Source organism: Neisseria sp. HMSC075C10, from assembly GCF_001815615.1.
Classification (GTDB): Bacteria; Pseudomonadota; Gammaproteobacteria; order Burkholderiales; family Neisseriaceae; genus Neisseria; species Neisseria subflava_A.
Genome location: NZ_KV821269.1, coordinates 114,712 through 170,847 on the forward strand (window position 1 = coordinate 114,712; position 56,136 = coordinate 170,847).

The window sequence follows — 56,136 nt, forward strand, 5'->3', positions numbered from 1 at the left end:
TTGGCAGGTTTTATTCCGTCCACCATTTTGCGTATGCCCTTCATCTGGCTACCCTGCCTGCTGATTTACATTTACAGCACATTTGTCGCATCCAAATTACAAAATCAGGCCGCTTACACATATAGCTATACCCCATCTAAAACAAAGGGAATATCATGAAAATCACCCTGACTACCTCCATGTCCGGCCTCGGTGGCACTGAAAACGCCACTTTCCGCCTTGGTCGCCTGCTCAAACAACGCGGACACGATATCGTATTGGCCTCTTCAGACGGCCCTTTGATTCAGGAAGCGCAAGCATTGGGCATCCGTTGGCAGCCGATTGATTTTTACCAAGGTGGTCTTTTGGGTTACGTCAAAGGCATGTTTGCCTATATGAAACTGCTGAAAAAAGAGAAGCCCGATGTGATTCACTGCCAAATGGCGCGTATCGTTCCAGCCTGTGCCATTGCAGCCAAGCTCGCTTCGCCGAAAACCAAAGTGTTCTACCACGCGCGCGGCCTTGATCCGGAAACTTATCCAAAAATCGCCAAGCTTTTCGACAAGCTGGGCGTGTACATCATCGGCAACTGCAAACACGAACGTGAAAAACTCATCCGTTACGGTTTCCCTGCCAACCGCATCACCTACACCTACAACGCCCTGCACAAAGTAGATTTCGTTCCTGAAAAAACAGTCAAAGACTATGTCCAACTGGGTACGCTTTCCCGTTTGGACACCGTCCGCGCCGTGCATCTGATGTTGGATATTTTGAAGAAAATGGTTGACCGTGGTATGCCTGTACGCCTCAACGTTGCAGGTATCGGCGAAGAAATGGACAACCTCAAAACCCAAGCCAAACGTTTAGGCATTGAAGACAAAGTCACCTTCCTCGGCGGCGTCCGCGACTTGACCGGCTACTTCAAAGAAGTCGATATTTTGGTGAACACGCCGCATTGCGTAGGCGACCACGGAGCAGGTGTCGGCAACAATATTTTGGAAGCCGGCCTTTACGACACGCCTGTCGTAACCTACAACATGGCGGGCATTTCGGAAATGGTCATTACCGGCCAAACCGGCTACTGCATTCCTTTCGGCGATGACGAAGCATTTATCGAAGCCGTCGATACACTCATCAAGCGTCCAGAGTTGCGCGGTCAAATGGGTAAAGCCCTGCACAAACACGTCGAAACCTTATGCTCCGACGACGAAATCTACCGCACCACCATGGCTGCGTACGAAATGTAAGGCTGTCTGAAACATGAATATTACCATCGTCGCCCCTTATTGCTCACTGCCGTCCGAGCCGCATTTCAACCGCTTCTGGTATCTTGCCGAGCTGTTGTCTCAGTCGCATGACGTGTTACTGATTACCAGCAACTTCAAGCACTATAACAAATCTTTCAGACGGCCCGAAGATGCCGAGGCCGCCTCACAAGGCCGTCTGAAAGTCATGCTGTTGGAAGAAAGCGGATACAGCAAAAACGTGTCTTTAGGACGCTTGGCCAGCCATCACCACTTCGTCAAACATTTTGAAAAATGGTTGGAAAACTGCCGTCCGGGCGAACAAGACGTCGTCTTTTCCGCCTATCCGCTGATTGCCACCAACCTGCTGTTGGGCAAACACAAAGCGCGTTTGGGTTACAAACTAATTGTCGATGTGCAGGACGTATGGCCGGAGTCTTTCTCCTCAGTCGTACCTTTTTTGAAAAAAGTACCGCACAACCTGCTGCCCTTTGCTTCACGCGCCAACCAAGCCTACCGCTACGCCGACGCGCTGGTTGCCGTATCGCAGACTTATCTCGACCGTGCCAAAGAAGCCAATCCGAATGTACCTGGCGAAGTCGTCTATATCGGCGCTGACTTTCCCAAACTCGATGCCGCGCCTGCCAAAGATTTTGGTGACGACAAAACCCGCTTTTTCTACTTGGGCACGCTCAGTTACAGCTATGACGTGGAAACCGTGTGCAAAGGCGTTCTCAAGCTGTTGGACGCCGGCGAAAACGTCGAGTTGCACATCATGGGCGGCGGCCCTGATTTGGACAGGCTCAAACAATACGCCTGCGACGACATCAAGTTTTACGGCTACATTCCCTATGCCGAAATGATGTCGGTTGCCAAGGGCTGCGACATTGCCATCAACGCCATCCAGTCCTATTCAATGGCATCGATTACCAACAAACTCTCCGACTATATGGCTTTGCAAAAACCGATTCTGAACAGCCAGGTCAACGACGAAGTTGCCAAAGTCCTTACCCTGCTGCCGCATGCGAACTACCGTTCCGGCGATGTGGACGGTTTCGTTCAAGCCGCCAAAGATATTTTGAAGCGCAAAAACGATCCTGTTCAGTCCGAAGAAATCGTCCGCCGTTTCAAGCGCGACGTTGCCTATCAAAAAATCGTCAACCTGATTGAAAGATTAGCTCATGAATAAATTTTTCAAACGCCTGTTTGACATTGTCGCCTCCGCTTCAGGACTGATTATCCTGTCGCCTGTGTTTTTGATTTCGGTGTACCTCATCCGCAAAAACCTAGGCTCGCCCGTGTTCTTCATCCAAGAGCGGCCGGGCAAAGATGGCAAGCCGTTTAAAATGATTAAATTCCGCTCCATGTGCGATGCAATCGACAAAGACGGCAACCCACTACCGGACAGCGAACGCCTGACTGATTTCGGCAAAAAATTACGTGCCACCAGTTTGGACGAACTTCCTGAATTATGGAATGTCTTAAAAGGTGAGATGAGTCTAGTTGGCCCTCGTCCGCTGCTGATGCACTACCTGCCGTTGTACAACGACTTCCAAAACCGCCGCCACGAAATGAAACCAGGCGTGACCGGTTGGGCTCAAGTCAATGGCCGCAACGCCATTTCATGGGATGAAAAATTCGCCCACGATGTTTGGTACATCGACAACTTTAGCTTTTGGCTGGATATCAAAATTTTGTTCCTGACAGTTAAAAAAGTCTTCGTCAAAGAAGGCATCTCAGCCGAAGGGGAAGCCACAATGCCTTATTTCACGGGTAACAAAACTGATGAAAAAAAATAATATACTGATTCTGTCGGCAGGTCGCCGTGTCGAATTGGTGCAGGACTTTCAAACCGAAGCCGCACGTTTTTCAGACGGCATCGGCGTTTTTGCCACTGACCTCAACCCCCACATGTCTTCTGCCTGCCATGTTGCCGACCGCGCTTTCAGCGTGCCGCGCATCGATGTAGCCGAATACATTGACAGCATTTTCGAGCTGGCCAAACAACACGACATCGGTCTGATTGTGCCAACCATCGATACCGAGCTGCTCAAACTGGCCGAAGTACGTGACCGTTTTGAAGCTGAAGGAATACATATTGTCATTTCCGATGCAAAGTTGATTACCCTGTGCCGCGACAAGCGCCTGACCTCAGGCCTATTTGCACAATACAGCATCCGTTCCCCTGAAATTTACGAACGGGACCACCTGGTTTTCCCATGTTTTGCCAAGCCTTATGACGGCAGCCGCGCCATCGGTGCGAAAAAAATCAACACACCGGCTGATTTGACTGTCGACATTACCGAAGACCCGAAAATGATGTTCACCCAATACATCGATATCGAGAATACTTTCTCCGAATTTACCGTTGATATGTATTACGACCGTCAAGGCCGTCTGAAATGCGCCATTCCTCGCGAACGTTTGGAAGTGCGCACCGGCGAAGTCAGCAAAGGTGCAACCCGACGCAATGCCCTGTATGAAGAGCTGGTTGAAAAAATGGCCGTATTGGAAGGCGCACGCGGCTGCATTACCGCGCAATTCTTCGTCAGCAAAACCGACAGCACGACCTACGGCGTGGAAATCAACCCTCGTTTCGGCGGCGGTTTCCCGCTGACTTACGCCGCAGGCGGCAACTATCCGGGCTGGCTGATTCAAGAATACATCGGCGGCCAAGACATCCCTTTCTCCGACGACTGGGAAAACAATTTAATCATGCTTCGTTATGATGCTAATATTTTGGTAAGAGAACATGATTAAACCGGAAGAATCCGTCATCGTCTTCGATCTTGACGATACGCTTTACTCTGAGTACGACTACAAATGCTCCGGAATACAGGCAGTTGTAGGGACAATTACGTCGCTTTACCCGCAATACAATGTCGACGTACTAAATGAAATTGCAGACAATAAAAGTAAAGACTGGCTCGAAAATTTGTGTCATCATTGCAAATTAAACGAACTAGAGAAACAATCACTTTTGTGGCAATATCGACTACACCGGCCTGTTATCCGACCCTATGTCGAACCGTCTTTTTTACGTAAGCTGATGCGCCCTTTTGTCGCACGCGCCCTGATTACAGACGGTCGCAGTCTGACACAGCGTTTGAAAATACAGGCCTTGGGTTTGACCGATTTGTTTGACGACATTTTGATTTCGGAAGCCATACAATCGGAAAAACCCGACGATAAGCGTTTTGTCTTCCTGCAAAACAAATATCCGGCTGCAAAACGTTTCATCTACATCGGCGACAACATCAAAAAAGATTTTGTCGCACCCAACAAACTGGGTTGGCTCTCCATAGGCATCATGCCTAAGCCGCACAATATTCATCAAGCCGATCCCGAGCAATACGGTCGTGAATACCAGCCCACCCTTTGGATAAACACCCTGGAAGAATTGGCTACACTGACAACTTCCGCCACCGAAAAAGCAAATGCATAAGGGACATTTCTCCATGAAAATCTTATTTATGGGTCGTAAACAGGTTTCCGCCAACCTGCTTCGTTTTTTGACCAAACAAGACCATATCGAAATCGTCGGTGTCTTGACCGACAGCCATCTGCAAGGCTCGCCGACCACGGCTGCCGCGCAGGAATTGGGCTTGCCCCTGTACACCTTCGATACGGCTTTGGAAGCAATGCGAGAAGGCCGTCTGAAATACGATTTGGGCTTGTCTGTCCTTTACTGGCGCAAGCTGCGTGATGAATTCCTGAGCATTCCGACTTTAGGCACGATCAACTTCCACCCTGCGCTGTTGCCCGAATACAAAGGCACAGGCGGCTACAACCTGGCCATCATGGACGAGCTGAACGAATGGGGCAATACCGCCCACTACGTCGATGCTTCCATCGATACCGGCGAAATCATCGAAGTGGATCGTTTCCCTATCGAAGCTGAAACAGAAACCGCCCAATCTCTCGAACGCAAAACCATGCAGGCATTGGAAGATTTCGCGCGACGCATCATCACCCGCGCCATCGAGTCAAAAACCAAATTGCCGACTACGCCAAACATCGGTGGCCGCTACGTCAGCCGTGATGAGATGGAAGCCATGAAGCAAATCCGCGACGGCGACGATGTGGAGAAAAAAATCCGTGCGTTTTGGTTCCCGCCTTACGACGGCGCATACGTCGAAATCAAAGGTCAGAAATACACCCTGATCAACCGCCAATTGCTGGAAGAAATCGCCCCCAAAGGCTCAACCAGTCTTTTTGCAGGAAAAACAAATGCTTAATACATCACTCTCCCCATGGCCAAGCTTTACTCAAGAAGAAGCCGATGCCGTTTCCAAAGTCCTGCTGTCCAACAAAGTCAACTACTGGACAGGTACGGAATGTCGCGAATTTGAAAAAGAATTTGCCGCCTTTGTCGGCACGCAATACGCCGTCGCCCTTTCCAACGGTACGTTGGCTTTGGACGTAGCCCTCAAAGCAATGGGCATTGGCCAAGGCGATGATGTGATTGTCACTTCGCGCACTTTCTTGGCTTCCGCATCCTGCATCGTGACCGCCGGCGCAAATCCGGTGTTCGCCGATGTCGATTTGAACAGCCAAAACATCAGCGCCGAAACCATCAAAGCCGCTTTGACGCCAAACACCAAAGCCATCATCGTGGTTCACCTTGCCGGCATGCCTGCCGAAATGGACGACATCATGGCTTTGGCAAAAGAACATAACTTGTGGGTTATCGAAGACTGCGCCCAAGCGCACGGTGCGAAATACAAAGGCAAATCCGTCGGCTCTATCGGCCACGTCGGCGCTTGGTCGTTCTGCCAAGACAAAATCATGACCACCGGCGGCGAAGGCGGCATGGTCACCACCAACGACAAAGAGCTGTGGAGCAAAATGTGGTCATACAAAGACCACGGCAAAAGCTACGATGCCGTGTACAACCGTGAACACGCACCCGGTTTCCGCTGGTTGCACGAAAGCTTCGGCACCAACTGGCGCATGTTGGAAATGCAGGCTGTCATCGGCCGCATCCAGCTCAAACGCATGCCCGAATGGACGGCCCGCCGTCAAGCGCACGCCGCCAAACTGGCTGAAAGCTTGGGCAAATTTGCCAGCATCCGTTTGGTTGAAGTAGCCGATTACATCGAACACGCGCAATACAAGTTCTACGTTTTCGTCAAACCCGAACACCTCAAAGAAGGCTGGACACGCGACCGCATCGTGAACGAACTGAACGCGCGCAAAGTCCCATGCTATCAAGGCAGCTGCTCCGAAGTGTATTTGGAAAAAGCCTTCGACGACACGCCTTGGCGTCCGAAAGAGCGTTTGAAAAACGCTGTCGAGTTGGGCGACACCAGCCTGATGTTCTTGGTGCACCCAACCCTGACCGATGAAGAAATTGCGTTCTGCAAAGAAAACATCGAAGCCGTATTGACTGAAGCCACGTCATAATCATTTTCAGACGGCCTGCAACTTCAGGCCGTCTGAAAAAATAAAACAGCCTGCTTCAAACAATCCGTACCAAGCCACATTACAACACTCAGACACAAGAAATATAAAATGAACTTGGAAACCCTGCTGGCTCTGCCGCGCAACCTTAAAAAAACCTTCTTCGTCATCCACGATATCTTGATGATATTCGTGGCGTTTTGGTTTGCCCAAAGCCTCAAAGTGCAATATTCCGACGAATGGTTGAGTATCGCCAACTGGCTGGCTTTCGGCAGCACCGCTGTGCTGACCATCATCCTTTTCATCCGTATTGGCCTCTATCGCGCCGTAACACGCTTCGTCAGCATCCGCGTCCTGACCGCCGCCGCATTCGGCAGCATCATTTCAGCGGTCTTGTTCTGCCTGACCACCCTGATTTTTGAGCAAAAACTACACCTTGCCCTGCCTATCGTCTATTTCTTGGTCTTGGTGGTCGGCGTGACCAGCTCGCGCATGATCCTGCGCGCTATTCTGACCGACCATCACCGTAAACAGATGACCCCCGTCATCATCTACGGCGCAGGCCAATCCGGCCGCCAGTTGTTGGAAGCCATCAAACAGGTTAACGAATATTCGGCCATCGCCTTTGTCGATGACAACCCAAAAATCCAACGTACCGTCATCTATGACCTTGCCGTCTACAACCCCAACGAAATCCCGATGCTGATCAGCCGTTACGGCGTCCGCAAAATTCTGCTGGCGATTCCAAGTTCTACGCCTGAAGAACGCAAAGACATCATTCGCCGCCTCGAAGCATACAAATGCGAAGTCCTGACCATTCCGGGCATGAAGGATTTGGTGGACGGCAAAATCAACGTCAGCTCATTGAAAAAAATCTCTGTGGTCGATTTGCTCGGCCGCGCCCCTGTGACACCGCGCCCTGAATTAATGAGTGCCGACATCAGCGACAAAGTCGTGATGGTGACCGGCGCAGGCGGCTCTATCGGCTCCGAACTTTGCCGTCAGATTCTCAACTGCCGTCCGACCAAACTGCTGTTGTTTGAATTGTCCGAATTTGCCCTATACAGCATAGACAAAGAATTGCGCGAAACCCAAGCCGCGCAAGGCAGCCAAGTCGAAGTCGTACCGCTTTTGGGTTCGGTTCAAAACAAAGAACGCCTTAGCAGCATCATGAAGGCCTATCACGTCGACACCGTTTATCATGCCGCGGCCTACAAACACGTCCCTATGGTCGAGTTCAACACCATCGAAGGCATTCAAAACAACGTGTTCGGCACACTCTGCTGCGGACAGGCTGCCGTAGATGCGGGCGTTTCCACCTTTGTTTTGATTTCCACCGACAAAGCCGTCCGTCCGACCAACACCATGGGCGCCAGCAAACGCATGGCCGAACTCTGCCTGCAAGCGCTTGCCGCCGAGCCGGAGCAAAAAACACGCTTCTGCATGGTGCGTTTCGGCAATGTATTGGGTTCGTCCGGCTCCGTTGTCCCCGTATTTGAAAAACAAATTGCCGAAGGCGGCCCGATTACCCTGACCCACCAAGACATTACCCGCTACTTCATGACGATTCCCGAAGCGGCGCAACTGGTTATCCAAGCCGGCGCAATGGGTAAAGGTGGCGACGTATTCGTCCTCGACATGGGTGAATCCGTAAAAATCATCGACCTTGCCCGTCAAATGATTGTCCTCAGCGGCCTCAAAGTGAAAGACGAGCAACACCCACACGGCGACATCGAAATCAAGATTACCGGCCTGCGCCCGGGCGAGAAACTTTATGAAGAACTGCTCATCGGTGATGAGGTGCAAAAAACCACTCATCCCCGTATTATGACCGCCAGTGAAGTAATGCTTCCATGGACGCAATTATCTGACATACTGTCGGAACTCGAAACTGCTTGTCTCCAAAGCGACCAAAACAGCCTGCGCCAGCTTCTGTTACGCGCACCGACAGGCTTCGTACCTAAAGACGGTATCTGCGACTTGGTTTGGCAACAAAACAATAATGCCGTCTGAACATTTTCAGACAGCCCAGACACCATCCCGCAAGGACTACTACATGAAAAAAACACTCTCCCTGCTTACTCTATTAGCACTGACTGCCTGTAACAGCACGACAGTCATTCCTGGTTCAACCATCAAAACCAGAACCAAAACCATTGTTTACACCGATACCGACACCGCAGCCGATACCAACCTCGACAGCCGCGTTGCCGTTTACCCCATTACGCCCAATCTGATTGAAAAAATGCGCAAGCCGCCTGTACTTTCCCAAAACAACAAAGGTTTGGAGCAAAGCAAAAGTGCTTACCGCTACCGCATCGGCAGCGGCGACGTCCTCAATATCATGGTTTGGGCGCACTCCGACCTCAACTCCCCTATCCAGCAAAGCAACCCGCAAACCAACCAAGTCAGCCGCGGTGCCTGGGTAGATGAGGGCGGTTACATCACTTACCCATTGGCAGGCAAAATTCAAGCCAAAGGCAAAACTTTGGACGAATTGCAAAATACCCTAACCAACCTTCTGAAACGCTACATCAAAAATCCTCAAGTAGCCATCAACGTTACCGAATTCCGTTCGCAACGTATTTCAGTATCCGGTGCCATCAGCCAAGCAGGTCAGCTGCCGATTACCAATATCCCGATGACCATTTTGGATGCCATCAACCAAGCAGGCGGCGTCACCCAAAGTGCCGACACCCAACACATCAAATGGACGCACAACGGCGTCGACCGCACCCTCTCCCTGCAAGACATGCTGCAATACGGTGATATGTCGCAAAACCATCTTCTCAGCCATGGCGACATCGTTTACGTTCCTAACAGCAGCAACAACAAAATCTACATCATGGGTGAAGTCGGCAAACAAGCCACTCTGCCGATCGGCAATCACGGCCTCAACCTGACCCAAGCGCTCGGCGAAGTCGGCGGCATGAACCAAAACTATGCTGATGCAACCGGCGTATTCGTGATCCGCCGCGCACCAGAAGATGCGGCCAAACCTATCCACATCTATCAGCTCAACCTGAAAGATGCGACTTCTTACGCACTGGGCAGCGAATTCAAACTGCGTTCGGAAGATACCGTTTACGTTACCGCCGCCCCGGTTACCCGTTGGAACCGCGTAATGTCACAAATTACCAACTCCATCAGCAACGTCAACACCCTCGACAATACATTTAAATAAACAGTGGTTCCTGCTGTCAGACCCTTGTTTGACAGCAGGATACAAAATTACGCACAATCCAAACCAATTACATAAACGGCATACAAAAGCCGTACACACCACACAAACGGAAAAGCAGTATCTTATAGTCTGACTCACGCTTTTTTCAGACCATAAACCGAAAACAATATCATGTACCACAACATACTCATCGTCTGCCTAGGCAACATCTGCCGCTCCCCTACAGCAGAGCGGATCATGCAGAAAAAACTACCCGGCCATCAAATCAGCAGCGCCGGCATAAAAGCACTGGCAGGGAAGGATGCCGATTTCCAAGCCATTAAAACCGCACTCAAACACGGCGTTATCGTTGCAGGCCATACGGCACGCCAGCTGACCGCCCAAATGTGCGAGCAGGCCGATTTGATTCTTGTGATGGAGCCCAGTCAAATCGATATGGTGGCCGACATCCATTCGCCGGCACGCAGCAAAACCATGCTGTTTGCCCAATGGTTACCTAAAAAAACCGTACCTGACCCATACAAACAAAGCAGCGAAATGTTTGAAGCCGTTTTTGAACAGCTCAATGCTGCCGCAGACACTTGGAAAACCAAACTAAACGGAAAAACTCAACCGGTATAAAACCGGCATGAACAAGAAAGCAAGCAATGAAAAAAACGACCTACATACCTTACAGCGCAGACAACGACGACATCGACTTCGGCCAACAGCTGCGCGTAATTTGGACAAATAAATACAAAATCCTCGCTGCCCTGCTTGCAGGCGGCGTTCTTGGCGCAGCCTTCAGCTTGGCATCCACTCCGCAATACCGTGCCGATGCTATGCTGGAAATTGAAACGCGACAAAACCAAATCCTGACCGAAATCAACAGCATCTTCAACAACCAAACCACGCCGTCTGAAGCAGAAGTCGAGCTGGTTCAATCACGCTTGGTGCTGGGTAAAACCGTCGATGACCTTCAGCTTGACCAAGAAGTCAAAGCCAAATACACACCCGTTATCGGCAGCCTGATGCACAATATCAGCGGCGACCCCGATCCTAAATTGACCGTCGGCAGCTTTACCGTACAAGACGAATGGTTCAACAAAACCTTCACGCTGACCGCCAAAAGCAACAAGGCCTATACCCTTACCCTGCCTGACAAACGCGTCGTCGAAGGCAAGGTCGGCGTGCCTCTGAAAATCAACAATCACACCATCCTCAAAATCGATCAAATATTGGCCAATCCGGGTCAAGAATTTGCGTTGACCAAGTTCTCCCGCATCAGTGCGATCGAAAACATCCAAAACAAACTGGCTGTTATCAGCAAAGGTAAAACCAGCCCCATCATCAACCTTGCCTTTACCGGCACCGACCCTAAACGTACCAGCGTCATCCTCAACAGCATTGCCGACAACTACGTTGCGCAAAACCGTGAACGCGACGTCCAAGTTGCATCCAGCGGTTTGGCCTTCATCAGCGAAGAATTGCCACGCTTGAAAGAAACCTTGCAAGACGCTGAAAACAAACTCAATGCCTACCGCCAACAATCAGGCTCTCTCGACATTCCACTCGAGTCCAAAGGCGCATTGGAAAGCCTGACCAGCATCGAAACCCAAATTACCCTGCTCAAAACCGAAGAAGCAGGCTTAGCCGAGCTGTACACGCCGGAACACCCTTCCTATAAAGCCGTATTGGACAAACTTGCCGTTCTCGAGCGCGCTAAAAACAAAATTAATCAACAAATTGCCGAGTTACCGAATACCCAACAAGAAGTTATCCGCCTGACCCGCGACGTAGAAACCAACCAGGCTACCTACGTCCAACTGTTGAGCAAACAACAAGAACTCAACATCATGAAAGCCAGTGCGCAAGGTAATGTACGCATCGTCGATTATGCCTATGTTCCTGAAAACCCTGTTGCCCCGCGCAAAGCCGTCATCACACTCCTGAGCGCACTTGCCGCAGGTTCATTGACCGCTTTGTGGCTCATGATCGGCAACCGCATGAAAAACGGCATTACGTCATCTGCAGAAATCGAAAACCTCAATTTGGAAGTCGTCGCTCTTGTTCCGCACTCCAAAACCCAGCAAAAACGCGACTTCTTCAAAAGCAAATTCAAGAAAACCGGCGGCCGTTCCAACTATCTGCTGGCCAGTGAAGACCGCGCCGATACTGCCGTCGAAGCCATCCGCGCCCTACGCACCAATATCTACTTCTCCATGCTGGACGCGCCTAACAACATCCTCATGATTACCGGTGCCGCGCCTGAAGCAGGTAAATCCTTTATCTCCGCCAACCTCGCCACCGTAATGGCGCAGTCAGGCAAACGCGTTCTGCTTATCGATACCGATATGCGCAAAGGCTACCTCGACCGACTCTTCGGCCTTACCCCCGAGTTCGGCTTGTCTGACATCCTCAACGGCAAAGCGGCTCCGGCCAAAGCCGTACAAGAGACCGGCATTGAAAACCTCCACCTCATCAGCAGCGGCAGCTATCCTAGCAATCCGTCCGAGCTTTTGATGGACAAACGTTTCAACGAGTTGCTCACCCACGCGCGCCAACGCTACGATTACGTCATCTTGGACACGCCGCCCGTATTGGCCGTGACCGACGCCGTCATCATCGGCCAACATGCAGGCACCGTCCTGATGATCAGCCGTTATGCGCACACGCGTGTACGAGAGCTTGAGGCCAGCGTCGAACGCCTCAAACAAAACCACATCAACATCAAAGGTGTCGTCCTCAACGGCATGAAGCACGAAGCCAACAACAGCTACGACTACTACGCCTACGATGCCTACCATTCCGGTAACAATAAATCATAAACCGAAGCAGGCCGTCTGAACTTTCAGACGGCCTAAGGCTTTTTAAACGGCACAAAAAATTTTTCACAAACGCCGCCCTTGCACCCCAAAGCCGTTTGTTTTAAAGTAAGCCCCGTTCCCATATGGAAGAGAAACATGAAAATTACCGTCATCGGCGCAGGTTCGTGGGGTACAGCTCTCGCGTTGCACTTTGCGCACCACAACAATGAAGTTACCCTTTGGACACGCAATCCCGACCAAATCCGCACCCTGCAAGCAGATCGCGAAAACAAACGCGGCCTGCCCGGCTTCCCTTTCCCTGAGTCCCTGACCGCTCATGCCGATTTGGGCGAAGCGCTGAAAGACAGCCAACTTGCCCTGATCGTGACCTCCGTAGCCGGACTCAGAAGCAGCGCCGAGCTGCTCAAACAGCATAACGCCGCCGATATTCCCGTTCTCGCCGCCTGCAAAGGTTTTGAACAAGATACCGGCCTTCTGACTTTCCAAGTACTGAAAGAAGTCCTGCCTAACAATAAAAAAATCGGCGTTCTCTCAGGTCCGAGCTTTGCCCAAGAACTTGCAGCCCAACTGCCTTGCGCCGTCGTGCTTGCTTCCGAAAACAAAGACTGGGTGGAGGAAACCACTGCCCAACTGAACACCAACGTGATGCGTCTGTACGGCAGCACCGACGTCATCGGCGTCGCTGTGGGCGGTGCCGTTAAAAACGTCATGGCGATTGCCACCGGCCTTTCAGACGGCCTCGAATACGGCCTCAATGCACGCGCAGCCTTAGTAACACGCGGCCTTGCCGAAATCACCCGCCTTGCCATCGCCATGGGCGCACAACCCAAAACCATGATGGGCTTGGCAGGCATCGGCGACCTTATCCTGACCTGTACCGGCGCACTCTCGCGCAACCGCCGCGTCGGCCTCGGCCTCGCAGAAGGCAAAGAGTTGCATCAAGTGCTTGTCGAAATCGGCCACGTTTCCGAAGGCGTCAGCACCATTGAAGAAGTCTTCAACACCGCCGCCAAATACCAAATCGATATGCCTATCACTCAAACCCTGCTGCAACTCATCCGCAAAGAAATGACGCCGCAGCAAGTCGTTGAACGACTGATGGAACGAAGCGCGCGCTTCGAGTAAACGGTCGCACCGTCTGCCATTCAGACGGCCTGACGCACAATATGACGGCCATAAGGCCGTCTGAAGGGAAACACATGAACCAATCACTGAACAATCTGGAAATCAACGTTTACCAACTTGTCCAAAAATTTGAAACGCTGGTTTCAGAAAACCGCCGTCTCAACGAGGAAATCGACAGACTCAAACTCGAGCAAGAGCAACAAAAACGCCAACACGATGCGGCCATTGACGAACTCAGCGAAGCCTTGCTGGTTCAAGTCGGCAAACTCAAAGAAGACCTGCAAAGCAAAATTGACAACCTGACTGCCGAAAAAGAAAACTACCGCAACACGCTGGCCCAAAGTGCAGACCAAATCCGCAGCCTCATTGCCCGACTGCCCCAAGAAACACAACAATAAAAGGATGCCCCGTGAGTATCGAACAAGTCAATCTCGACATCATGAATGTCAACTTCACCATCAACACGCCGAGTGAAGAAAAAGCCACCCTCCTGCAAGCCGTTGAAATGCTAAACAAAAAAAGCGATGCGATTAAAGAAAGTGGCCGCATCGTCGGCACAGACAAAATCGTCGTCATGGCAGCCCTCAACGTCGTACACGACCTCTTAAAAACCACCCTCAACGACGATTTGGCAATCGGTGAATTTGAGCGTAGAATAACCGACATGAACAACGCGTGCCAAAAAGCACTGGCGCGCTTGGAGTAAAACTGATTTTCCCCTTTTCCCTGCGGTGTTCGCGAAGGCATACATTCCTTTGAACCAATACGTTCGCTTTAGGTTGCCGGGAGCTGTAGTGGGCGCGAGTGTCCGTTTATCGGACGCACCCGAAACTACCCGAGGTGACCGCCTTGTCAGCAAGGTTCAAGCGGATTCAGCCTAAACGGCACTCGTGGGGATTCCCTAAAAAAGCCATACCGACAGGTGTGGCTTTTCCCTTTCCAAGTAAAGACTTTCGTAAAGATTTCCGGCCGTCTGAAAAAACCGCATATTCATGCATCAAACACGTTCGATTAAGATTGACAAAAACCAATCTCCTCTTTAAAATCCATAACTTTCTATATATATCTGGATTCCAACCATGAAAACCTTCTCTGCAAAACCCCACGAGGTGAAGCGCGAATGGTTCGTCATTGACGCAGAAGACAAAGTTCTGGGTCGTGTCGCAGCCGAAGTCGCACACCGTCTGCGCGGCAAACACAAACCCGAATACACCCCTCACGTTGATACCGGCGATTACATCATCGTCATCAACGCAGACAAACTGCGCGTGACCGGTGCTAAATTCGAAGACAAAAAATACTTCCGTCACTCTGGTTTCCCAGGCGGCATCTACGAGCGCACTTTCCGCGAAATGCAAGAGCAATTCCCAGGCCGCGCTTTGGAACAAGCCGTAAAAGGTATGTTGCCTAAAGGTCCTCTGGGCTACGCCATGATCAAAAAACTGAAAGTGTACGCCGGCGCCGAACACGGCCACGCTGCACAACAACCTAAAGTTTTGGAACTGAAATAATAAGGACACGACATGAACGGTAAATACTACTACGGCACAGGCCGCCGCAAAAGTTCAGTGGCTCGTGTATTCTTGACTAAAGGTACCGGCCAAATCATCGTAAACGGCCGTCCCGTTGACGAATTTTTCGCACGTGAAACCAGCCGCATGGTTGTACGTCAACCTCTGGTTCTGACTGAAAATGCCGAATCTTTCGACATCAAAGTTAACGTAACCGGTGGTGGCGAAACTGGTCAATCCGGCGCCATCCGTCACGGCATCACCCGTGCACTGATCGACTTCGATGCAGCTCTGAAACCAGCCCTGTCTCAAGCAGGCTTCGTTACTCGCGATGCTCGTGAAGTTGAACGTAAAAAACCTGGTTTGCGCAAAGCACGTCGCGCAAAACAATTCTCCAAACGTTAATACGTTTTCAGAATCGAATCAAAAAGCCTTGCTTTGCAAGGCTTTTTTCATTTATCAAACAATAATCCAATATCCCCGCAATATATGATGAAAACCCTGCTCCACTACGCCAAATCATTGCTTCAGGCTGTGATTCTCTTCATCTTCTTATCCCTGATTGTCGACTGGGTGCGCAAGCCTGACCAACCTTTGCAGTCGGCAGCACAAACACTGACTTTAACCAATGGTCAAACCACTTCCCTCCAATCCTTCAGCCAAAATCGGGTTGCCGTCGTTTATTTTTGGGGCAGCTGGTGTCGTATTTGTTCATACACATCATCAACCATAGAAAAACTGCACCAAGACAATATCCCAACATTGGGCGTAGCCTTGCGCTCCGGAAGTGACGCGGACATTACCCACCATATGCAACAAAACAATCTATCCTTTCCAAACTTCAACGATTCAGACGGCCTGATGGCTCAAAAATGGAACATAGCCGTCACACCAACCATTATCATATTAAAAGATGGCAAAATGATTCATCACACATCCGGACTTTCCAGTTATATCGGATTAAAAATCAGAATTTACTTGGCAAATATCTTCAGCTAAATTCATTGAAAATCCACTAAAAATAGGAAATCTAAAGAATAATTTCACCTGAATACATTCAAACAATTCAATTTCATAAATAAATAAACTATCTCTTTCCCAATAACATATCATTTTGTTGAGATTATAAAGAAAATAGACTAAGATATAACCATAAGAACAATTGGAAACATTATTATCAAAACAAACTGTTAGAGATTCTCATCTAATATCGTGGCAGTGATGCTTTTGTTCCCATAGACCCGGCTGCCGATGGCAGCCTTAAAACAGCAATATTCGCCTTTATCAATCTACCTCACGCTTCAACGGTTTGATTTTTGATAACACCGGAGACTTAGTAATGCCCAACCAATCTAAACATGCATCTATCAATATCGGTCTGATTCAGGCACGGGAAGCATTGATGACCCAATTCCGCCCTATTCTGAACCAAGCCAATATTACTGACCAGCAATGGCGTATCATCCGGCTCTTAGCGGAAAACGGCACACTCGACTTTCAAGATTTGGCCAATCAGGCCTGCATCCTTCGCCCCAGCCTGACCGGCATTCTGACTCGCCTGGAAAAAGCAGGTTTGGCCGTTCGCCTGAAGCCTTCCAACGACCAACGCCGTGTTTATCTGAAACTAACGCCCGAAGGTGAGAAACTCTATGAATCCATCGGTGCATTGGTTGACGAACGCTACGATGCGATTGAAAAAGTTCTGTCCAAAGAAAAAATGGCACAACTCAAAGAACTCTTGGCAGAGCTGGCAAAAATCGAACAGGCATTAAAATAAAGAAAGTCGGATGACAGACTCAACACACACACTCAAGGGACCATTTCGAGATGCCATGGCCTCCTGTGCCGCCGGCGTACACGTTATCACGACAGACGGCGAAACGGGACGCTATGGCATTACTATGACTGCCGTAACTGCCATTACCGATGAGCCGCCGACGGTCATGCTGTGCATCAACCGCCAATCCGCCATCATTCCCATCCTGCAAGGCAACCGTGACTTGTGCATCAACACGCTCAACGACAGCCAACAGGATGTTGCTGAACACTTTGCCGGACTGACCGACCTCTCGCCCGAAGAACGCTTCGAATACCATATTTGGCACAGGGGACAAACCGGACAGCTTGAAGTCGAAGGTGCGCTGGCGCACCTGCACGGCAGCATTGTCGATCAACGCGAAATCGGCACGCATTACGTCTTTTTCGTTCAGCTCAACGAAATCCGCAATACCGACACGCAGGCACCGGCATTGCTGTATTTTCGTAGGCAATTCAAATCTTTGGCATAAATAAAGGTCTCAGGCCGTCTGAAACATCGGTTTCATTTTTTCAGACGGCCTGAGACTTTTTCTGTTTCACACATTATAGGCACACCCATGAAAGCAATGATATTGGCCGCCGGTCGCGGCGAACGCATGCGCCCGCTGACCGACCACACGCCAAAACCCTTACTCGAAGTGGCAGGCATGCCGCTTATCGGCTGGCACTTACGCCGCCTGCGGAAGGCCGGCTTTACTGAAATCGTCATCAACCATGCCTGGCTTGGCCAGCAAATCGAAGACACCTTGAAAGACGGTTCGGACTACGGCGTGCGCATTGCCTATTCTCCAGAACTCGCCGGAGGCCTGGAAACCGCCGGTGGCATTGCCACCGCCCTGCCTCTTTTGGGCGACGAGCCGTTTTTGGTCGTCAATGGCGATGTGTTGACTGACATTGATTTCCAAGCTGCACGACTGGCTGCCCAGCGTATGCAGGAACACAACCTTCTCGCCCATTTGTGGCTGGTGGACAATCCGCCCCATCACCCCGAAGGCGACTTCGGCCTGCTTTCAGACGGCCTGGTATCCGCCTCATCCTCAGACGGCCAAGCCCTAACTTTCAGCGGCGTGGGCGTTTATCATCCCGCACTTTTCAAAGATACCCCGGCGCATCAGGCTGCCAAACTTGCCCCTCTGTTACGTCAGGCCATGAGCCAAAGCCAAATCAGCGGCGAACACCACAACGGCCTTTGGTTGGACGTCGGCACAGTCGAACGCCTGCAAGAAGCCGACCGTATTGCCCAAAGCTGGTAAAACAAAAGGGACGTATCCGATACATCCCTTTCAATATCAAAGGCCGTCTGAAAATATTGGTCAACCCATTTTTCAGACGGCCTCAATCTATCATCAAGCTTTAGCCAATTTCTTTTCTTTCTTCATTCCCAACAAGCCATTGACAATCATCACGCACAATCCCGACCAAATCAGGCCATAGCCGATCAATGCGCCTTTTTGCACCGGCTCACCCAGCCATACAATCGACACAATAAAAAGCAATACAGGCTCCAAATAGCTCAACATGCCGAACACCGCAACCTGCAACAACTGACTCGCCTTCAAATTCAAATGCATAGATATTGCGCTATTGAAGCCTAGCAACACAATAAAGAAAATTAAAACCGGTTTGGCCGCAATCATCGCCGGCGTATCCGTTGCAAATATAATATACGCCAACGCAAATGGCGTAATCATCATCAAATCAAAAGTCAGACCGATTAAAGAAGGCACACCCAGTTTTCGGCGTGGCAGATAATAAAACGGATAGGTGCCGAACACCCATACAGTCGTCCACGAAAACGCACCCGACCGTACCAATTCACATGCCACGCCTGCACACGCCAACGCAACGGCAACCGTCTGCAATCGGTTTAAACGCTCTTTAAACCAAATCCGTCCACCCAGCATCATCGCCAAAGGAAACAGGAAATAACCCATGGCGATGTTTACCCCTTCCCCGTTGACCGGCCCCCAGACAAACAGCCACAACTGGCTGGCAAATATCGGCGTCGGCAATACAATCAATAGCCACCGCTTCCAATCGCGGCCGATATTGCTCGCAAACCGCGCCGCCGCCCGCCAACCGTTGACCATCGTCATCAGCACGCATAAAGCCGACAACATCGCCACCATACGCCACGCGAAAATTTCTGTGCCACTCATCGGCTGCATCCATACGCCGTACAGAAACAGCATGGCAAACAACACATTGGACGTTATGGCCGCCAGCAAACCTTTGGATAAATTCGTCATTTCAGACGGCCTTCCTCAATAAATCAATATTGATATTGTAAAGAAAATGTGTGAAAAAATTTCTCATATTTTTTTATATTACAACGATAATTTTTCTATTATGATTAAAAAATCAAAAAATATTACATTCAAAGGCCGTCTGAAATGGAGCTGGACAAACTCGACCGCAATATCCTCACCATTCTCCAAACACGTGCAGACATTCCGCTGAAAGAATTGGCCGCACAAGTGCATTCGTCGATTGCCACTTGCCAGCGGCGCATCAAAAACCTGACCGAACAAGGCGTCATCCTCCGCCAAGCCGCCATCGTCTCGCCGCAGGCAGTCGGTTTGAACATTAGCGTCTTTGTCCAAGTTGACCTCGAACGCCAGTACCATGATGTGCAAGAAGCATTTGAACGCAGTATGCAGCGCGAGCCGCAAGTTGTCGGGTGTTATGAAATTTCCGGCAATTATGATTTCTTGCTGTTGGTGCATTGCACCGATATGCCCGCTTATCACGCCTTCACGCGCCGCGTGCTCACTTCCGTCAACAGAGTACGCAATTTCAAAAGCCAATTTGTAATGAATTTCGCGAAAACGGAAACCAAAATCGAAATTCCGGGATAACCGGTATTCCTTTGTTTACAAAGAGACTTCACAACATAAATCCATTTAGTTAAATGGCCGTCTGAAAACCCTGTCTTTAGGTTTTCAGACGGCCTTTCATTGCACCGAAACAGTCTAATTATCAACCCTGCTTCACAATATCCGACAGCGGCCAGCGCGGTTTGACATTGAATGCGCCGACAGCCTGACGCTCGGCAAGACGCATCGCACCGGCAAAGGCAATCATTGCGCCGTTGTCGGTACAGTATGCCATCGGCGGGAAATAAACATTGATTTTTTCTTCCTGCGGTTTGGGTTTGCCTTTTTCAGACGGCACTTTGACGGTTAAGCGCGAAAATTCATCGCGCAGTTTCCAGTTTGCACCCACGCCGCCGGCAACCACCAAAGTTCTGAAGCCGGTATCCAACAACGCTTTTTTGGCTTTGGCCGCCAATACGTCAACTACCGCATCTTGGAAAGCGCGGCAAATGTCGTTGCGTGTTTGTTCCGAAATTTCATCGCTTCCGGTTTCAGCACAGACTTTTTCGACAGCGGTCAAAACGGCTGTTTTCAAACCGGAAAAGCTCATCTGCAAATCGTGCGAATGGAGCATGGGGCGTGGGAATGTGAAGGCATCAGGCGTACCGAGTTTGGCCAGCTCGGATAATTTGGCACCGCCGGGATAAGGCAGGCCCAAGAGCTTGGCTGTTTTATCAAATGCCTCGCCTGCCGCATCATCCACACTTTCACCCAGCAAGGTGTAATCGCCGATACCGCGTACAGCCATAAATTGCGTATGTCCGCCCGACACCAGCAAAGCAACAAATGGAAATTCAGGCTTGTCGTCTGCCAACAAGGGCGAGAGCAAATGGCCTTCAAGATGGTGAACAGGGATAACGGGCTTGCCGATGGCAAATGCCAAGGCATTGGCGAAGCCTGAACCAGCCAGCAATGCGCCGCCCAAGCCCGGGCCTTGCGTAAAGGCAACCGCGTCAATATCGGCATAGCCAACGCCGGCTTCCTTCAAGCAACCTTGCGTCAACGGCACGACACGGCGGATATGGTCGCGGCTGGCCAACTCGGGGACAACGCCGCCGTATTCGGCATGCATCGCCATCTGTGTGTGCAAATGATGCGCCAACAAGCCGCGCTCAGTATCGTAGAGCGCAACGCCGGTTTCGTCGCAAGATGATTCAATTCCTAATACCAACATGGTTTGAGGCCGTCTGAAAAAATGATTAAAAACGATTCAGACGGCGTTTTCTCCGAAAACGGAAAAAGGCCGTCTGAAATAAAGTGTGGGATAGGCTGCTTACAAAGTGCCGTAAGAATGCAGGCCGCTCAAGAACATATTCACGCCGATAAAGGCAAAGGCGGTAATGATCAGGCCGATGACCGCCCACCAAGCCAACACTTTGCCGCGCCAGCCTGCCACCAGCCGCAAATGCAACCAGACCGCGTAATTCAGCCAAACGATGAATGCCCAAGTTTCTTTCGGGTCCCAGCTCCAATAGCGGCCCCACGCGTCAGCCGCCCACAATGCGCCGAGAATGGTGGCAATCGTGAAGAACAGGAAACCGACGGCAATCGCTTTGTACATCACTTCTTCAATGACTTGCGAGTGCGGCAGCCATGATTTTTTGCCTGCATCTTCTTTTCTGAGTGCCAGCAGTTCGGCAATACCCAACATGGCGGCGATACAGAATGCGCCGTAGCCGATAAAGTTGGCCGGAACGTGGATTTTCATCCACCAAGACTGCAAAGCAGGGATCAGCGGCTGGATGGTATGCGCCTCGCGTGAAACGCTGTACCACAAGACAAATCCGACCACAATCGCCATAAAGCTGAACACGAAGCCGCCCAGTTTTTGTACGGCAAAACGACCTTCGTAATAGAGGTACATCAGCGCCGTAATAACCAAGAACAAGATGAATACTTCGTAAAGGTTGGAGACCGGAATATGGCCGGCATCGGGACGCAGCAGATAGCTTTCATGCCAGCGCACCAGCAAACCGACAAAGCCCGCCATCGCGGAAACCCACGCAAACACGGTACCCATGCCCAAAAGCGTATTGGACGGCACATTTTTGCGCACCGCCGCTATCGCGCCGACGATATAGGCAAACAAGGCAAAGAACACAAACGCGCATTGCCACATAATCGCCGACTGGCTGCTTAACAGGTATTTGAGCAGGAAACCGTCTGCGCGTTTGATGTCGCCGCCATACAAATCAACGGCCAAATACGCCAAGCACACGCCCAAAGGGATAAACCAGCGCATCGGTTTGAAAAACCAACCCAGAAAAACGGCAATACCGGCACTCACCCACAAAATTACCATTTCGTAGATGTCCATATGCAGACCAGCCTGGGTTTGGGCAATAAACGCACCGACTGCAATCAGCAGCGCGAATGCCCAGTCGAAAAGGTTGAGGTTTCGGATAAATGATTTGTGTGTCAGAAGCTCATGCTCGGGCAAGGCCTGATGTTTGTTATTCATGGTTCAAATCCTTGGCAAGCTGCTGCAATTGCCGTGTGTGTTGCGGAAATTCTTTCTGCAAGTCGCGTTCGTTGCGGCTGGAAGACATGGCAAAACGGATACGGCCGTCTGAAAACAGCAGCCAAGCACGTTTTTCACGAATATAGAACATAAACACCGTACCCAACACCAGCAATACCGAACCCAAATACACCAAGAATGCGCCCGGCGAACGGGTCATCTGCAGGCCGGAAGAGCGTACTTCGGTAAAACTTTCCAGTTGCAGCAGCATCGGCGCGGGATATTCGGTCAAACCGGTGTAAGCATCCATTGCATGCAGCAGGAAGCGGTTGCGTTTTTCATCTTGCGGCCAAACCGGCAGATTGTATGTGCTGATCGTATCTTCCAGAGCGGCATTCATCACGCCATAGAGCATCTCATAGAAATAGCCCTGCATTTTTTCCTGCTGCTCTTTCGGAATGTTGGTGGTAACAAATTCGTCCAAAGCCAAATAGCCGCCTTTGGCAAAAATCGACAAGGTGTTTTCCGCCGCCGCCATGAATTGCTCACGGATTTCGGCAGGCGCGCCTTTAACGGCGTTGGCAATGGTTTTACGGCGTGCCGCATCGTCTTTCAGATATTGACGCAAAGCCATAAAGGTGTCGATTTGGCCGTTTTTATCCATCGGAATACGCAACCAGCGGTATTGCTGCGCCAAGCCGCTGCGTGTGCCGGTAATGAAGAAATAGTCTTCATCTTGTTTTACCGGCAACATGTAATTTTTATATTCGACAGCCTGCCCTGCTTTGTCGCGGATGCGGTAAACGATAGACGGGCCGATGTTGGTGTATTTTTTTCCTTCTTGACGGACAGAGCGAACATCGTTGATGGCGGATTTCAGGTTTTGCTCTTTTTCAGACGGCTCGCTCATGTCTTCGACGTTCATCGAAGTAAACTGGTCGAATTCCAGTTTATAAGAGGTCTTGCCCAAATCCAGCGGAAACTCGCGCATGGAAGTTGCTTTGAGTTTGACCGGAGTGCGGTCGGCATCAGCCAGATTCCAGGCTTTAAACGTCAAGTCAGAGCCGCCGTCGGCAAAACTTGCCTGATAAACCGTAATACCGTGCAGCGTCAAAGGATGGTTGACGCGGATAGTGTGTTCGCTGACTTTTCCGGTCGCCTTGTCCGTTACTTCCAAGTCGCTGGCAAAATCACGCGGCATACCGGTATCGTAAAAGTCGATATGGAATTTCTTTAATTTGACCGAAAACGGCAGGTCTTGCACCAGCATGCCGTTATCCGCATTGAGAAACACCACATCCGCGCTCTGCCCTTCCGCGATATTGACATTACCCCTAAACGACAGGTTGGATTCACCCAACACGCTTTCGGGCTTAAAGTCTTTGGCGTAAACCGCAGTATTGTCCGGCATGACTTGGCCGGTGAGCATGCCGATTTTCAGCAGGATATTGCTGTCTATCAAACCGCCCAAACAAATCACAATCAGCGCGGCATGGGCAAAGATATAGCCCCATTTGTTCATCGCGCCTTTTTTCGCCGCCACCAAAACCGAACCGTCTTCACGCGTAACGGTTTTGCAGCCGTAGCCTTGTACTTCCAAATACCGTTGCGCGACTTCGGGCGTCACCTGTCCGTCTAAAACGATGGAATGGCGCATTGCCGCCAATGATTTTTCCTTCGCGTTTTCACGAAAGGAACGAATCTCGCGCAAAAACGGCGGAACATTGCGAATCAGGCACAATCCGGTGGAAATCACCAAAAACATCATGATGATAACGAACCACGCCGAGGCGTACACGTCGTACAGGCCCAAAAAGCCGAAAATGTGCGACCAAAACGGGCCGAATTTCACCAAATAATCGACTTGTGGCTGGTTTTGCTGCAAGACCGTACCGATAATCGAAGCCACGCCCAGCAGGCTGAGCAGAGCAACGGCAAAGCGCATGGAGCTGAAAAAGGCAAACCATGGTCTACGGATAAGTGGGACGGATGATGAAGATTTACTCATGTTTCAACTGTCGGCTTTGAACAACCCAATCAATCGGGCTACGATGGACGTTATGATGCGAAAGGAAGAATACTGCATATTGTAGTCAAAATCTTGCTGTCGCTATTTGAAAAAACCAATCAGGCTTATCGGCATATATTGGCTAAGGCCGTCTGAAGGGTTTTCAGACGGCCTGTATCAATAAGCTCGTTTCAAAACGAAATTAGTGCAAACCTTGGATGAAGTTGGCTACTGCGTTCAACTCTTCTTCGCTCAGGCGGTTGGCAATATCGGCCATGATGGCGTTTTTGCGTTGGCCGGATTGGTAAGCTTTCATTTGCTCGACAACGTAAGCTTTGTGCTGGCCGCCCAGACGAGGATAGGCTTGGATTTCAGTACCGCCGCCAGGGATACCTGCGCCGCTAGGACCGTGGCAAGACATACATGCCGGCAGTTTTTTAGCGCTCAGGCCGCCGCGATAGATTTTCGCGCCCAGCTCTGGGTTTTCTTTAGGATTGGCTTCGCCCGGTTTGCCTTGTTGTTTGGCATAGTAGGCGGCAGCGTCGCGGATGTCTTGTTCGGACAAGTTCATCACCATCGGTTTCATCACGCCGGCAGCACCGTGGGTACGGGTACCGTCTTTGATGGCCATGGTTTGACCGTAGGTGTAGGCCGCGGCCTGACCTGCCAGTTTAGGATAAGTTGCGATACCGCTGTTACCATCGGCTGCGTGACACGCCGCACAGATAGTAGTCGCTACCTGTTTGCCTTTTTCAGCATCTGCTTTAGGGGCAGCGGAAACCGCACCGGCAGCCAATACCAAGGCCAATAAAGTCAATCGTTTCATGGAGTGCTCCTGATTACAGCATTGCGTACCGCGTCAATGCCTTTTTTATACTCAAATACCGGGGAATTTTCCCGATTAAAACCGATAATTCTATAAACGTGCTATTCTATACCAAGTTTACATTAAATTACTACTCAAATTACCAAACTGCTGCAACATAAATGCCCGATACAAATTATGATGTTGCAGTTTTGTTTCCATGCAAGGAAATGCTGATGAACCTTTTTCAAAACGCCAAATTTTTTACTACGGTCAACCATCTGAAAGACCTGCCCAACACGCCGGCCGAGATTGCCTTTGTCGGCCGAAGCAATGCCGGCAAATCCAGCGCCATCAATACTTTAACCAATCATGTGCGTCTTGCCTACGTTTCCAAAACACCGGGCCGCACCCAACACATCAATTTCTTTGAGCTGGAAAACGGCAATTTCATGGTCGACTTGCCCGGCTACGGCTACGCGCAAGTACCGGAGGCCATTCGTGCGCACTGGGTCAAACTCTTGGGCGACTACCTGCAACAACGCCGCCAACTGATCGGCCTGATTTTGATTATGGACTCGCGCCATCCGCTCAAAGCTTTAGACATTCAAATGCTGGACTTCTTCCACATCACCGGCCGTCCTGTGCATATCCTGCTGTCAAAAGCAGACAAGCTGTCTAAAAACGACCAGATTAAAACTTTGGCGGCGGTTAAAAAATCACTCAAACCCTACACCGAGCGCCAAAAAATCAGCGTTCAACTGTTCTCCAGCCTGAAAAAGCAAGGCATGGACGAAGTCAATCAAGTGGTCGGCTCATGGTTTGACGCGCATCGCGAAGAAATCGAAAATCTTGCGGGCGAAACATCGCCTGAGTGATTGTAAAACAAGGCGGAATGAGATGAGTTGACCAACCGCAAATCTTATTCCGTCATTTGTTTTCCATAATGCCGTTTTCTATCTAACTTTCAAAGGGTATGTATACGCATACCCTTTTTTATTGCGTTTTTTTTTATTTTCTTATCGCAAACTAAAAACAACGACGTATCAGTGAAAATTCTTAAAAAGCATGGTGTTATTCAACTAAACCTTTTTCAGACGGCCTTTGCACCATCTTCGCCATCAGTCCAACCTGCTTCTTTCAATTTCCGCTGTTGCGCGTCATATTGGGCTTTTTCCACCCAATACATTGTCTGAATACAGGCATCACCACATTCGCTGCCGCAACATTCCCACGACTCGGGGCGGACAGGTTCGTCTAAAAGCGGTTCGCCCAAGATGGCTTCGGCTTTATTCTTCAGGGTCGTATCCATCGGCAATTTCCAAGCGTGCGCCGTCAAACTCAATCACTTCGCCGCCGCGTATTTTGGCGGTCTTACGGGTTTCGGTTTCGCCGTTGCGCAACACCAGCCCTTCGGCGATAAATGCTTTTGCCTGTCCGCCGCTTTCGGCAAGGCCGGCCAATTTCAATAAGTCGCACAACGCGATGTATTCGTTGTCTTCAAGATAGACAGTTGCTTCCATCATTTAATCCTTTTCAATAATGGCGATATTTTAACATGGCCGTCTGAAAGAAAGCCCCCTTCTGTTTTATTTGCTTTATCCAACCCCATTACATTTGGTTTTCAGACGGCCTTTAACTGCCAACCCTGCTACAATACGCCTTTTATTGTTCACGCCGATTTTGCCATGACCGAGCCGACCTACATCCCCCTGCGCCTGCATACCGAATTCTCGATTACCGACGGTATGGTGCGGATTAAAAAACTGATTGCCAAAGCGCAGGAATACGGTTTGCCTGCTTTGGGCATCAGCGATTTGATGAACGAATTCGGCTTGGTGAAATTCTATAAAGCCTGCCGCGGTGCAGGGATTAAGCCCATCGGCGCGGCGGACGTGTGGATAGGCAATCCGAATGCGCCCGACAAGCCGTTTCGCGCCATGCTGATTATCCGCAACGATGCGGGCTATCTGCGCTTGAGCGAGCTTTTGACGGAGGCCTATGTCGGCAAAGACCGCAATATCCATCATGCGGAACTCAACCCCGAATGGCTGGCAAACGGCGACAACAGCGGCTTGATTTGTTTGAGCGGCGCGCATTACGGCGAAGTGGGCGTGAATCTATTGAACGGCAATGAAGAAGCGGCGCGGGCGGCAGCGTTGAAGTATGCGGCGTGGTTTCCCGATGCGTTTTATTTAGAGTTGCAACGCCTGCCCGAACGCCCCGAATGGGAGGCTTGCGTTTCCGGCAGCGTGAAGCTGGCGGAGGAACTGGGTTTGCCGGTAGTGGCGACGCATCCGACCCAGTTTATGAGCAGCGACGATTTCAACGCGCACGAGGCGCGGGTGTGCATCGCGGGCGGTTGGGTGCTGACGGACAAGAAACGTCCGCGCGATTTCACGCCGAGCCAGTTTTTCATTCCGCCGGAAACGATGCTGGAGCGTTTCTCCGATTTGCCTGAAGCCCTCGAAAACACAGTAGAAATTGCCAAACGCTGCAATCTGCACATCACATTGGGCAAAAACTTCCTGCCGCTCTTCCCTACTCCAGACGGCCTGTCGCTGGATGATTATTTGATCAAGCTCTCCAACGAAGGCTTGCAAGAACGCATGGTTCAGCTTTATCCCGACGAGGCGGAGCGTGCGGCAAAAATGCCGGAATATCAGGAACGTTTGGATTTTGAGTTGAACATCATCATCCAGATGAAATTCCCCGGCTATTTCCTTATCGTACAAGACTTTATCAACTGGGCGAAAACACACGGCTGTCCGGTAGGACCGGGTCGTGGCTCGGGTGCAGGTTCGCTGGTGGCGTATTCATTGAAGATTACCGACCTTGATCCGCTCAAATACGCGCTGCTGTTCGAGCGTTTCTTAAACCCTGAACGCGTCTCCATGCCCGACTTCGACGTGGATTTCTGTCAAGCAAACCGTGGCCGTGTGATTGAATATGTGCGCGAGAAATACGGCGCGGAGGCGGTCAGCCAGATTGTCACCTTCGGCACGATGTCGTCCAAAGCGGTCATCCGCGACGTGGGACGCGTGCTGGAACTGCCGTTCATGCTGTGCGACAAACTGTCCAAGCTGATTCCGTTAGAAGCCAACAAACCCCTGAGTTTGGAAAAAGCCATGGAGGCCGAACCGCAAATTCAGGAATTAATCGAAGCGGAAGAAGCAGACGAACTGATTACGCTGGCGAAAAAGCTGGAAGATTTGACACGCGGTTTGGGTATGCACGCAGGCGGCGTGTTGATTGCACCGGGCAAGATTTCCGATTACAGCCCCGTGTATCAAGCGGACGAATCCGCCTCGCCCGTATCCATGTACGACAAGGGCGACGTGGAAGACGTGGGTTTGGTGAAATTCGACTTTTTGGGTCTGCGCAACTTAACCATTATCGAAATGGCGCAGAACAACATCAAAAACACCACCGGCGATATCGTCGATGTTGGCAAGATTCCGCTTGACGACCAGGCCGCCTACCAAATCTTCCGCGATGCGAACACCACCGCCGTCTTCCAGTTCGAGTCGACCGGCATGAAAAAAATGCTGAAAACGGCGCACACGACCAAGTTTGAAGAACTCATCGCCTTCGTATCGCTCTACCGCCCCGGCCCGATGGACAACATCCCCGACTTCGTCGCGCGTATGAAGGGACAGGAATTCCAATACATCCACCCGCTGCTCGAAGGCATCCTTGCGCCGACTTACGGGATTATGGTGTATCAGGAACAAGTGATGCAGGCGGCGCAGATTATCGGCGGCTACTCACTCGGTGGTGCAGACTTGTTGCGCCGCGCCATGGGTAAGAAAAAACCCGAAGAAATGGTGAAACACCGCGAAATCTTCGCTGAAGGCGCGGCCAAACAAGGGATTTCGCGCGAAAAATCCGACGAAATCTTTAACTACATGGAAAAATTCGCCGGCTACGGTTTCAACAAATCCCACGCCGCTGCCTACGCCCTGATTTCCTACCAGACTGCATGGCTCAAAGCGCACTACCCCGCCGAATTTATGGCGGCAACCATGTCGTCTGAATTGGACAACACCGACCAACTCAAGCATTTCTACGACGACTGCCGCGCCAACGGTATCGAGTTCCTGCCGCCCGACATCAACGAATCCGACTACCGCTTCACGCCGTATCCGAACATGAAAATCCGCTACGCACTCGGCGCGATTAAAGGCACGGGTGAAGCAGCCGTCGAATCCATCATCGCCGCGCGGCAAAGCGGCGGCAAGTTTACCGGCCTCTTGGACTTCTGCGAGCGCGTCGGCAAAGAGCACATGAACCGCCGCACCCTCGAAGCCCTGATACGCGGCGGCGCGTTCGACAGCATCGAACCCAACCGCGCCATGCTCTTGGCGAACATTGACCTTGCCATGAACAACGCCGACCAAAAAGCCGCCAACGCCAATCAGGGCGGACTTTTCGACATGATGGAAGACGCCATCGAACCGGTGCAACTCGTTGACGTGCCCATGTGGAGTGAGTCGGAAAAACTCGCCGAAGAAAAAACCGTCATCGGCTTTTATCTGTCCGGACACCCGTTCGGCCCATATGCCCAAGAAGTCCGCCAAATCGCCCCGACCAAATTAGGCCGTCTGAAACCGCAAGACAGCGTGCGCCTCGCTGGGTTCGTGACCGCCGTGCGCACCATGATGGGCAAGCGCGGCAAAATCGCCTTCGTCAGCCTTGAAGATTTGAGCGGTCTGGTGGAAATCATGGTCAGCGGCCACACGCTGGAAAACTGCGCCGACTACCTCAAGTCCGACCAAGTGCTGATTATCGAATCCAAAGTCAGCCGTGACGACTACGGCGGCGGCGATGGGCTGCGCATCATGGCCAACCAAGTCATGACACTGCAAATGGCGCGCGAACGCTACGCCCGCAGCCTCAGCCTCGCCCTCTCCCCCGGCCACGACATCGCACACCTCGCCGCCATCCTTACCGCCCACCGCCTGCCCGACACGTCGCACATCCCGCTGCAACTGTCGTACAGCAACGGCAAAGCATCAGGCAAATTGAAAATTGCACCCAAATGGATGGTAACGCCAAGCACCGCCTTGTTTGACGAACTGGAAACATTGCTCGGCAGCAGGGCAGTTCGTGTGAATTGGTAACACTAAAGGCCGTCTGAAACTATACGTTCAGACGGCCTTTAATTTAAAAAGCGCTTTAAAAACATAAATCAAATACGGATTGAGGCTTTCAGACGACCTTATTGTATAGAGAGATTATCTGAAAAGTTTATTGCAAGAGACTTTGGCTAATAGGAAAAGATAGCCCACAAAAAAAGGGGGGGGAAAATACACCCCCTTTTTCTATAGAAGCCCCATATCAAAGGCCGTCTGAAAAACAGTTTTATTTAACGATTTCAACCGGGCCGTGGTCGTCGCAGTGATCTCCGTGTTGGTGATGCAGACGGCCGTTGACGATGTAGTCGACGTGATCGCCGTGCGGTACAGCTTCGTGGCCGCAACCTTCGCCGTGAACGTGGCCGTGGCAGGTGTCAACCGGATGGCAGCCGTCAGGGTTGGTTTCATTGACGCTCAGGGCGTGCTCGTCGTAGTGGCCGTTGTGTTCATGGTGCAGGTGACCGTCGTGCAGATAATCGACGTGGCCTTCATGTTTGATGGCAGTGTGGCCGCAGTTTGCGCCGTGAACGTGGTCATGATGTTCGTGGGTTTTACAGGTCATTTTTCTCTCCTAATGTTCAGTGAATAGCAATCTTTCTCGATTGATTTTTTCATCTTATCTTTTTTTGATGCAAACGTAAAAAAATTTACAGTTATTAATATATTGTTACGATATATCATCTATTGATATATCAGCCTATTTTGTTTTTCAGACGGCCTTTTATTTATCATTCATTTATTTTCAGTGGGTAATTTAACCCTTTCCGCCTATGCTGAATATCGAATTTTTCAGCCGTAACGGGTAATATTGAAACCAAGGGATAAATCCTTCAAACAAACAGGTACTGCAATGGGAAAACAAGCCAGACTTTATATGGTTCGCAGCACGCAAGGTGCGCTTTATGACGTATTTTTCGAGCGCGGTGTGGCGGCGTTGGCCTGGCCTATGCTGGCCGAAGCGGCGGCAAAAGGCTTTGGCCGTGAGGAGCTGACGGATATTTACCGTTCGGCCGTGCCGGATGTGAAGTTGAGAACGGCGCAATCGGGCGCGGCTCAGGTGTGGCGGTTTGTCAACGAGTTGGCCGATGAAGATGCCGTACTGACCTACTCGCCTGCCCTGCGCCGTTATCGGGTCGGCAGGATTACGGGCGGCGCGGTGCATTGTCCGCAATGGGACGATGAAAAAATGTCGCTGGTGCGGCCGGTTGAGTGGCTGGGCGAAGTGTGCCGCGACGATTTGAGTGCGGCGGTGCAACGGGCTTTGGGCAGCGTAGCGACTTTGTTTGCGGTATCGGAGGCGTGTGCGGCAGAAATTTTTGAACGCGTGGGTTTTCAGACGGCCTAAGAAGGGAAAGGAAACAGGATTATGTGGAACACCATGCATGAATGGCTGAACGCTTTGCCTGTCAGTGAAGAAATCATCAAATCGGCATTGATGTCGGTATTGATGATTGTGGCCGTCATTGCCGGGCGCAGCATTTTGCTCTCGGCGCATTTTCGCAGCCATCCGGATTTGAGCATTGAAAACAAACGCCGCTCGCTGGTGTTCAGCCGTAACGTAACCATGCTGCTGATCCTGCTCGGGCTGGCGATGATTTGGGCGGCGCAGATTCAAACTTTGGCCTTGTCGATGTTTGCAGTGGCCGCGGCGATTGTGGTGGCAACCAAAGAGCTGATTATGTGTTTGTCCGGCAGCATCCTGCGCTCGGTAACCAAACAATACTCCATCGGCGACTACATCGAAATCAACGGCCTGCGCGGACGGGTGGTCGATATCAATATGCTGAACACGCTGATGATGCAAATCGGCCCTAATCCGTTGATCGGCCAGCTTTCCGGCAAAACACTCTCGTTTCCCAACAGCCTGCTTTTGAGCCATACCGTGCGCCGCGACAATATTTTGGGCAATTATGTGATTCATACGGTGGAAATCCCCGTGCCGATTCATTTGGATTCGGACGAAATCATAGGCCGTCTGAAAGCTGTGCTTGAGCCGTTGTGCGCGGCCTATGTTCCCGTTATCCAACAATATTTGGAAAACGTTCAAGCGCAAAAACTCTTTATTACCCCCGCCGCCCAGCCGCGCGTGTCCCGCGTGCCGCACGATGACAAGGTGTACCACATCATCGTACGCTTCGCCTCCCCCGTTTCCAAACGGCTGGAAATACAACAGGCCGTCTTAGACGAATTTTTGCGCACGCAATACCGACTGATCAACCAAACAAAATAGTACGGTGTGTTTATTGATACAATCAAATCCCTTACAATAATAAAGTTCACAATCAACAATAAGGAAAAGTCATGTTGCCCGAATCAGCCCTTGCCGAAATGTACCCCGTCATTATGACCCCCAGCCATGACGGCAAATATTTCCACAACTACACCCTCTCGCTTCTGAACATCGTCCACACCAACGCCTCCCTCGGCCTGCCGCTGCAAGTAATGATGCAGCGCGGCGAAAGCCTGATTACGCGCGCGCGCAACAACTGCGTGGCCAAATTTTTGGAAAACAAAGAATGGACGCATTTATTCTGGATTGACTCCGACATCGGCTTCTCTCCCGACTCATTCTACCGCCTGCTCTTGGCCGATAAAGACGTTGTGGCCGGCGTTTATCCGCTCAAACGCGAAAACTGGCCCCAAGCAGGCCTTCCTGCCGGCATGACCCAAGCCGATTTCGAGCGCATGTACACTTCTTACACCGTCAATACCAACGACAAAAATGAAAACGGCGAAATCGTCCTGAAAGTCGATGAAGAAGGCTTTATGAAGGTTCATGACGCGCCAACCGGCTTCATGGTTATCAAACGCAGCGTATTTGAAAAAATGATAGAGGCTTATCCCGAGTTGAACTACGTCTCCGACAGCGACTACAGCCCGGAAAACAAAGGCCTGCACTACCGTTTCTTCGACTGCATGGTCGATCCCGAAAGCAAACGCTACCTGTCCGAAGACTACACCTTCTGCCACCTCTGGCGTCAAATCGGCGGCGAAGTGTACGTCGACGTACAATCTAACCTGACCCACCAAGGCGCAAAAGTGTATCGCGGCTCGTTTGCCGAATCCCTGCAAACCAATGTTGCCAATGCCGTATTTGCCCCGAAAGGCACACCAATGCGCCTCGAACTGGCTGCGCCATTGCACGCCAATCCGCGCGGCGCAGAATAAAATTGGCCGACAGGCAGACAAGACACTTTAATTCTATCTGTCTGCCACCATATAACGCCTATCGTTTTCTTTTCAGACGGCCACAAGGCCGTCTGAATCCATCTTATTCAGGAGAAACCATATGAGCGACAACGTCCTGCTCCACTTGGGCGAAGAACCCCGTTTCGACCAAATCAAAACCGAAGACATCAAACCCGCCCTGCAAACCGCCATTGCCGAAGCACGCGAACAAATCGCCGCCATCAAAGCGCAAACGCACACCGACTGGGCCAACACCGTCGAAAAACTGACCGACATTACCGAACGCGTCGGCCGCATTTGGAGCGTGGTTTCCCATCTCAATTCCGTGGTCGATACGCCCGAGCTGCGTGCCGTATACAACGAATTGATGCCTGAAATCACCATTTTCTTTACCGAAATCGGTCAAGACATCGAGTTGTACAACCGCTTCAAAATCATCAAAAATTCTGCCGAATTCGACACCCTCTCCCCTGCGCAGCAAACCAAGCTCAACCACGACTTGCGCGATTTCGTCCTCAGCGGTGCCGAATTACCGCCCGAACAGCAGGCAGAACTGGCGCAACTGCAAACCGAAGGCGCGCAACTGGGTGCCAAATTCGCACAAAACGTCCAAGACGCGACCGACGCTTTCGGCATTTACTTTGACGATGCCGCGCCGCTTGCCGGCATTCCTGAAGACTCCATCGCCATGTTTGCCGCCGCCGCGCAAAGCGAAGGCAAAACAGGCTACAAAATCGGCCTGCAGATTCCGCACTACCTCGCCGTTATCCAATACGCCGACAACCGCGAATTGCGCGAACAAATCTACCGCGCCTACGTTACCCGTGCCAGCGAATTGTCTGACGAAGGCAAATTCGACAACACGGCCAACGTCGAACAAACGCTTGCAAACGCGCTGAAAACCGCCAAACTGCTCGGCTTCAAAAACTACGCCGAGCTGTCACTGGCCACCAAAATGGCGGATACGCCCGAACAGGTTCTGAACTTCCTGCACGACCTTGCCCGCCGCGCCAAACCGTTTGCCGAAAAAGACTTTGCCGAAATCAAAGCCTTTGCGCGAGAAAACCTGAATATCGAAGATCCGCAATCTTGGGATTTGAGCTACGCCGCCGAAAAACTGCGCCAAGCCAAATACGCCTTCAGCGAAACCGAAGTGAAAAAATACTTCCCTATCAGCAAAGTATTGGCAGGCCTGTTTGCCCAAATCAAAAAACTCTACGGCATCGAGCTGGCTGAAAAAACCGTCCCCGTTTGGCACAAAGACGTGCGCTATTTCGAGCTAAAACAAGACGGCCAAACCATCGGCGGCGTTTACATGGACTTGTACGCACGCGAAGGCAAACGCGGCGGCGCATGGATGGACGGCTACAAAGGCCGCCGCCGTTTCGCCGACGGTACGCTGCAACTGCCGACCGCCTACCTCGTCTGCAACTTCACCCCGCCGGTCGGCGACAAAGAGGCACGTCTGAGCCACGACGAAATCATCACCCTCTTCCATGAAACCGGCCACGGCCTGCACCACTTGTTGACCCAAGTTGACGAAGTGGGCGTATCCGGCATCAACGGCGTCGAATGGGACGCGGTCGAGCTGCCTAGTCAATTCATGGAAAACTTCGTTTGGGAATACGACGTATTGGCGCAAATGTCCTCGCACGAAGAAACCGGCGCGGTATTACCGAAAGAGCTGTTCGACAAAATGCACGCGGCCAAAAACTTCCAACGCGGTATGTTCCTCGTCCGTCAAATGGAATTTGCCCTCTTCGACATGGAAATCTACCATCAGGAAGATGAAGGCCGTCTGAAAGAATGGCCGCAAATCTTGGACAAAGTGCGTCAAGAAGTCGCCGTGACCCAACCGCCGGCATACAACCGCTTTGCCTTGAGCTTCAGCCACATCTTCGCCGGCGGCTACTCCGCAGGCTATTACAGCTACGCATGGGCGGAAGTTTTGAGTGCAGACGCTTACGCAGCATTTGAAGAAAGCGACGATGTGGCCGAAACCGGCCGCCGCTTCTGGAAAGAAATACTGGCCGTCGGCGGTTCGCGCAGCGCAGCAGAATCCTTCAAAGCCTTCCGCGGCCGCGAACCAAGCCTGGATGCCCTGCTCCGCCACAGCGGTTTTGACAACGCAGCTTGATTTGAAAATCCGCCGTTTTAATTGCTGATTCAAAGTTAAAGGCCGTCTGAAATGTTTCAGATGGCCTTTTTATAATCAATTCAATATTTTCAGCAAAACAAATATAAAACCATTCAGCCGATAAAACCACCCAGCGCGGAACGCCGCAACGGTTGCCAAGCTCAATATTTTCCCAATGCGGACAAGCCGCCCATAAAAACAGGGCATGTTCCCATGCCCTATCATTTGAATTTCAGACGGCCTTTCGGTTGTCAAAACTTATTAGGAACAATAAGTAAGTCCTGCCCCTAACAAGATTTTTGAGAAAACAGAAGTCCAGATTTCAAACTTCTATCTCCCCCTACCCATCGCTAAAATTAGTTTTTGCCCTTTTTATCACCGGCATCCAAGCGCATATTGATAAATTCCATCATCAAATCTTTTTTCGTCCAGAAAAAGGTTTTCATTTTTTCCAAAGAATAGATTTTCCGAATCATCGCCGGCAATCCTGCATGAACGATGGCGGCGACTTCACCATTGGTTGTTTCATTATCCATGGCGGCTTTGAGGCTTAGATTGTGCGTATTCAGGTAGTTGCTAAGCTCTTTCCTGACGCTGTTGCTGATTTCAAATTGTTTCATGTTTTCCGTCCATAATGTTTTTATAATTAAATAGCATAGGATTTTAACAAGTTTTTTGCATTGTGCATATATCAACTTGCATATTGTTGCGAAATTTACAATTTGGTTTTTGGGTAAAATCGCGCCTGCAACACATTGTTGTGGCGAACTAAATCAGATTGTTTTGACTATTTTATTTTGGCTCGGGCCGTATTGCGGATAAAATAATGGTTTTAGGTTTTGGGGCCGTCTGAAATGTATTTGTGGTTTAAGCTGTTACACATATTTTTTGTGATTTCTTGGTTTGCCGGACTGTTTTATCTGCCGCGGATTTATGTGAATCTGGCGCAATTAGAGCCTGGTAGCGTGGAATATGTACGGCTGACGGATATGTCGCGCAGGCTGTACCGCTTTATGTCGCCTTTGGGCTGGGGAACGCTGATATTTGGCGCGGCCATCGGGTTTGTAAATAATTGGTGGGGCAACGGCTGGCTGGCGGTTAAATTATTGTGCGGCCTGCTGCTCTTGGCTTACCAGCTTTATTGCGGTCTGCTGCTGCGCCGTTTTCAAAACGGTAGCAATGTGTATTCGCACCGCTGGTATCGGGTATTCAACGAACTCCCCGTATTGATGATGGTGGCCGCGCTTTATATGGTGGTTTTCAAGCCGTTTTAATCTTCAGACGGCCTGTTTGGTAAATAAGGAAAGAATTCATGACGGTCGAAATCGAACGCCGCTTTTTGCTGGCGGATGACAGTTGGCGCGAAGCGGCAAGCGAGCCGCTGGTGTTGCAACAGGGCTATTTGAGCGTGGAAAAAGAGCGCACCATCCGCGTGCGGATTATCGGTTCGCAAGCATGGCTGACCCTGAAAGGCTATATTTCCGACATGACGCGCAGCGAGTTTGAATACGAAATCCCGCTGGCTCACGCGCAAGCAATGATGGCGGACATGTGCCCGTTTAAAATGGAAAAATACCGCTATCGGGTCGAATTTGAAGGCTTTGTATATGAAATCGATGAATATTTCGGCGACAATGCACCATTGATTGTGGCGGAAATTGAATTGCCGTCTGAAGATACCGAGTTCCCCAAACCGTCTTGGCTGGGTCAGGAAATCACGTCAGACGGGAAATTCACCAATGCGTATCTGAGCAAACATCCGTATTCGTCTTGGACGGAATAAGGGCGACAACCTCTCTGCACATACAAAAAAGGCATGTATCGAACATGCCTTTTTTCTTTTCAGACGGCCTGATTTGCCTTACCGATATTTGAATCAAGTTGCTTTCGACATACCGTTTCAAATATCGGGCTAGCCCGTGTGTTTTATCAGTTGAATCTTACGCTGGACGGCAGGCAACCATATAGTTGACCTCGGTCGAGTCGCACAGGGAATAACGGCCGCTCAACAAATTATAGGTCATACCCTTGCTGCCGACGGTATCCAATCCGGCTTGGCGGCACATGCGCGCGAGTTCTGCCGGCGTGATGAATTTTTTCCAGTCGTGCGTGCCTTTGGGGACGAATTTCAACAGATATTCTGCGCCGACAATCAGATGCAGATAAGATTTGGGATTGCGGTTGATGGTGGAGAAAAACACCATGCCGTCGGGTTTGACCAGTTTCGCGCAGGCTTGAACGATGGCAGACGGATCGGGAACGTGTTCCATCATTTCCATACACGTTACCACGTCAAAGCTGTGCGGCTCTTCGGCAGCGAGGTCTTCGACGCGGATGCAGCGGTAATCGATATTGGCAACGTGTTGAGCGGCCGCATGGGCAGCGGCAGTTTGCAGGGATTTTTCCGCCATATCGATGCCGGTAACGTGTTCTGCACCGCGTTTGGCCATGCTTTCCGACAAAATACCGCCGCCGCAGCCTACATCTAACACACGTTTACCTGCCAATCCGGCATAGCCGTCGATATAGTCGAGGCGTAAGGGGTTGATGTCATGCAGGGGTTTGAATTCGCCGTTTTTATCCCACCATTTATCGGCGATTTGGCTGAACTTGGCGATTTCGCCGGCATCTACGTTGTCGTGTTGATTGCTCATGGTTTGCTCCTGCATAAAATAATTCGCCTGATTTTAGCCGATTGTGCTTCAAAATAAAATGTTTCAGACGGCCTTTGCCTGTTTATCGGCCCTATTTCAACTTTCATCCGCCTGAATATAAAAAACGCACCTTGTGGCAAGGTGCGTTTCAATCGGTGCGATTTAGAATTTAGCGCCGGATTCGTTGGCCATGTAGTCAACTGCGGCTTTCACTTCATCATCGCTCAGGCTGCCGTTACCGCCTTTGGCAGGCATGGCATTGAAGCCTTCGAGGGCGTGTTTGTGCAGAGTGTCTTGGCCTTGTTTGATGCGAGGAGCCCAGTCTTCTTTTTTGCCTACGGCAGGAGCGCCGGGAATCAAGCCGCTGTGGCATGCTTTACAGTTCGCTTCAAAAACAGCTTTGCCGTCCACTTTGGCGGCTTCTGCAGGCTTGGCTTCAGCGGCAGGCGCTTCGGCTTTCTCTTCGGGCTTGGCAGCTTCTTCAGGTTTAGCGGCTTCCTCTGCTTTGCTGGCAGCGGCTTCTACTTTATCGGCAGCTTCTTGAGCGGCAGATGCAGTAGCATCGGCGGCAGAAGCAACTTCGTTTTTAACTTCAGATGCAACGGCTTGAGCAGCCTCTTGAGTCTCCTGTTTAGCCTCTTGGGAACAAGCTGTCAGACCAGCCATCATCATTACGGCAATCAGTAATTTGTTCATGTTCTGTCTTTCCTTAGTTTTAGTTTAAATTACTGTTTTATATAAACAGCTTAAAAATTCTAACATAGAAACTAATACCTTCGACCTACACTATAATAAATATTGGTATAAATCAGATTTTGTCACAAAAACAGGAAAAACATATTGACACCACACCTCTACTCAGATAGAAATTTACGCTCATTTGTCATTTAGCGTAATAATTTTCATTTTATTGTTCAAACAGTTATCCCCTTATTTTTAAAGTTTCTTTTTAAATTCAACTTTTTACAAGCTTTCCATATAATACAATAAGCATTAAACCGCCTCTTATCCTAAAAAGGCCGTCTGAACCCAAATCAGGTTTCAGACGGCCTTTTTGAATCATGTTAATAAACATTTGCCGCTTGGCTATGCAAAAGACACCAGCAGGCTTACTTGTTTATGTGGTTATTCATATCCCGACTACAATTTAATCCATTGCCGCCATTAACCTTTTGCCAATATTTCAGCTTCCGCCCACAATCCCCGCTTCTGCTCTGCCGTCAATTTCTTAATGCCTATTTCCCGTTTCAGCGCTTCACTTTTATTCAGGCCGTCTGAAACGATGCGCATCTCGACAGGCTTGTTCAACCGCGTGTATTTCGCGCCTTTTCCTGACAAGTGCGCCGCAAATCGCTCTTGAGGACGGTTGCTGATGCCGCAATAAAACGCACCGTTTTCGCACAAAATCAGGTAAACGCTCCAATTTTCCGCGCTCATAAATCCTCTTCCTTGGCAAAACTCTCGGTAAAAATGCGCACGGCAGCCTCGGTTTTGGCAGACTGCACACGATAAGGCGTCACCAAATAAAGGCTAACCGGCGGCAATGTCCATTCGGGCAAAACCGCTTTCAGACGGCCTTGTGCAATTTTTTCCCTCACTTCGCCGCCCACCTGCAAAGACAAACCAAATCCACTTTCGGTCAGGCTGCGGACAGCGGCAAGATGCGTGCAGGCAATGCTGTCGGCGACGTCGAGGTAATAGCTTTCTTCACCGTTTTGCAAGGTGGTGCGAACAGGTAAAAAATGCAGCCAGCGGTGAGCGTGAAGCTGCGAGGGATGGGTAATGGGCGGATGCCGGTCGAGATAATCGGGCGCGGCGCAAATGGTGGACTGCCAGGTAACGAGATGACGCGCGATAAGATTGGGATCGTCCAAAGCGCGGTCGCCGCCGCGTATGGCGATGTCGGTCTGATTGTGTTGCAGGTCGTCCAAGGTATCGCTGAAATTGAGGACGGGGCGGATTTTTGGGAACTCGGTTTGCAATCGCGAAAAGGCCGTCTGAAAAGCGCGGGAACCGATGACGGTGGAAGTCAGGGAAATACGTAATTCGCCGACGGGTTCGGTTTTCAGATTGTCGATAACAGTACGCGTATCGGCAAGCGTGGTGGCGAGACGGCGGCAGTATTCGCCCAAGGCGCGGCCGGCATCGGTAGGCGCAAGGCTGCGCGTGCTGCGGTTTAACAGCTTAATGCCGTGCAGGGTTTCGAGGCGATTGATGTGCTGGCTGACGGCAGACGGCGTCATGCCCAGCGCGGCCGCAGCGGCGTTCATGCTGCCGTGTTCAAGGACGGTAGCGAAAACAAGCAGGGGTTTGATGTCTTGCATTTGGAAATAATTGTTTAGTTCAACTTCACAATCATAACAGCAAATCAGGGATTATCAAGCGTTTCAGACGGCCTTACAATGCACTCATCTAATTAATCACATCACCACAAGGAGTTAAATATGAAAATCGCAGTTATCGGTGCAACAGGTTATGTCGGCAACGCAGTCGTTCAAGAATTGGCAGACCGCGGTCATGAAGTGACCGCTTTCGCCCGCAACACAGACAAAGTGTTCCAAGCGCAAAATGTTGCCGCAGTCTCCGCAGATGTCAACGCAGCAGATTTTGCCGACAAACTGGCCGGTTTTGATGCCGTAGTCAGCGCGTTCAACCCGGGCTGGACCAATCCCAACATCGGCGCGGATTTCACACGCGGCGCAAACAGCATCGTCGAAGCGGCAAAAGCAGCGCAAGTGTCTTATTTATTCGTCGGCGGCGCGGGCAGCCTGTATGTGGCACCCGGTTTGCAAGTTATCGATACGCCTGACTTCCCGAAAGAAATTTTCGACGGCGCCAATGCCGCACGCCATCTCTTGGCAGAACTCCTGCCGCGCCGCGACGTGAACTGGTCTTTCGTTTCCCCTCCGGCACGACTGGGTGCAGACGGCGGTTTCAGCGAAGACAAAACCGGCAAATACCGCTTGGGCAAAGACGATTTGCTGATGGACGGTGAAATTCCGGCAGGCATCAGCGTGGCCGATTTGGCAGTCGCCATCGCCGACGATGTGGAAAACAAAGCGCATTTGTTTGAACGTTTTACCGTCGCCGCTGTTTAATCATCTTAATTTAAAGGCCGTCTGAAACCCAAAGTTTCAGACGGCCTTTTCATATTCGGATCGATAGAAATAAATATTTAATTACAATTTTGCTATAGCAAACATAACTAACTTCCGATATTTCAAGGCTTCCAACCTCGTCAGTCCCACCTGCGCGGAAATGACGGCAATAGGTATTGCGTATCGAAAATAAAGTAATTGGGCTATATAAAACAAAAACCACCGTTTCCACCCACCTCAAACGGCAGGCGGTTTTAATTCAATTTGATTTTTCGAGCCACCACCAATTTCGTTATCTATAAAATCATTGAATTGTTGACGGAACTCCATTGGTCGGGCGATATAAGGAATCGGAGCATGACTGCCGCCCGTCCCTCTGACCACTACGGAGCCATAATTGAAAATCCTGCCCCAAAAACCTTGATTTACCGAAATACTTTCGATACGGTTGATATTTATCTCAATTGTTTGCCGGCGGATAAAGCCAAACTTAGCGATAACCCTTTTGTTAGTTAAAGCAAGCTCGGTTGTCATTACATTCAATACCGCGAACACTATAAATACGATACCGATTACCCACATCAACAGCAGGATACCGAAAAAAATCCTCCAGAATTGGGAAAACCACGATACTTGCGCTTTATAAACAATACGTTCACCTCGCCCTAAAGAGCTTTCAATATAACTTGCCATTTAACGTTCTCCACATTAGATATTTTCCAAAAATACGGATTATAATCCGTGGATAAATAAGCGTCAAAATTGGATATTTTGAGATTTGTGAAGACAAATCTCATGAGTAAAATCAGTGTTTTGATAGGTATAAAAATCCGAGAAATCCGCAAACAATCCAATATCAACCAAGAAAGCTTAGCCTTACTTGCCGATATAGACAGAAGCTATATGGGTAGAATAGAAAGGGGGGAGGTCAACATAACGGTTGATAAACTATATCAACTGTCTTCTGCTTTAAACTGTTCCGTACACGACTTACTACCGGATGATTTGGAAATTAAAAATACTTGAACCGTTCAAGTAGTACGCCCACATTGCCAATCTGCTAAAAAGGTCGTCTGAAACCCCAAAACCCAAAGTTTCAGACGGCCTTTTGCTATAATACGCACATTAAATTTATCTATACGCGAGTTCTCATGTCCGCAACCCAACCCACCATCGCCGCCATCGCCACCGCCCCCGGACGCGGCGGCGTCGGCGTGATCCGTCTTTCCGGCAAAAACCTGCTGCCTTTGGCGCAAACCCTCAGCGGCGGTAAAACACCCAAACCGCGCACCGCGCTTTACACCGACTTTCTCGGCGGCGACGGGCAGCCGATAGACAACGGCATCCTGCTCTACTTCGCCGCCCCCGCCAGCTTCACCGGCGAAGACGTGATTGAATTGCAGGGACACGGCGGCCCCGTCGTAATGGACATGCTGCTCTCGCGCTGCCTCGAACTGGGCGCGCGCATGGCCGAGCCGGGCGAATTTACCAAACGCGCCTTCCTCAACAACAAACTCGACCTTGCCCAAGCCGAAAGCGTCGCCGACCTTATCGACGCCTCCAGCAAGTCCGCCGCACGCATGGCGTTGCGTTCGCTCAAAGGCGCGTTTTCCCAACACATACACGAGCTGGTGGACGACCTTATTACCTTACGGATGTTGGTCGAAGCTACGCTGGACTTCCCCGAAGAAGACATCGATTTTCTCGAAGCCGCCGACGCGCGCGGCAAGCTCCAAGCCCTGCAAGGTCGTCTGAAAACCGTGCTCGCCAGCGCGGAACAAGGCGCGATTTTGCGCGAAGGCATGAACGTCGTCCTCGTTGGCGCACCCAACGTCGGCAAATCCAGCCTGCTCAACGCCTTGGCTGGTGACGACATCGCCATCGTAACCGACATCGCCGGCACCACCCGCGACACCGTGCGCGAACAAATCACCCTCGACGGCGTACCCGTCCACATCATCGACACCGCCGGCTTGCGCGAAACCGACGACGTGGTCGAACAAATCGGCATCGAACGCAGCCGCAAAGCCGTCTCCGAAGCCGATGTCGCCCTGATTCTGATTGACCCGCGAGAAGGCGTGAACGCCAAAACCCAAGCCATTTTGAACAGCCTGCCCGAAGGTTTGAAAAAAATCGAAATCCACAACAAAGCCGACCTGACCGGCGAACCCGTCGCCGTCCGTTCAGACGGCCTCGCGCAAACTAGCGCGGACACCGTCATCAGCCTGTCCGCCAAAACCGGCGCGGGTCTCGACTTGCTCAAACACGCGCTGTTGCAGGAAGTCGGCTGGCAGGGCGAAAGCGAAAGCCTGTTCCTCGCCCGCAGCCGTCACCTCAATGCCTTGCACGAAGCCGAAGCCGAGCTGGAAAATGCCGCCCTCTGCAACAACAACCAAATCGAGCTTTTCGCCGAACACCTGCGCCTCGCCCAAAACGAGTGCAGCGAAATCACCGGCGAATTTACCGCCGACGATTTGCTGGGCGTGATTTTCTCGCGCTTCTGCATCGGCAAATAAAACGGTTTGCCATCAAATACAAAGGCCGTCTGAATGTTCAGACGGCCTTTTTTATCACCAAAACAAGCTTAATTTCACTTGCGTTTATTTATTGGCAGCTTCTGCCATATTTTTTGCGATTTTGGTTGCGCCAACTGTCAAACCAGACATGCCGATCAAAGAAGCTGCGGCCAATTTAATTAATGTTTTCATTTTAACTCTTTTCTGTGTATTTAAGGGTGTGTTGTGTATTTTTTATTTGTCGGCATCAGCCATATTGTGGGCGATATTGGTTGCACCGACGGTCAGGCCAGACATACCGATTAAAGAGGCTGCTGCCAGTTTGATTAAAGTTTTCATTGTTTGTCTCACTTTCTTGTCTGTCGGCCGAAAAACGGCCTAAGTTGCGTTTTCTGAGGTATTGTCATCAATTCGTTTATGATTGAATTATTTGTGTACTACCGTTTCAATATTGTAGGCAACGCCGAGGGCGGAGGCCGGTATCCCCGACATGCCGATTAAAGAAGCGGCGGCAAGTGTTATTAAATGTCCCATTTTAAGTAGCCCTTTTTCATAGATACAAAATGTTATTTAACAACATACACATTTTTTCGCCGGCATCTACGTTGCCGACAGGACGAATCATACCGTGTTAATCGTTAATTAATACAACCTTTCCGTAAAGATAAAATGCTAAAAATATACATAATAAATGTTTTAGTTAATTTATATTTTGTTTTGAAAATGACACCGATGTCTTTTTCAATGACACCGATGTCTTAATTACATACACACTACAAACGTATCTGACTGCGCCCATAAAATCCCTCCTTTTTTGTTGCAAAATCGCACTCTAAATTAAATATATTTTTAAATTCAAAATGTTATAAATCTATCTTTTTCACAGTCCAAATCTTCACTTAGTCAAAACCAATACCTTTGATAGCTTCCTTTAAAGAAAACACACGCTTCTAGCGCATATCCGACCATAAAATGCGCTGCAAATATATGATATAGTGAAACATTCTGCGTATTGACTATTTCCAGCATGAACAACACCCTAATTCTGACCGGCGCGGCCGCATTTTTTATCGGCGCGCTGTTTGCTTGGCTGATAACACGCTACCAAGCCCAAAGCCGACACTTTATTGTTTTGCAAGAATTGGCCGAAAGCCGCCGCCTGCATGAGTTTGCCGAACAGGTGCAGGCTCAAACTGCGGCGGACTTGGCGCAAAGCCGCCATACCGTGCAGGAATTGCAAGACGAATTGCAGGAAACGGGCAACCGCTTTGCCGCAGCCGAAAAACAGATTGCCTATCTGCAAGATTGCGAGGCCGAAGCCGAAGCTTTAAAACACGAATGTGCAAAATGGCAGCAAAGCGCGCAAAACCTGCAAATCAACAACGAACGCCTCAACACTCAACTGGTTCAAGAACAAGCATTGAGTGCGGATAAAAATACGCTTTTGCAACAGCAGGAAACGGAAAAAGGTCGTCTGAAACAAGACTACGACACGCTGTTGGAGCAAAACCATGCGCTGCAAGTCCAAAACGAACGCCTCTCCACACAATTGACGCAAGAAAAAGCCAATATCGACGACAAAAACAGCCTTTTACAGCAACAGGAAGCCGAAAAAAGCCGTCTGAAACAAGAATACGCCGCCCTTTTGGAGCAAAATCACGCGCTTCAAGTCCAAAACGAGCGCCTCAACACCCAATCGGAAAAAGACCGTCAGGCTGCCGAAGAAAAACTGGCCCTGCTGGCAGATGCGCGTAAAAACCTGAGCGACCAGTTCCAAAACCTCGCCAACACTATTCTGGAAGAGAAAAGCCGCCGCTTTACCGAGCAAAACCACGACCATCTCCAACAACTGCTCAATCCGCTCAACGAACGCATCCACGGCTTTAGCGAGCTGGTTCAGCAGACTTATGAAAAAGAAGCCAAAGAACGCCTGACCATCGAAAACGAGCTCAAACGCCTGCAAACACTCAACACCCAGCTCCACCACGATGCCAAAGCGCTGACCACCGCGCTGACCGGCACGCAAAACAAAACCCAAGGCAACTGGGGCGAGATGATTTTGGAAAGCGTATTGGAAAATTCCGGCCTGCAAAAAGGCCGCGAATACATCGTCCAAGCTTCCAGCGTCCGCCACGAAGCAGACGGCACCCAACGCCGCCTCCAGCCCGACGTCCTCATCAATCTGCCCGACAACAAACAAATCGTCATCGACTCCAAAGTATCGCTGACCGCCTACGTCCGCTATACGCAAAGCACCGGCGCAGAAGCAGAACGCGAGCTTGCCAACCACGTCGCCAGCATCCGCGCCCACATCAAAAGCTTGGCAGCGAAGGATTACACCGACCTTGAGGGCGTCAAAACGCTGGACTTCGTCTTTATGTTCGTCCCTGTCGAACCGGCCTACCTCCTCGCCCTGCAACATGATCCAAACCTCTTCCAAGAGTGTTTCGACAAACGCATCATGCTGACCGGCCCCAGCACCCTGCTCGCTACCCTGCGCACCGTTGCCAACATCTGGCGCAACGAGCAGCAAAACCAAAACGCGCTGGCGATTGCCGAGGCAGGCAGCAAACTCTATGACAAATTTGTCGGCTTTGTCGAAAGCATGGACGGCATCAATAAAGCGCTTGGTCAGGCTCAATCCCAATTTCAGACGGCCTATGGCCGCTTGGTTTCCGGCAGGGGCAATCTCATCAGCAGCACCGAAAAACTGCGCAAATTGGGCATCAAAGCCGGCAAACAGCTGCAACGCGATTTATTAGAAAAAGCCATGTCGGAAAACGAAGACCACGCCACCTTGCCGACCGCGCAAGACCAAGAAAATGACTGATAAAACTTAAGACATTGCAAATAAAGGGAATTTAACCAATGAGCAACATCACCATCGTCCTTGCCGCCGATACCGGCTATGCCGAGCAAGTTCATACCCTGATGAAATCCATCTGTACTCACAACACAAATGTCAATTTCTACCTCATGCACAATACCTTCAGGCGGGAATGGATCGACTATACCAACCAAAAGCTCGCAGCCAGCGGCAGCCGTCTGAATGATGTCAAAATCGAGATGGACTTCAGCCAATATCGCCGCCTACCCCATATTTCGGATGCCGCATTTTTCCGTCTGATGATGCAACATCTGCCTGTCGATCGCGCCCTGTATCTCGACAGCGATATGGTGGTTACCCAATCCCTGCATGATTTGTTCAACCTCGATATGCGCGGTTATCCCGTTGCAGCGGTACAAGACTCCTTTCTTGCCCGTACCGAATGGAATCACCCGACCGGCCTGCACACTACGCCCTATTTCAATTCCGGTATGTTGTTGGTCGACCTGGCGCAATGGCGGGAACACAATATCGCAGCGCAACTGCTGCAAACTGCTACCACCATTGACAAATCCGTTCCCTACGGCGACCAATGCTTTCTAAACACCGTATTTCAAAAAAACTGGCTGCAACTAGAAGAATCTTGGAACTTCCAAACCGGCGCAGTCGAATACTTCCAAAAACGAAACCTCGGCGAAGTATTCCCCAAACCCGACACTGTCCCGCCCGTTATCCACTACACCACACGCGCCAAACCTTGGTTGTGCGATTACGGCGAAATTCCTTTTATCGAAGTCTATTGGCAATACTATTGCGCCGACTGGCCGAAAGCATAATTTCAGGCAAAGCCCCTCTCCTTCGATGACTCTTAAACAACCCATCATCAAAAACAAAAGGCCGTCTGAAATCGCTTCAGACGGCCTTTAAGCCATAAAAAACAGGCAGAACATTCTGCCTGTTTTGTGTTCACACCCGACCGTAAAGCAGGCTTTGCCCCCACCCTCAGTCGGCATCATCGTTATCCGATTAGATACCGCGCAACAATTCGTTCACGCTGGTTTTCGCACGGGTTTGCGCGTCCACGCGTTTGACAATAACTGCGCAGTAGAGGCTGTGGCTGCCGTCTTTGGAAGGCATGCTGCCAGATACGACAACCGAACCAGCCGGTACGCGGCCTTGATAGATTTCGCCGGTCGTACGGTCAAAGATTTTGGTGGATTGACCGATGAACACGCCCATAGAAATCACGCTGCCTTCTTCGACAATCACGCCTTCAACAATTTCAGAACGCGCACCGATGAAGCAGTTGTCTTCAATAATGGTCGGGCTGGCTTGCAGAGGCTCGAGTACGCCGCCGATGCCGACGCCGCCGCTCAAGTGCACGTTTTTACCGATTTGCGCGCAAGAGCCGACAGTCGCCCAAGTATCGACCATCGCACCTTCGTCAACGTATGCGCCAATATTGACATAAGAAGGCATCAACACGACATTTTTCGCTACAAAGCTGCCGCGGCGGGCAACGGCACCCGGAACTGCGCGGAAACCTGCGCTGCGGAATTCGTCTTCAGACCAATCGGCAAATTTAGTCGGTACTTTGTCGAAGTATTTGTTCACACCGTCGTTGAGGATTTCATTGTCCTGAATGCGGAAAGACAGCAATACGGCTTTTTTCGCCCATTCGTTGACTTTCCATTCGCCCACGCCCAAACGCTCGGCAACGCGCAGTTTGCCGGAGTCGAGTTGATGAATGGTTTCCAAAACCGCTTCACGCACTTCTGGGGTAACGGTATTCGGATTGATTTCGGCACGGTTTTCAAAAGCCGTTTCAATGATGTTTTGCAAAGACATGTTGATTCCTTCAAGAGATCAGGGCCGTCTGAAACCTATTCAGGCCGCCCTATTACAAATATTTAACTCGTTATTTTGCCATGTAAAAGCGATTTCGTCAGCTATTAACATGATGAGCGCCGAGCATTACACTGCAGGATTTCGGTTAAACCAAGATTTTCAGACGGCCTATTCAAGTGAATTGAATCGCATTAATTTTCTAACTAATTTTCCAGCTACGATATACAGACTATCGCTTCTGCCGACACGCCGTGCCGATAAATCAATCTTCGCCGCCAATCTTTTACAGAAGATTTTCAGCCACCACGCCGCATTCGATATTCCGCCTTAACGGTTTCGCGTTCCAACCCTTCAAGGCCGTCTGAAAGTCGGCAAAATCCATCAACTGTGAACCGAAACGGCGCATATGTTCGGTATCCTGCTGACAGTCTATCAGCGCAACGCCCAAATCCTCCAAAAACGGGACGGCGCAGGCAAACGCAATCTTGGACGCATCGGGACGTAAGGCAAACATCGATTCGCCATAAAACACGCAGCCGATTTGCACGCCGTAAAACCCGCCTGCCAACTGCATTTTGCCTTGCTCATCCGGCAGCCAGCATTCAAACGAATGCGCATGCCCCTGATGGTACAGCTTCAAATAGGCCGTCTGAAACGCAGGTTCTATCCACGTTCCGTCCTGTTCCGGACGCGGCACATTGGCACAATGGGCAATCACTTTCTCAAAACAGCGGTTGACCGTTACCCGATACGGCTTGTGACGCAAAGTTTTGGCGAGCGAACGGCCGATATGCAGGCTTCCCGGCACAATCACGGCTCGCGGCGCAACCGCATACCAGAAAAACCAACCGTAGCGGCTAAACCACGGAAAAATCCCCTGCCCATACGCCGACAACAGCCGCCCCGTATCCAAATCGCCGCTGACGCCGACCAAGCCGTCACATTCTGCCAAAGCATAAGACGGGTCGGGGAAACGATAATCCCGTGGCGCAAGAAAAGGAATCTTCATCGCAAAGCCCATAAAGTTTCAGACGGCCTCAGGCTGAAAATGCCCAAGGCCGTCTGAAAAATCAACATACAAACTGATTAACGTTTGGTTTTGGTTTGGCATTCGCCGCATACGCCGTACATATACAGCGCGTGATCGACGATGCGGTAGCCGTTTTCTTCGGCGATTTTGTCTTGCAGCGCTTCGATTTCCGGATTGTGGAATTCGGTTACTTCGCCGCATTTCACGCAGACGATGTGGTCGTGGTGGTCACCTTTGTCCAATTCGTAAACCGCTTTGCCGGTTTCAAAATGGTGGCGTTGCAAAATGCCGGCCTGTTCAAACTGGGTCAGCACACGGTAAATCGTCGCCACGCCGATTTCCACGCCCTCTTCCAACAGGATACGGTACACATCTTCCGCACTCAAATGCTCCTCGGCATGAGTCTCGAACAAGTCCAAAATTTTCAAACGTGGACCAGTAACTTTCAAACCGCTGTCTTTCAATTGCGCAATGTTGCTGAATTTTTCCATAATATTCAATATCCCTGTAAGGTAATAACCGTTATAATACGCACTTTCCGCCCGTTTGCCCACTATTGGGCCGTTAAAGGGCGGCAATCTGCCGCCGGTCTTGCAATTGAAAATCGGCGAAAAGAAAAATTAAGAAGATGATTATCGTTTGCTTTTTAAAAATATTCAAGCGATGATAAACATCTTTCCCGAAATGACACAGAAAGGTAAGCCCGTGAATAAAGCCTTATGCCTTGCCATCGCCGCTATTTTAGGTCTGGCCTCATGCAGTGCCGAGCGCGTATCCAACTTTCCATCCTACAAACTCAAAATCATTCAAGGTAACGAGCTCAATCCCCGCGCCGTGGTTTCCCTGCGCCAAGGTATGACCCGCGACCAAGTCCAACTGCTGCTCGGTACGCCGCTCCTGCGCGACGCCTTCCATGCCGACCGCTGGGATTACACTTTCAACACCAGCCGCAACGGCATCATCAAAGAACAAAGCAACCTGACCCTGTACTTTGAAAACGACGTCCTCGCACGCGCCGAAGGCGATGCCATTCAAAAATCCATCGAAGCGGTTCAAGCCGGACAAAACGTCGTTCCGACCACCGAAACCAAGCCGCAATAAGGAAGCCCCATGAGCGCATTGAAAATCGCCATTGCCGGCGTCAACGGCCGCATGGGTCGCGTTTTGGTTGAAGCGGTCAACAACCATCCCGATACTGTCCTCTCCGGCGCACTCGAACATTCCGGTTCGGAAGTATTGGGTTTGGATGCAGGCTTCGCCTCCGGCCTCAAAACCGGCGTTGCCATTTCAGACGACGTGGATGCCGTACTGGCTCAAAGCGATGTCCTCATCGACTTTACCCGTCCCGAGCCAACCCTGAAACACCTGCAAAAATGCGTGGAAAAAGGCGTCAACATCATCATCGGCACCACCGGTTTCGACGACGCAGGCAAAGCCGCCATCCAAGCCGCAGGCGAGAAAACAGGCGTTGTCTTCGCAGCCAACTTCAGCGTCGGCGTCAATCTGACCTTCCATATCCTCGACACCGTCGCCCGCGTATTAAACGAAGGCTACGACATCGAAATCATCGAAGGCCACCACCGCCACAAAGTCGATGCCCCAAGCGGCACCGCGTTACGCATGGGTGAAGTCATTGCCGACGCACTCGGCCGCGACCTCAAAGAATGCGCCGTTTACGGCCGCGAAGGCCACACCGGCCCACGCGATCCGTCCACCATCGGTTTTGCCACCGTCCGTGCAGGCGACATCGTCGGCGACCACACCGCCCTCTTCGCCACCGACGGCGAGCGCGTGGAAATCACCCACAAGGCCAGCAGCCGCATGACCTTTGCCGCCGGTGCTGTACGCGCCGCAGTTTGGGCAAACGGCAAAAAAGGTCTGTACGATATGCAAGACGTACTGGGTTTGAAAAACCGATAAACCCGCATCATCAGGTTTCATACCTTACAAGGCCGTCTGAAAGCACAACGTCGATTTTCAGACGGCCTTATTAAAAAAGAAAGCCCCACTATGTCCTATCAACAAATCACCATCAACGTCAACGATGCTGTCGCCGAACGCCTTGCCGACGCGCTGATGGAACACGGCGCATTGTCCGCCGCCATTGAAGATGCCTACGCCGGTACAGAAAACGAGCAGGCCATTTTCGGCGAGCCGGGCATGCCGACCGAACAAATCTGGCAACAAAGCAAAGTCATCGCCCTTTTCGGCGAAAGCGACGATGCCGCTTCCATTATCGAAGCCGCCGCGCAGGAATGCAGTTTGAACGATTTGAAATACACCGGCGAAATCCTTGAAGATCAAGACTGGGTGCGCCTGACCCAAGCGCAATTCGACCCAATTCAAATTTCCGACCGCCTGTGGATTACCCCGTCTTGGCACGAAGCGCCCAACGGCGACGCCGTCAACCTGCAACTCGACCCGGGCCTTGCCTTCGGCACCGGCAGCCATCCAACCACCCGCCTCTGCCTCAAATGGCTGGACACGCAGCTCAAAGGCGGCGAAAGCGTATTGGACTACGGCTGCGGCTCAGGCATTTTGGCCATTGCCGCCCTCAAACTCGGCGCAGGCTCCGCCATCGGCGTAGACATTGACGAACAAGCCATCCGCGCCAGTAAAGACAATGCCGCGCAAAACAACGTCGATGCGCAGTTCTACCTGCCGGACGGCTTGCCGCAAGGCCAATTTGATGTCGTTGTCGCCAACATTCTGGCAAATCCGTTGCGTATGCTCGGCGAAATGCTTGCCGCGCGTACCAAACAAGGCGGCCGCATTGTTTTATCCGGCCTTTTGGACGAACAAGTCGAAGAACTCAGCGGCATTTACAGTCAATGGTTCGACATTGAGCCTGCCGAAATCGAAGAAGGCTGGGCGCGATTGAGCGGTGTCAAACGCTAAACCCGTTTTCCGATACAAAGGCCGTCTGAAATTTAATCTTTCAGACGGCCTTTTTGCACTTAAAACGCTGAATATTCCAGCAAAATCAGGTATAATTGCCTATTATTTTGACCTTTCGGAACACATCCGCCGCGCCCGTTTGACATTTCATTGCGCGCACGGAAAAATTCCTTGAAATTCAGCAAGAAAAGACCATGACTGACCAAAAACACGAAGAATACGGCGCCGACAGCATACAAGTGCTGGAAGGCTTGGAAGCGGTACGCAAACGCCCCGGTATGTATATCGGCGACACGCAGGACGGCAGCGGCCTGCACCACATGGTGTTCGAGGTGCTCGACAACGCCATTGACGAAGCGCTCGCCGGACATTGCGACAAAATCACCGTAACCATCCATGCCGACAATTCCGTCAGCGTGGCCGACAACGGGCGCGGTATGCCGACCGGCATCCACCCGAAAGAAGGACGCTCTGCCGCCGAAGTCATCATGACCGTATTGCACGCGGGCGGCAAGTTCGACAACAACAGCTACAAAATCTCCGGCGGCCTGCACGGCGTGGGCGTGTCCGTCGTCAACGCGCTGTCCGACTGGGTAACGCTGACCATCTACCGCGACGGCAAAGAACACTTCGTCCGCTTCGTACGCGGCGAAACCGAAGAGCCGTTGAAGGTTGTCGGCGATTCCGACAAAAAAGGCACAACCGTACGCTTCCTCGCCAGTAGCGAAACCTTCGGCAATGTCGAATACAGCTTCGACATCCTCGCCAAACGCATCCGCGAACTTTCGTTCCTGAACAACGGCGTGGACATTGAATTGACCGACGAACGCGACGGCAAACACGAAAGCTTCGCCCTCTCCGGCGGCGTGGCCGGCTTCGTGCAATACATGAACCGCAAAAAAACGCCGTTGCACGAAAAAATCTTCTACGCGTTCGGCGAAAAAGACGGCATGAGCGTCGAATGCGCGATGCAATGGAACGACAGCTACCAAGAAAGCGTGCAATGTTTTACCAACAACATTCCGCAACGCGATGGCGGTACGCACTTGACCGCGCTGCGCCAAGTGATGACCCGCACCATCAACAACTATATCGAAGCCAACGAAGTGGCCAAAAAAGCCAAAGTGGAAACCGCCGGCGACGATATGCGTGAAGGCCTGACCTGCGTTTTGTCCGTCAAACTGCCCGACCCGAAATTCTCATCGCAAACTAAAGACAAACTGGTTTCCAGCGAAATCGGCCCCGTTGTCAACGAAGTCATCAACCAAGCCTTGACCGACTTCCTTGAAGAAAACCCGACCGAAGCCAAAATCATCACCAGCAAAATCGTCGATGCCGCGCGCGCGCGCGAAGCCGCCCGCAAAGCACGCGAAATTACCCGCCGCAAAGGTGTGATGGACGGTTTGGGCCTGCCGGGCAAACTTGCCGACTGCCAAGAAAAAGACCCTGCCCTGTCCGAACTCTACCTCGTCGAGGGCGACTCTGCAGGCGGTTCCGCCATGCAAGGCCGCGACCGCAAATTCCAAGCGATTTTGCCGCTCAAAGGTAAAATTTTGAACGTCGAAAAAGCACGTTTTGAAAAAATGCTGGCCAGCCAAGAAGTCGCCACGCTGATCACCGCTCTAGGCGCAGGCATCGGCAAAGAAGAATTCAATGCCGAAAAACTGCGCTACCACCGCATCATCATCATGACCGATGCCGACGTGGACGGCGCGCACATCCGCACCCTGCTCCTGACCTTCTTCTACCGCCAAATGCCCGAGCTGGTCGAACGCGGCTACATCTACATCGCCCAGCCGCCTTTGTACAAAGCCAAATACGGCAAACAAGAGCGCTATCTCAAAGACGAATTGGAAAAAGACCAATGGCTGCTCGGCTTGGCCTTGGAAAAAGCCAAAATCGTTTCAGACGGCCGCACCATCGAAGGCGAAGAGCTTGCCAATACCGCCAAACAATTCCTGTTGGCCAAAACCGTCATCGAGCAAGAAAGCCGCATCATTGACGAACTCGTCCTGCATGCCATGCTGCATGCTTCGCCGGTCGATCTCAGCACAGCAGAAAGCGCAGACCGCGCCGTTGCTGAATTGAGCGGCCTCTTGGACGAAAAAGAAGTCGCACTCGAACGCATCGAAGGCCACGAAGGACACCAGTTCATCAAAATCACACGCAAGCTGCACGGCAATGTGATGGTGAGCTACCTCGAGCCTAAGTTCCTCAACAGCAAAGCCTACCAAACCCTTACCCAAACCGCCGCCGCACTCAAAGGCATGGTCGGCAAAGGGGCGAAGCTCTACAAAGGCGACAATGAATACGACATCGACAGCTTTGAAGGCGCTTTGGACATCTTGATGAGCGTTGCCCAAAAAGGCATGTCCATCCAACGATACAAAGGCTTGGGCGAGATGAACCCGGAACAACTTTGGGAAACCACGATGGATCCTACCGTCCGCCGCCTCCTGAAAGTCCGCATCGAAGACGCCATCGCCGCCGACGAAGTGTTCGTCACCCTGATGGGCGACGAAGTCGAACCGCGCCGCGCCTTCATCGAAAACAACGCCCTGCTGGCACAAAACATCGACGCCTAAGCATGGAAAGATAAAAGGCCGTCTGAAAAACTATTTTCAGACGGCCTTTTTGTTTTTGTACTTTATTTCTTACAACTAAAATCCCAACAACTTCGCGTGTTTTAATAGAGCATTTCAACTGATTCAGATTCGGGACAACCCAAATAACCAGTTTGAAACGCTCCAATCCGCTTCAAATTTATTCCACTTTCCCCAAAATCATCGCATCGCCATAGCTGAAAAAGCGGTATTCCTGTTCCACCGCATGACGGTAAACGCTGCGGATATGCTCCATGCCCGAAAACGCGCTGACGAGCATCAGCAAGGTTGATTTGGGCAGGTGGAAGTTGGTAATCAATCGGTCGGTAACATTGAAGCGGTAGCCTGGCGTAATGAAAATATCGGTATCGCCGCGACCGGCTCTCAGACGGCCTGTTTCGCGTGCGGCGGATTCCAAGGCGCGCATGGAGGTTGTGCCCACCGCCCACACCTTATTGCCGCGCGCTTTGGCGGCTTCAACGGCAGCAACGGTCTCGGCTGGTACGTCAAACCACTCGCTGTGCATTTTGTGTTCTTCAATTTTATCGACGCGCACGGGTTGGAATGTTCCGGCACCGACGTGCAGGGTTACTTCCGCGGTTTCTACGCCTTTGGCTTTCAGACGGCCCAACAACTCATCGGTAAAGTGCAAACCTGCCGTCGGCGCGGCCACTGCGCCTTGATACTTGGCGTACACGGTCTGATAGCGGCTGTCGTCTTCATCATCGGCCGCGCGTTCGATATAAGGCGGCAAGGGCAGATGGCCGTTTTGCTCTAAAAGTTCGTAAACGGTTTGCTCGCCTTTAAATTTCAGGCAAAACAATTCTTCCGCGCGCTCCATCATGACGGCACGGATATCGCCTTCAAAAATCAATTCTGTACCCGGTTTCGGCGATTTGGACGAGCGGATATGCGCCAATGCGGTATGCGCGTCCAATACCCGTTCAATCAGGGCTTCGATTTTGCCCCCACTGGCT

57 protein-coding genes and 1 other RNA gene (2 of these 58 cut by a window edge) are annotated in these 56,136 nt (G+C 50.9%); 40 read left to right on the top strand and 18 right to left on the bottom strand.

Annotated elements, in window-relative coordinates; translation table 11 throughout:
* The 22 genes from HMPREF3047_RS09425 to murU form a co-directional block, all read left to right on the top strand.
* On the top strand, window positions 1–159 hold the 3' end of the coding sequence (locus HMPREF3047_RS09425) for an O-antigen ligase family protein (protein WP_070713690.1). 1,152 nt of this gene lie to the left of the window's left edge; the window shows 159 of its 1,311 coding nt (coding positions 1,153–1,311); its start codon lies off the left edge, out of view; it ends in the stop codon at window positions 157–159.
* Window positions 156–1,226 (top strand): glycosyltransferase family 4 protein, encoded by a 1,071-nt coding sequence (locus HMPREF3047_RS09430; RefSeq protein ID WP_070713692.1) that lies wholly within the window; start codon window positions 156–158, stop codon window positions 1,224–1,226. The genes HMPREF3047_RS09425 and HMPREF3047_RS09430 overlap by 4 nt, the downstream gene beginning before the upstream one ends.
* Window positions 1,227–1,239: 13 nt before the next feature.
* A complete protein-coding gene (locus HMPREF3047_RS09435) occupies window positions 1,240–2,412 on the top strand; it encodes a glycosyltransferase (protein WP_070713695.1) in 1,173 nt (390 codons plus the stop codon).
* Entirely contained in the window at window positions 2,405–3,022 is a 618-nt protein-coding gene (locus HMPREF3047_RS09440) for a sugar transferase (protein WP_070713697.1), read from the top strand. Before HMPREF3047_RS09435 ends, HMPREF3047_RS09440 begins: the two co-directional genes overlap by 8 nt.
* Window positions 3,009–3,983, top strand: coding sequence for an ATP-grasp domain-containing protein (locus tag HMPREF3047_RS09445; protein ID WP_070713700.1), 975 nt, complete (start codon window positions 3,009–3,011; stop codon window positions 3,981–3,983). The genes HMPREF3047_RS09440 and HMPREF3047_RS09445 overlap by 14 nt, the downstream gene beginning before the upstream one ends.
* Entirely contained in the window at window positions 3,976–4,668 is a 693-nt protein-coding gene (locus HMPREF3047_RS09450; RefSeq protein WP_070713702.1) for an HAD family hydrolase, read from the top strand. The genes HMPREF3047_RS09445 and HMPREF3047_RS09450 overlap by 8 nt, the downstream gene beginning before the upstream one ends.
* Window positions 4,669–4,681: 13 nt before the next feature.
* The gene (locus HMPREF3047_RS09455; RefSeq protein WP_070713705.1) at window positions 4,682–5,461 is read left to right on the top strand and encodes a methionyl-tRNA formyltransferase; all 780 of its coding nucleotides are present in this window, start codon (window positions 4,682–4,684) and stop codon (window positions 5,459–5,461) included.
* Window positions 5,454–6,629: a DegT/DnrJ/EryC1/StrS family aminotransferase gene (locus HMPREF3047_RS09460; protein WP_070713708.1), complete on the top strand. Its 1,176-nt coding sequence runs from the start codon at window positions 5,454–5,456 to the stop codon at window positions 6,627–6,629. Before HMPREF3047_RS09455 ends, HMPREF3047_RS09460 begins: the two co-directional genes overlap by 8 nt.
* 108 nt (window positions 6,630–6,737) lie before the next feature.
* Entirely contained in the window at window positions 6,738–8,639 is a 1,902-nt protein-coding gene (locus tag HMPREF3047_RS09465; RefSeq protein ID WP_070584694.1) for a polysaccharide biosynthesis protein, read from the top strand.
* Window positions 8,640–8,682: 43 nt separating this feature from the next.
* A complete protein-coding gene (locus tag HMPREF3047_RS09470) occupies window positions 8,683–9,810 on the top strand; it encodes a polysaccharide export protein (RefSeq protein ID WP_070713711.1) in 1,128 nt (375 codons plus the stop codon).
* A 171-nt stretch (window positions 9,811–9,981) separates the two neighbouring features.
* Window positions 9,982–10,431 (top strand): low molecular weight protein-tyrosine-phosphatase, encoded by a 450-nt coding sequence (locus HMPREF3047_RS09475; RefSeq protein ID WP_070584690.1) that lies wholly within the window; start codon window positions 9,982–9,984, stop codon window positions 10,429–10,431.
* A gap of 26 nt (window positions 10,432–10,457) precedes the next feature.
* The gene (locus tag HMPREF3047_RS09480; RefSeq protein ID WP_070713713.1) at window positions 10,458–12,617 is read left to right on the top strand and encodes a polysaccharide biosynthesis tyrosine autokinase; all 2,160 of its coding nucleotides are present in this window, start codon (window positions 10,458–10,460) and stop codon (window positions 12,615–12,617) included.
* Between the two features lie 135 nt (window positions 12,618–12,752).
* Entirely contained in the window at window positions 12,753–13,742 is a 990-nt protein-coding gene (locus HMPREF3047_RS09485) for an NAD(P)H-dependent glycerol-3-phosphate dehydrogenase (RefSeq protein WP_070713716.1), read from the top strand.
* Window positions 13,743–13,816: 74 nt separating this feature from the next.
* Window positions 13,817–14,140, top strand: a complete 324-nt coding sequence (locus tag HMPREF3047_RS09490) for a hypothetical protein (protein ID WP_070713718.1) — start codon at window positions 13,817–13,819, stop codon at window positions 14,138–14,140.
* A gap of 11 nt (window positions 14,141–14,151) precedes the next feature.
* Window positions 14,152–14,448 (top strand): cell division protein ZapA, encoded by a 297-nt coding sequence (gene zapA / locus HMPREF3047_RS09495; protein ID WP_070713721.1) that lies wholly within the window; start codon window positions 14,152–14,154, stop codon window positions 14,446–14,448.
* 14 nt (window positions 14,449–14,462) lie between these two features.
* A non-coding RNA gene (gene ssrS, locus HMPREF3047_RS09500) (6S RNA) lies at window positions 14,463–14,643 on the top strand.
* A 178-nt stretch (window positions 14,644–14,821) separates the two neighbouring features.
* On the top strand, window positions 14,822–15,253 hold the full coding sequence (gene rplM / locus HMPREF3047_RS09505; protein ID WP_003684605.1) for a 50S ribosomal protein L13: 432 nt from the start codon (window positions 14,822–14,824) through the stop codon (window positions 15,251–15,253).
* Between the two features lie 12 nt (window positions 15,254–15,265).
* On the top strand, window positions 15,266–15,658 hold the full coding sequence (rpsI, locus tag HMPREF3047_RS09510) for a 30S ribosomal protein S9 (protein ID WP_003681515.1): 393 nt from the start codon (window positions 15,266–15,268) through the stop codon (window positions 15,656–15,658).
* 84 nt (window positions 15,659–15,742) lie between these two features.
* Window positions 15,743–16,252: a protein disulfide oxidoreductase gene (locus tag HMPREF3047_RS09515; protein ID WP_210399763.1), complete on the top strand. Its 510-nt coding sequence runs from the start codon at window positions 15,743–15,745 to the stop codon at window positions 16,250–16,252.
* A gap of 340 nt (window positions 16,253–16,592) precedes the next feature.
* Entirely contained in the window at window positions 16,593–17,030 is a 438-nt protein-coding gene (gene hpaR / locus HMPREF3047_RS09520; protein ID WP_003684610.1) for a homoprotocatechuate degradation operon regulator HpaR, read from the top strand.
* Window positions 17,031–17,040: 10 nt separating this feature from the next.
* Window positions 17,041–17,541, top strand: a complete 501-nt coding sequence (gene hpaC, locus HMPREF3047_RS09525; RefSeq protein WP_070584680.1) for a 4-hydroxyphenylacetate 3-monooxygenase, reductase component — start codon at window positions 17,041–17,043, stop codon at window positions 17,539–17,541.
* Window positions 17,542–17,628: 87 nt separating this feature from the next.
* Window positions 17,629–18,324, top strand: coding sequence for an N-acetylmuramate alpha-1-phosphate uridylyltransferase MurU (gene murU / locus HMPREF3047_RS09530; RefSeq protein ID WP_070713729.1), 696 nt, complete (start codon window positions 17,629–17,631; stop codon window positions 18,322–18,324).
* Window positions 18,325–18,417: 93 nt separating this feature from the next.
* Here the strand turns inward: murU and rarD are convergent, their stop codons facing one another.
* Window positions 18,418–19,320, bottom strand: a complete 903-nt coding sequence (gene rarD, locus HMPREF3047_RS09535) for an EamA family transporter RarD (RefSeq protein ID WP_070584678.1) — start codon at window positions 19,318–19,320, stop codon at window positions 18,418–18,420.
* 144 nt (window positions 19,321–19,464) lie between these two features.
* Here rarD and HMPREF3047_RS09540 point away from each other — a divergent pair, with 144 nt between their 5' ends.
* Entirely contained in the window at window positions 19,465–19,929 is a 465-nt protein-coding gene (locus HMPREF3047_RS09540) for an Lrp/AsnC family transcriptional regulator (RefSeq protein ID WP_070584677.1), read from the top strand.
* Between the two features lie 121 nt (window positions 19,930–20,050).
* Here the strand turns inward: HMPREF3047_RS09540 and tsaD are convergent, their stop codons facing one another.
* The 4 genes from tsaD to HMPREF3047_RS09560 form a co-directional block, all read right to left on the bottom strand.
* Window positions 20,051–21,121: a tRNA (adenosine(37)-N6)-threonylcarbamoyltransferase complex transferase subunit TsaD gene (gene tsaD / locus HMPREF3047_RS09545; RefSeq protein ID WP_070584675.1), complete on the bottom strand. Its 1,071-nt coding sequence runs from the start codon at window positions 21,119–21,121 to the stop codon at window positions 20,051–20,053.
* Between the two features lie 99 nt (window positions 21,122–21,220).
* Window positions 21,221–22,408 (bottom strand): c-type cytochrome biogenesis protein CcsB, encoded by a 1,188-nt coding sequence (gene ccsB, locus HMPREF3047_RS09550; RefSeq protein WP_070584672.1) that lies wholly within the window; start codon window positions 22,406–22,408, stop codon window positions 21,221–21,223.
* On the bottom strand, window positions 22,401–24,353 hold the full coding sequence (locus HMPREF3047_RS09555; RefSeq protein ID WP_070584671.1) for a cytochrome c biogenesis protein ResB: 1,953 nt from the start codon (window positions 24,351–24,353) through the stop codon (window positions 22,401–22,403). The genes ccsB and HMPREF3047_RS09555 overlap by 8 nt, the downstream gene beginning before the upstream one ends.
* A gap of 265 nt (window positions 24,354–24,618) precedes the next feature.
* Window positions 24,619–25,242: a c-type cytochrome gene (locus tag HMPREF3047_RS09560; protein ID WP_003684518.1), complete on the bottom strand. Its 624-nt coding sequence runs from the start codon at window positions 25,240–25,242 to the stop codon at window positions 24,619–24,621.
* A gap of 215 nt (window positions 25,243–25,457) precedes the next feature.
* Here HMPREF3047_RS09560 and yihA point away from each other — a divergent pair, with 215 nt between their 5' ends.
* Window positions 25,458–26,099 (top strand): ribosome biogenesis GTP-binding protein YihA/YsxC, encoded by a 642-nt coding sequence (gene yihA / locus HMPREF3047_RS09565; RefSeq protein ID WP_070713733.1) that lies wholly within the window; start codon window positions 25,458–25,460, stop codon window positions 26,097–26,099.
* Window positions 26,100–26,314: 215 nt separating this feature from the next.
* Here yihA and HMPREF3047_RS09570 read toward each other — a convergent pair whose 3' ends face one another.
* Complete coding sequence (locus HMPREF3047_RS09570) at window positions 26,315–26,533, bottom strand: hypothetical protein (RefSeq protein ID WP_070713735.1); 219 nt, start codon at window positions 26,531–26,533, stop codon at window positions 26,315–26,317.
* Entirely contained in the window at window positions 26,511–26,744 is a 234-nt protein-coding gene (locus HMPREF3047_RS09575; protein WP_002221492.1) for an RNA-binding S4 domain-containing protein, read from the bottom strand. Before HMPREF3047_RS09575 ends, HMPREF3047_RS09570 begins: the two co-directional genes overlap by 23 nt.
* 165 nt (window positions 26,745–26,909) lie before the next feature.
* Here HMPREF3047_RS09575 and dnaE point away from each other — a divergent pair, with 165 nt between their 5' ends.
* Window positions 26,910–30,344, top strand: a complete 3,435-nt coding sequence (gene dnaE / locus HMPREF3047_RS09580; RefSeq protein WP_070713738.1) for a DNA polymerase III subunit alpha — start codon at window positions 26,910–26,912, stop codon at window positions 30,342–30,344.
* 241 nt (window positions 30,345–30,585) lie between these two features.
* On the opposite strand, the gene HMPREF3047_RS09585 is transcribed toward dnaE, so the two are convergent.
* Window positions 30,586–30,921, bottom strand: coding sequence for a hypothetical protein (locus HMPREF3047_RS09585; RefSeq protein WP_003684489.1), 336 nt, complete (start codon window positions 30,919–30,921; stop codon window positions 30,586–30,588).
* A gap of 288 nt (window positions 30,922–31,209) precedes the next feature.
* Here HMPREF3047_RS09585 and HMPREF3047_RS09590 point away from each other — a divergent pair, with 288 nt between their 5' ends.
* The 4 genes from HMPREF3047_RS09590 (at window position 31,210) to HMPREF3047_RS09605 (ending at window position 35,685) form a co-directional block, all read left to right on the top strand.
* Complete coding sequence (locus tag HMPREF3047_RS09590) at window positions 31,210–31,704, top strand: restriction endonuclease (protein WP_070713743.1); 495 nt, start codon at window positions 31,210–31,212, stop codon at window positions 31,702–31,704.
* Between the two features lie 21 nt (window positions 31,705–31,725).
* The gene (locus HMPREF3047_RS09595) at window positions 31,726–32,589 is read left to right on the top strand and encodes a mechanosensitive ion channel family protein (protein ID WP_004520900.1); all 864 of its coding nucleotides are present in this window, start codon (window positions 31,726–31,728) and stop codon (window positions 32,587–32,589) included.
* 71 nt (window positions 32,590–32,660) lie between these two features.
* A complete protein-coding gene (locus HMPREF3047_RS09600; protein ID WP_070713745.1) occupies window positions 32,661–33,527 on the top strand; it encodes a trafficking protein particle complex subunit in 867 nt (288 codons plus the stop codon).
* A 121-nt stretch (window positions 33,528–33,648) separates the two neighbouring features.
* The gene (locus HMPREF3047_RS09605; protein WP_070713747.1) at window positions 33,649–35,685 is read left to right on the top strand and encodes a M3 family metallopeptidase; all 2,037 of its coding nucleotides are present in this window, start codon (window positions 33,649–33,651) and stop codon (window positions 35,683–35,685) included.
* A 356-nt stretch (window positions 35,686–36,041) separates the two neighbouring features.
* On the opposite strand, the gene HMPREF3047_RS09610 is transcribed toward HMPREF3047_RS09605, so the two are convergent.
* Complete coding sequence (locus HMPREF3047_RS09610) at window positions 36,042–36,305, bottom strand: hypothetical protein (protein WP_070713750.1); 264 nt, start codon at window positions 36,303–36,305, stop codon at window positions 36,042–36,044.
* 234 nt (window positions 36,306–36,539) lie between these two features.
* On the opposite strand from HMPREF3047_RS09610, the gene HMPREF3047_RS09615 reads away from it, so the two are divergent.
* The gene (locus HMPREF3047_RS09615) at window positions 36,540–36,959 is read left to right on the top strand and encodes a CopD family protein (RefSeq protein WP_004520906.1); all 420 of its coding nucleotides are present in this window, start codon (window positions 36,540–36,542) and stop codon (window positions 36,957–36,959) included.
* Between the two features lie 38 nt (window positions 36,960–36,997).
* Window positions 36,998–37,468 carry a CYTH domain-containing protein gene (locus HMPREF3047_RS09620; protein ID WP_049328324.1) on the top strand — a complete coding sequence of 157 codons (471 nt, stop codon included), beginning with the start codon at window positions 36,998–37,000 and terminating at the stop codon, window positions 37,466–37,468.
* 157 nt (window positions 37,469–37,625) lie between these two features.
* Here the strand turns inward: HMPREF3047_RS09620 and ubiG are convergent, their stop codons facing one another.
* The 4 genes from ubiG to HMPREF3047_RS09640 all read right to left on the bottom strand — a co-directional run bounded on the left by ubiG (window position 37,626) and on the right by HMPREF3047_RS09640 (window position 40,663).
* On the bottom strand, window positions 37,626–38,339 hold the full coding sequence (ubiG, locus tag HMPREF3047_RS09625; RefSeq protein ID WP_191620627.1) for a bifunctional 2-polyprenyl-6-hydroxyphenol methylase/3-demethylubiquinol 3-O-methyltransferase UbiG: 714 nt from the start codon (window positions 38,337–38,339) through the stop codon (window positions 37,626–37,628).
* Window positions 38,340–38,501: 162 nt separating this feature from the next.
* Window positions 38,502–39,035 carry a c-type cytochrome gene (locus HMPREF3047_RS09630; protein ID WP_070713754.1) on the bottom strand — a complete coding sequence of 178 codons (534 nt, stop codon included), beginning with the start codon at window positions 39,033–39,035 and terminating at the stop codon, window positions 38,502–38,504.
* A gap of 468 nt (window positions 39,036–39,503) precedes the next feature.
* Window positions 39,504–39,776 carry a GIY-YIG nuclease family protein gene (locus HMPREF3047_RS09635; protein WP_070713757.1) on the bottom strand — a complete coding sequence of 91 codons (273 nt, stop codon included), beginning with the start codon at window positions 39,774–39,776 and terminating at the stop codon, window positions 39,504–39,506.
* Window positions 39,773–40,663: a LysR family transcriptional regulator gene (locus HMPREF3047_RS09640; protein WP_070713761.1), complete on the bottom strand. Its 891-nt coding sequence runs from the start codon at window positions 40,661–40,663 to the stop codon at window positions 39,773–39,775. The genes HMPREF3047_RS09635 and HMPREF3047_RS09640 overlap by 4 nt, the downstream gene beginning before the upstream one ends.
* Window positions 40,664–40,783: 120 nt before the next feature.
* Here HMPREF3047_RS09640 and HMPREF3047_RS09645 point away from each other — a divergent pair, with 120 nt between their 5' ends.
* A complete protein-coding gene (locus HMPREF3047_RS09645) occupies window positions 40,784–41,437 on the top strand; it encodes an NAD(P)-dependent oxidoreductase (protein ID WP_070713765.1) in 654 nt (217 codons plus the stop codon).
* A 237-nt stretch (window positions 41,438–41,674) separates the two neighbouring features.
* Here the strand turns inward: HMPREF3047_RS09645 and HMPREF3047_RS09650 are convergent, their stop codons facing one another.
* Window positions 41,675–42,130 carry a PH domain-containing protein gene (locus HMPREF3047_RS09650; RefSeq protein WP_049344311.1) on the bottom strand — a complete coding sequence of 152 codons (456 nt, stop codon included), beginning with the start codon at window positions 42,128–42,130 and terminating at the stop codon, window positions 41,675–41,677.
* Between the two features lie 102 nt (window positions 42,131–42,232).
* On the opposite strand from HMPREF3047_RS09650, the gene HMPREF3047_RS09655 reads away from it, so the two are divergent.
* From HMPREF3047_RS09655 to HMPREF3047_RS09670, 4 genes are all read left to right on the top strand, one after another.
* The gene (locus HMPREF3047_RS09655; RefSeq protein WP_049344313.1) at window positions 42,233–42,463 is read left to right on the top strand and encodes a helix-turn-helix domain-containing protein; all 231 of its coding nucleotides are present in this window, start codon (window positions 42,233–42,235) and stop codon (window positions 42,461–42,463) included.
* Window positions 42,464–42,588: 125 nt separating this feature from the next.
* On the top strand, window positions 42,589–43,953 hold the full coding sequence (gene mnmE, locus HMPREF3047_RS09660) for a tRNA uridine-5-carboxymethylaminomethyl(34) synthesis GTPase MnmE (protein ID WP_070713768.1): 1,365 nt from the start codon (window positions 42,589–42,591) through the stop codon (window positions 43,951–43,953).
* A gap of 1,027 nt (window positions 43,954–44,980) precedes the next feature.
* Entirely contained in the window at window positions 44,981–46,783 is a 1,803-nt protein-coding gene (rmuC, locus tag HMPREF3047_RS09665) for a DNA recombination protein RmuC (RefSeq protein ID WP_070713771.1), read from the top strand.
* A 38-nt stretch (window positions 46,784–46,821) separates the two neighbouring features.
* Complete coding sequence (locus HMPREF3047_RS09670; protein ID WP_070713774.1) at window positions 46,822–47,616, top strand: glycosyltransferase family 8 protein; 795 nt, start codon at window positions 46,822–46,824, stop codon at window positions 47,614–47,616.
* A 190-nt stretch (window positions 47,617–47,806) separates the two neighbouring features.
* Here HMPREF3047_RS09670 and dapD read toward each other — a convergent pair whose 3' ends face one another.
* The 3 genes from dapD to fur all read right to left on the bottom strand — a co-directional run bounded on the left by dapD (window position 47,807) and on the right by fur (window position 50,212).
* A complete protein-coding gene (gene dapD, locus HMPREF3047_RS09675) occupies window positions 47,807–48,628 on the bottom strand; it encodes a 2,3,4,5-tetrahydropyridine-2,6-dicarboxylate N-succinyltransferase (RefSeq protein WP_004520923.1) in 822 nt (273 codons plus the stop codon).
* 283 nt (window positions 48,629–48,911) lie between these two features.
* Entirely contained in the window at window positions 48,912–49,637 is a 726-nt protein-coding gene (gene aat, locus HMPREF3047_RS09680) for a leucyl/phenylalanyl-tRNA--protein transferase (protein WP_070713896.1), read from the bottom strand.
* 77 nt (window positions 49,638–49,714) lie between these two features.
* Window positions 49,715–50,212 carry a ferric iron uptake transcriptional regulator gene (gene fur / locus HMPREF3047_RS09685; protein WP_003682812.1) on the bottom strand — a complete coding sequence of 166 codons (498 nt, stop codon included), beginning with the start codon at window positions 50,210–50,212 and terminating at the stop codon, window positions 49,715–49,717.
* A 151-nt stretch (window positions 50,213–50,363) separates the two neighbouring features.
* On the opposite strand from fur, the gene HMPREF3047_RS09690 reads away from it, so the two are divergent.
* From HMPREF3047_RS09690 to gyrB, 4 genes are all read left to right on the top strand, one after another.
* The gene (locus HMPREF3047_RS09690) at window positions 50,364–50,759 is read left to right on the top strand and encodes an outer membrane protein assembly factor BamE (RefSeq protein ID WP_003682810.1); all 396 of its coding nucleotides are present in this window, start codon (window positions 50,364–50,366) and stop codon (window positions 50,757–50,759) included.
* Between the two features lie 9 nt (window positions 50,760–50,768).
* Window positions 50,769–51,578: a 4-hydroxy-tetrahydrodipicolinate reductase gene (dapB, locus tag HMPREF3047_RS09695; RefSeq protein WP_049322641.1), complete on the top strand. Its 810-nt coding sequence runs from the start codon at window positions 50,769–50,771 to the stop codon at window positions 51,576–51,578.
* Window positions 51,579–51,668: 90 nt separating this feature from the next.
* Entirely contained in the window at window positions 51,669–52,556 is an 888-nt protein-coding gene (gene prmA / locus HMPREF3047_RS09700) for a 50S ribosomal protein L11 methyltransferase (RefSeq protein ID WP_070584631.1), read from the top strand.
* A 194-nt stretch (window positions 52,557–52,750) separates the two neighbouring features.
* On the top strand, window positions 52,751–55,141 hold the full coding sequence (gyrB, locus tag HMPREF3047_RS09705; RefSeq protein ID WP_070647255.1) for a DNA topoisomerase (ATP-hydrolyzing) subunit B: 2,391 nt from the start codon (window positions 52,751–52,753) through the stop codon (window positions 55,139–55,141).
* A 178-nt stretch (window positions 55,142–55,319) separates the two neighbouring features.
* On the opposite strand, the gene queA is transcribed toward gyrB, so the two are convergent.
* Window positions 55,320–56,136: the 3' portion of a tRNA preQ1(34) S-adenosylmethionine ribosyltransferase-isomerase QueA gene (gene queA, locus HMPREF3047_RS09710; RefSeq protein WP_070713778.1), read on the bottom strand. It continues 212 nt past the right edge of the window; 817 of the gene's 1,029 nt are visible here — the last part of the coding sequence; its start codon lies off the right edge, out of view; its stop codon occupies window positions 55,320–55,322.

Excerpts from the sequence above, each read along its gene's own strand:
- HMPREF3047_RS09430 (WP_070713692.1), top strand. The coding sequence starts at position 156 with ATGAAAATCACCCTGACTACCTCCATGTCCGGCCTCGGTGGCACTGAA.
- HMPREF3047_RS09435 (WP_070713695.1), top strand. The coding sequence starts at position 1,240 with ATGAATATTACCATCGTCGCCCCTTATTGCTCACTGCCGTCCGAGCCG.
- HMPREF3047_RS09440 (WP_070713697.1), top strand. The coding sequence starts at position 2,405 with ATGAATAAATTTTTCAAACGCCTGTTTGACATTGTCGCCTCCGCTTCA.
- HMPREF3047_RS09445 (WP_070713700.1), top strand. The coding sequence starts at position 3,009 with ATGAAAAAAAATAATATACTGATTCTGTCGGCAGGTCGCCGTGTCGAA.
- HMPREF3047_RS09450 (WP_070713702.1), top strand. The coding sequence starts at position 3,976 with ATGATTAAACCGGAAGAATCCGTCATCGTCTTCGATCTTGACGATACG.
- HMPREF3047_RS09455 (WP_070713705.1), top strand. The coding sequence starts at position 4,682 with ATGAAAATCTTATTTATGGGTCGTAAACAGGTTTCCGCCAACCTGCTT.
- HMPREF3047_RS09460 (WP_070713708.1), top strand. The coding sequence starts at position 5,454 with ATGCTTAATACATCACTCTCCCCATGGCCAAGCTTTACTCAAGAAGAA.
- HMPREF3047_RS09465 (WP_070584694.1), top strand. The coding sequence starts at position 6,738 with ATGAACTTGGAAACCCTGCTGGCTCTGCCGCGCAACCTTAAAAAAACC.
- HMPREF3047_RS09470 (WP_070713711.1), top strand. The coding sequence starts at position 8,683 with ATGAAAAAAACACTCTCCCTGCTTACTCTATTAGCACTGACTGCCTGT.
- HMPREF3047_RS09475 (WP_070584690.1), top strand. The coding sequence starts at position 9,982 with ATGTACCACAACATACTCATCGTCTGCCTAGGCAACATCTGCCGCTCC.
- HMPREF3047_RS09480 (WP_070713713.1), top strand. The coding sequence starts at position 10,458 with ATGAAAAAAACGACCTACATACCTTACAGCGCAGACAACGACGACATC.
- HMPREF3047_RS09485 (WP_070713716.1), top strand. The coding sequence starts at position 12,753 with ATGAAAATTACCGTCATCGGCGCAGGTTCGTGGGGTACAGCTCTCGCG.
- HMPREF3047_RS09490 (WP_070713718.1), top strand. The coding sequence starts at position 13,817 with ATGAACCAATCACTGAACAATCTGGAAATCAACGTTTACCAACTTGTC.
- rplM (WP_003684605.1), top strand. The coding sequence starts at position 14,822 with ATGAAAACCTTCTCTGCAAAACCCCACGAGGTGAAGCGCGAATGGTTC.
- rpsI (WP_003681515.1), top strand. The coding sequence starts at position 15,266 with ATGAACGGTAAATACTACTACGGCACAGGCCGCCGCAAAAGTTCAGTG.
- HMPREF3047_RS09515 (WP_210399763.1), top strand. The coding sequence starts at position 15,743 with ATGATGAAAACCCTGCTCCACTACGCCAAATCATTGCTTCAGGCTGTG.
- hpaR (WP_003684610.1), top strand. The coding sequence starts at position 16,593 with ATGCCCAACCAATCTAAACATGCATCTATCAATATCGGTCTGATTCAG.
- hpaC (WP_070584680.1), top strand. The coding sequence starts at position 17,041 with ATGACAGACTCAACACACACACTCAAGGGACCATTTCGAGATGCCATG.
- murU (WP_070713729.1), top strand. The coding sequence starts at position 17,629 with ATGAAAGCAATGATATTGGCCGCCGGTCGCGGCGAACGCATGCGCCCG.
- rarD (WP_070584678.1), bottom strand. The coding sequence starts at position 19,320 with ATGACGAATTTATCCAAAGGTTTGCTGGCGGCCATAACGTCCAATGTG.
- HMPREF3047_RS09540 (WP_070584677.1), top strand. The coding sequence starts at position 19,465 with ATGGAGCTGGACAAACTCGACCGCAATATCCTCACCATTCTCCAAACA.
- tsaD (WP_070584675.1), bottom strand. The coding sequence starts at position 21,121 with ATGTTGGTATTAGGAATTGAATCATCTTGCGACGAAACCGGCGTTGCG.
- ccsB (WP_070584672.1), bottom strand. The coding sequence starts at position 22,408 with ATGAATAACAAACATCAGGCCTTGCCCGAGCATGAGCTTCTGACACAC.
- HMPREF3047_RS09555 (WP_070584671.1), bottom strand. The coding sequence starts at position 24,353 with ATGCGCTTTGCCGTTGCTCTGCTCAGCCTGCTGGGCGTGGCTTCGATT.
- HMPREF3047_RS09560 (WP_003684518.1), bottom strand. The coding sequence starts at position 25,242 with ATGAAACGATTGACTTTATTGGCCTTGGTATTGGCTGCCGGTGCGGTT.
- yihA (WP_070713733.1), top strand. The coding sequence starts at position 25,458 with ATGAACCTTTTTCAAAACGCCAAATTTTTTACTACGGTCAACCATCTG.
- HMPREF3047_RS09570 (WP_070713735.1), bottom strand. The coding sequence starts at position 26,533 with ATGGATACGACCCTGAAGAATAAAGCCGAAGCCATCTTGGGCGAACCG.
- HMPREF3047_RS09575 (WP_002221492.1), bottom strand. The coding sequence starts at position 26,744 with ATGGAAGCAACTGTCTATCTTGAAGACAACGAATACATCGCGTTGTGC.
- dnaE (WP_070713738.1), top strand. The coding sequence starts at position 26,910 with ATGACCGAGCCGACCTACATCCCCCTGCGCCTGCATACCGAATTCTCG.
- HMPREF3047_RS09585 (WP_003684489.1), bottom strand. The coding sequence starts at position 30,921 with ATGACCTGTAAAACCCACGAACATCATGACCACGTTCACGGCGCAAAC.
- HMPREF3047_RS09590 (WP_070713743.1), top strand. The coding sequence starts at position 31,210 with ATGGGAAAACAAGCCAGACTTTATATGGTTCGCAGCACGCAAGGTGCG.
- HMPREF3047_RS09595 (WP_004520900.1), top strand. The coding sequence starts at position 31,726 with ATGTGGAACACCATGCATGAATGGCTGAACGCTTTGCCTGTCAGTGAA.
- HMPREF3047_RS09600 (WP_070713745.1), top strand. The coding sequence starts at position 32,661 with ATGTTGCCCGAATCAGCCCTTGCCGAAATGTACCCCGTCATTATGACC.
- HMPREF3047_RS09605 (WP_070713747.1), top strand. The coding sequence starts at position 33,649 with ATGAGCGACAACGTCCTGCTCCACTTGGGCGAAGAACCCCGTTTCGAC.
- HMPREF3047_RS09610 (WP_070713750.1), bottom strand. The coding sequence starts at position 36,305 with ATGAAACAATTTGAAATCAGCAACAGCGTCAGGAAAGAGCTTAGCAAC.
- HMPREF3047_RS09615 (WP_004520906.1), top strand. The coding sequence starts at position 36,540 with ATGTATTTGTGGTTTAAGCTGTTACACATATTTTTTGTGATTTCTTGG.
- HMPREF3047_RS09620 (WP_049328324.1), top strand. The coding sequence starts at position 36,998 with ATGACGGTCGAAATCGAACGCCGCTTTTTGCTGGCGGATGACAGTTGG.
- ubiG (WP_191620627.1), bottom strand. The coding sequence starts at position 38,339 with ATGAGCAATCAACACGACAACGTAGATGCCGGCGAAATCGCCAAGTTC.
- HMPREF3047_RS09630 (WP_070713754.1), bottom strand. The coding sequence starts at position 39,035 with ATGAACAAATTACTGATTGCCGTAATGATGATGGCTGGTCTGACAGCT.
- HMPREF3047_RS09635 (WP_070713757.1), bottom strand. The coding sequence starts at position 39,776 with ATGAGCGCGGAAAATTGGAGCGTTTACCTGATTTTGTGCGAAAACGGT.
- HMPREF3047_RS09640 (WP_070713761.1), bottom strand. The coding sequence starts at position 40,663 with ATGCAAGACATCAAACCCCTGCTTGTTTTCGCTACCGTCCTTGAACAC.
- HMPREF3047_RS09645 (WP_070713765.1), top strand. The coding sequence starts at position 40,784 with ATGAAAATCGCAGTTATCGGTGCAACAGGTTATGTCGGCAACGCAGTC.
- HMPREF3047_RS09650 (WP_049344311.1), bottom strand. The coding sequence starts at position 42,130 with ATGGCAAGTTATATTGAAAGCTCTTTAGGGCGAGGTGAACGTATTGTT.
- HMPREF3047_RS09655 (WP_049344313.1), top strand. The coding sequence starts at position 42,233 with ATGAGTAAAATCAGTGTTTTGATAGGTATAAAAATCCGAGAAATCCGC.
- mnmE (WP_070713768.1), top strand. The coding sequence starts at position 42,589 with ATGTCCGCAACCCAACCCACCATCGCCGCCATCGCCACCGCCCCCGGA.
- rmuC (WP_070713771.1), top strand. The coding sequence starts at position 44,981 with ATGAACAACACCCTAATTCTGACCGGCGCGGCCGCATTTTTTATCGGC.
- HMPREF3047_RS09670 (WP_070713774.1), top strand. The coding sequence starts at position 46,822 with ATGAGCAACATCACCATCGTCCTTGCCGCCGATACCGGCTATGCCGAG.
- dapD (WP_004520923.1), bottom strand. The coding sequence starts at position 48,628 with ATGTCTTTGCAAAACATCATTGAAACGGCTTTTGAAAACCGTGCCGAA.
- aat (WP_070713896.1), bottom strand. The coding sequence starts at position 49,637 with ATGAAGATTCCTTTTCTTGCGCCACGGGATTATCGTTTCCCCGACCCG.
- dapB (WP_049322641.1), top strand. The coding sequence starts at position 50,769 with ATGAGCGCATTGAAAATCGCCATTGCCGGCGTCAACGGCCGCATGGGT.
- prmA (WP_070584631.1), top strand. The coding sequence starts at position 51,669 with ATGTCCTATCAACAAATCACCATCAACGTCAACGATGCTGTCGCCGAA.
- gyrB (WP_070647255.1), top strand. The coding sequence starts at position 52,751 with ATGACTGACCAAAAACACGAAGAATACGGCGCCGACAGCATACAAGTG.